Genomic DNA, 56834 nt, shown 5'->3' with positions numbered 1-56834 from the left:
AACCTTGGGATGACCCGCGATTCGCAGCGTGTTTCCGCCGGGAACGTCATGGTCGGCAATCATGACCCGGTGATCGGTCGGCGCCGCTCAAGTCGTCGCTTCCCAAAGGGAACGCGAACCGGCGCGGCACGGCCAAGAGCCCCGCAATCCGTCGGTCGATTGGCCGTGGCAATATCCGAATTTGCGGTGCCAGATCAAGCGCAGTGCGGAATATCAGAGTAATTCCAAACTGTTACCTGACCGAATACAGGGCCACGCTGGAAAATTGCCGATTGATCCCGGTTGTAGTTTCCTGGTTTGCCCGGCGAACATCGCCGGGTCTTCTCTCGGTCGGCTCGTAGGACGATCGTGGTCGGGTTCGATCGGCGAGTTCGACGGGAAGGCCCGCGCAAGGGACCGTCCTGGATGTTCGGAGCCAAGCCCTTGATGGGGCTGCCCTTGATGAGGCTTGGTGCCGCCTCCATATCGGGTTCACCGGCGAACGGTCGTCGGCGGGGGGTGCTGCCGCAGGCGGGCTTCCCGAACACCGCAGACGTGCCTCTCCACGAAGTGCCTCCTCCATCGTCCCCGGGGCTTCGCTTGAAGGACATCCATCCGTGACCACGCGGCCTTCCCCGTTCGGACATCCGTTCCTCCTCGGTTTCGATGAGATCGAACAGGCCCTCGACAGGGTGTCGAAGGCCGCCAACGATGGATATCCGCCCTACAACATCGAGCGGGTGGTCCGCAGCGACCGGGAGCCCGAGCGGCTTCGCATCACCCTCGCGGTCGCGGGCTTCACCCGCGATCAGCTCGACGTGATGCTGGAAGAGAACCAGCTCGTGGTCCGCGGCCGGCAGATCGACGAGAAATCGCGTCAGTTCCTCCATCGCGGCATCGCCGCGCGCCAGTTCCAGCGGGCCTTCCTGCTGGCGGACGGCATGGAGGTGATGGGGGCCGACCTGTCCAACGGTCTGCTGTCCATCGACCTGACCCGACCCGAGCCGGACCGGGTCGTGCGCAAGATCGCCATCGCATCCCGCGACGACGTCTGACGGGACGCCCGTTTTTCATCCGGGTCGGGCCAGACCCGACCCCGCTCTGCCAGAAGGAGAGCCGACCATGACCGCATTCAGCCAGAATCCCATCACCGGCGCAGATCTCGATCCGGCGGAGTTCAACGCCGCCGACCTCGCTGCCCTGGGCGAGGGTCACATCGCCTACGTCCGCGCCATGAGTTCCGACGAGGTCACGCGCCTGTTTCCGCAGGCGCCGGAGTTGACCCCCGGCCTCGACCTCTTCGCCCTGCTCTCGGCCAGCGGGGCGCCGATCCTGCTCGCCGATTCCCGTGACGCCGTGGTGGCCAATGCCATGGCCAACGATCTCCACACCGTCAGTCTGCACTGATTCCTTTGTTCGGGTAGATCTCCGTCACCGCCGCCAGGAGCCGGGCGAGGTCCTGGGGGCGCGACAGGCGGTGGTCGCCATCGGCCACGAGGGTCAGCACCGTGTCGGCCCGTGGCAGGCGCTCGACGATGCGCAGGGCATGGGACCAGGGGACATCCGGGTCGTCCATGCCCTGCAGGATACGAACCGGGCAGCCCGGGTCGAATTCTCCCCCGAGCATTGCGTGCCGGCGCCCGTCCTCGATGAGGGCACGGGTGATCGGCACAGGGACGGGGTCGTATGCGCTCGGTCGCGCCCAGAAACCGTCCCGCTCGATGGTGGCACGGATTTCCGGCGTGAACCGCTTCCACATCAGGTCTTCGGTGAAATCCAGGGCCGGGGCGATGAGCACCAGTCCCGAGGGGGCGTCCTCGCCTCGCGCGGCCCGTTCCCGGGCGGCGAGACAAGCGAGCCAGCCACCCATGGACGAGCCGACGAGAAGCGGCCGCTGCGGCGCGCAGGCGAAGATCACCGCGACCGCGTCCTCGACCCAGGTCGAGATGGTGCTGGACGCGAAATCGCCCTCCGATTCGCCATGACCCGTATAATCGAACCGCACCAGGGCGCGTCCCGTTCGCCGCGCCCATCCATCGAGCGCTTCGGCCTTGGTGGCCCGCATGTCGGAGCGGAAGCCTCCGAGCCACACCACGGGCGGTCCCTTTCCGGGCCGATGGAGCACGGCGATGCGTCGTGCCGCGTCCCCGCTTCCGACATCGAGGAAAGTCGGCACCTCGTCGTTCGGCTGCGTCATCGGCTTATCCCCGTTATCCAAGAACCATCGTGTTGCGTGCTCTGCATTTGCCTTTCGTTTACCGGGCCGTAAAGCACGCCGCCCATGCTGACGCCCATGACCGAAGCCCGCGACGGACGTTTCCGCCCCCGCCCCGAACCCTCAGGTCCCGTCATCGGGCCGGCCTGCGGAGCCGCGTCATGAATGGCGATCCGCGCGGCGGCACCTTCCCTGGGGAGGGTGCGCCGCTCTCGGGCAGAACCATCCTGCAGATCATCCCGGCCCTCGATGCGGGCGGGGCCGAGCGCACCACCGTGGACGTGGCCGCGGCCCTCGCGGCTGCGGGAGCGCGCGCCCTCGTCGCCACGGAGGGCGGTCGGCTGGTGGGGGAATTGCAGGCCAAGGGCGGCATCTGGCTGCCGTTTCCGGCGGCCGCGAAGAACCCCGTCGCCATGGCGCTGAACATCGGGCGCCTCGCCCGGCTGTGTCGGCGCGAGGGCGTTCAGATCATCCATGCCCGATCGCGGGCGCCGGCCTGGGTCGCACTCGGCGCGGCACGTCGCCTGAAACTGCCCTTCGTCACGACCTACCACGGCAGCTATTCCGGCCGCACCGGGGTGAAGGTGCTGTACAATTCGGTGATGGCGCGCGGCGACGTCGTCATCGCCAACTCGCACTACACCGCCGACCTGATCCGCACGCTTCATCCGGATCAGGCGGGCGACCGCGTCCGGGTGATCCACCGGGGGACGGATCTCGCGCTGTTCACGCCGGGCGCCGTGGCGCCGGCCCGGGTCGAAGCCCTGCGCCGGGCCTGGGGCGTGGCGCCGCACGAGCGCGTGGTGCTGCTCGCCGCGCGCCTCACGGCCTGGAAGGGCCAGCGCGTGCTCATCGAGGCGGCCGCCCTCATGCGCGACCGCGGCGTCGCGGATGTCGCCATCGTGCTCGCGGGCGACCCCCAGGGGCGTGTCGCCTACGAGCGCGAGCTCGACGCCCTCATCGCCGCGCGCGGCCTGCAGGGCATCGTCCACCGGGTCGGGCACTGCACGGACATGCCGGCGGCGTTCCGCGCCGCTTCCGTCGTGGCGGTTCCCTCCGTCGAGCCCGAGGCGTTCGGCCGCTCGGCCGTGGAAGCTCAGGCGCTGGGCACGCCCGTCGTGGTCTCGGATCTCGGCGCCGTACCGGAGACCGTCCTGGCGCCACCGGAAGTCCCGGCCGGCCAGCGCACGGGCTGGCGGGTGGCACCGGGCAACGCCTCGGCCCTGGCCGATGCCCTGGCCGATGCGTTGTCCATGGGCGCCTCGGCGCGGGACGCGATGACCCGGCGCGGCCGGGCGCACGTGGAGGCGCACTTCTCCCTCGAGGGCATGGTCGGCGACACCCTCGACGTCTATGCCGACCTCCTCGCCAATTGCCCGTGAAGCGCCTGTGATCGTCCCGGATCACCCGGAGCGTGAACCAAACCCGGCCGCCCGAGTTGACTTGAAGAAAAGTTCAGCCAAGGTGTCGAACCGGAATCCGGAGCGATTGGTGGCCAGGATCGACCCCATGGGGTTGGGGTTCGCAGGCTGCCGTTTCGTCGTTTCATCAGGAGATTGAAGCCATTCGTAGACCTATGAGAGCTATGCCGGCCCCGCAGAAGGACGGGCCGCGCGCCAACCGGGACATCCGCGGCGTTCGCGAAGTGCAGCTCATCGACGACACCGGTCAGAACCGGGGTGTGGTCGCCTTCTTCGACGCCCTCGCGTTGGCCGAGGAAGCCGGCCTCGACCTCGTCGAGATCGCGCCCAACTCCGTTCCTCCCGTCTGTAAGCTCCTCGATTACGGCCGCTTCCGCTTCAACGAGCAGAAGAAGCAGAACGAGGCCCGCAAGAAGCAGAAGACGGTCGAGGTCAAGGAGATCAAGCTGCGGCCCGGCATCGACAAGCACGACTACGACACCAAGATGAAGGCCGTGGTTCGGTTCTTCGAGGAAGGCGACAAGGTCAAGGTGACCCTGCGCTTCCGCGGCCGCGAGATGGCCCACCAGGACATCGGCCTGCGCCTGCTCGAGCGGGTGAAGAACGAGACCCAGGAGATCGCCAAGGTGGAGAGCGAGCCGATGCTCGAGGGCCGCCAGATGATCATGATCCTGGCGCCGCGCTGACGCGCGAGGCCCGTTCGGATTCGACGATCCGCGCCGCTTTCCCCCGGGGAGGCGGCGTTTTTCATGATCGCTTCCCAATCGGACGCAGAGGTCCCCCTCCCCGCCGGGGGAGGGGGATCAATGTCCCTACTTCACCACCGAGACCTGCGCGTCGCCCGTCCGCCGCAGCACATTCACCGTCACGTCGCCGCCGTAGCGCTGGAAGCGCAGGTCCACCCGCGAGGTGCCGAGCTTCAGGTTGAAGATCGACACCCCGTCGAGGAAGGCCGGCAAGGTCGGGTTCTTCAGGCGGATGCGGTTGCGATCGTGCTGGAGTTCGAGGCCGATGCAGGCGGCGAGGAACGCGAAGGGGGCCGCCGCCGCCCAGGCCTGGGGCGAGCACGCCACCGGGTAGGAGACCGGCCCGCGCTGGTGCCTGCGCATAAAGCCACAGAACAGCTCCGGCAGACGCTTCTGGTCCTGGTAGAGGGCGGTGTCGAACATGCCCTCGAAGATCCGCGAGGCTTCCGGCTTCAGGTCGTAGCGGGCGAGCCCCATGGCCACGAGGGCGTTGTCGTGCGGCCAGATCGAGCCATTGTGGTACGACATCGGGTTGTAGCGCGCCTCGCCGCGCGCGATGGTCCGCACACCCCAGCCGTTGAACCCATCCTTCGACAGGAGGTTGGCGGCGACACTCGCGGCGCGCTCCGGCAGGGCGATGCCGGTGAAGAGGGCGTGCCCGGCATTCGAGGACCGCACGGCGCATTGGCGCTTCTCGCCATCGAGCGCGAGGGCGTAGGTGCCGATCGCTTCGCACCAGAACGCCTTGTCGAAATCCGCCCGCAGCTTGGCGGCTTCGGCCGTCAGTCGCTCGGCCAGGGCATCGTGGCCGAGCAACGTGGCGAGCGTCGCCATGCCGTTCTTGGCGGCATAGACGTAGCCCTGGACCTCGCACAGGGCGATGGGACCCTTGGCGAGGTTCCCGTCCGTGTGGAAGATCGAATCGTGGCTGTCCTTCCAGCCCTGGTTCTCGAGGCCCTTGTCGGTGTCGCGGGCGTATTCGACGAAGCCGTCGCCGTCGCGGTCGCCGTACTGGTTCATCCAGTCGAGGGCGAGTTCGAGGGCCGGCCAGATCCGCTCGATGGTCTCCCGGTCGCCGGTGACGGCGTAGTATTCCGAGGCCAGCATCACGAACAGCGGCGTGCCGTCGATGGTGCCGTAATAGTGCCGGAACGGCACCTCCCCGAGCATCGCCATCTCGCCGCGCCGGGTCTCGTGCAGAACCTTTCCGGGCTGGGCGTCGGCGGCGGGATCGATGGCCTTGGCCTGGGTCGAGGCGAGGTAGCGCAGGACGCCCTTGCCGAAGTTCGGATCGATCCACAGGGCCATCATCGCCGTGATGATGCCGTCGCGGCCGAACACCGTGGAGTACCAGGGGATGCCGGCGAAGGGGTAGATCCCCTCCGGCGTGCGGCTGGCCAGCATGTAGAGGTCGGCGGTGGCGCGGCAGGCGGCCTCGTTGAACTGGTCGTTCGACGAGATGATCGTGGTGATGCCGGCCGTGAGCTGTCGCAGGTCGCGGCGTGAATCGCGATACGCGCGGGCGAAGATCACGCCCTCGGCCAAGCCCTTGGGGTGGCGGGCCGTGGCCGACGAGCCGGCGGCGTGCGACAGGCCCGCCGCGGCATCCTCGCCCACCTTCTCGGCGGCCGGTGCGCTGGTGTAGGCCCGGTGCGATTCGAAAACCGTGCGGATGAAGAGCGAGGCGCGTCCACCCGGGGGCAGGGAAACCTCGAAGGTGACCTTTCCCGGCTCGATGTGCTTCGGTTTCGGGCCGAAATGCAGGCTCGTGGTCCGCACCACCTCGTCGAGGCCGGCATAGCGGAACTGCACTTCCGACTCGCTCGCCACCTGAACGCTGCGCTTGCCCCGCACCGGGCGGTCCATGCCGCGGACTTCGAAGAGATCACGGAAATCCGCGTCGAAGCTCACGCCGATCTTCAGGGTCCAGTGGCGCGAATCGTAGTTGCGCAAACCGATCCGATCGTAGCACGCGCCCTTGAACAGAAACTTGGTGCGCTCGATGGCGATGAGCTCGCGCGGGATCGTGGTCTCGTCGTGGGCGTCGAGGCGGATGTCGGGCGTCGTCATGTCGACGCTGAGCGCGCCGTTGTCGTCCTGCATCACCGAGGACAGGAGCAGGGGGCGCTGATCCTCGATGGTGAAGTGCAAGCGCGAGAGGTAGCGCGTGTCCTGGAAGTACAGGCCCTCGGGGCCGGGCAGCACGCCGATGTCGCCGTAGCTGTCCAGCACCGCGAAGGCCTCGCCGTACTTCAGGGAGCGCAGCGGGCGCTCGACCAGGGAGGTGTGGGCCTCGATATGGTACTGGGGCAGGACCGCGTCGGCATCCTGAAAACCATGGTTCAGCGGCCCGTCCGTCGTGCCGGGTGCCTGTTCGGGAGTCGCCGTGAAACTGTCAGCCGCCATGCCCGAGCGTCTCCGGATGGGTGAGGATTCGCGAATCGTCTGATCGCGATGGGTCTGGAATCGAAAGGCCGCCCGTCGCGGTATGCGACGCGGGCGGCCCTCAGAGAGGAGAGTTAGTGCGGCAATCGTGCGACGCCAACCCGGAAAAAAGGCTCTGCAAGCCCGATGCCGGGTCCGCCTCAGGCCGGCATGGCGGCCACCGAGATCGACGGCAGGGACGAGCCGTTGAGATCGCCGTAGCGGGGCGAGAAGGCCGCCGCGTGGGGCATCTTGATCACGTCGGCCTGATGGGCGAGCAGGCTCTCGTAGGCGGCGACGTACTTGCGGACCATGCACTCGGCGGTGAACTGCGTCTCGAAGTGGCGGCGCACGCCGGCTCGGCTCATGGTCTTGACCGTGTCGACGGCCGCAACGGCATCGTCCATCGAGTCGCACAGCACGCCCGAGATACCGTCGGCGATCACCTCCGGCACGGAGCCGTTGCGGAACGCGATGACCGGGGTGCCGGCCGACATCGCTTCGATCATCACCAGGCCGAAAGGCTCCGGCCAGTCGATGGGGAAGGCCAGGGCCAGGGCGTTGCCGAGAAAATCCTTCTTCTGTTCCTCGTTGATCTCACCGATGAACTCGACGAGCGGGTGGTGGATCATCGGCTCGATGACCTCGTCCCAATAATCCTGGTCGGCCTTGTCGACCTTCGCGGCGATCTTCAGTTTCACGCCGGAGCGGATCGCCATCTCGATGGCGCGGTCGGGGCGCTTCTCGGGGGAAATGCGACCGAGAAAGGCGAGATAACCGCCCTTGGCCTCGGGGTAGAACGGGCAGTTCTGGGCCGGCAGGCCATGGTGGATGGTGGACGCCCAGTTCACGTTCTTCGGCATCGGCTCGCGCTGATTGTCGGAGATCGACACCAGGGGCATGCCCGTGAAGGTACGGTAGACCGGCATGAAGTCCGGCACGTCGAGGCGGCCGTGCATCGTGGTGATGCACTTGTGGTTCAGATCCTCGAACATCGGATATTGCAGGAGGTCGATGTGGAAGTGCAGCACATCGAACTCGTGGGCGCGCTTGTGGACGTGATGCAGCATGGCGAGATGGCTCGCCGTGTGGTCGCGGTAGCCAAGGAGGCGCAGGCCTTCCGGCGTGCACGCCGCGAGCTTGGCCGAGGTCTCCGAATCACCACTGGCGAACAGCGTCACGTCGTGACCCTGACGGACGAGCTCTTCCGTGATCCAGGATACGACGCGCTCGGTGCCGCCGTAGAACTTCGGGGGGACCGCCTCCGAGAGCGGAGCAATCTGGGCAATGCGCACGAAGCGTCTCCTGTGAGGTCGAATATGCGCCGACCTAACGCGATCCGGCCTGAGTGGGACATGAATGAAACCCACGGCCAAGGTTATGGTTCCTCCGGGAGCCCCGGCGCCATCGCTGTTTTGCGATGCCGCATGGATGTCCCCGCAATCCCGGGCGCGGGGGGCTGTGCGGATCGGTCATGTTGCCGGTTCGTCCCGTAGTCCTACCTCGGTGACATGTGCGAATTTGTGCAATGCGAGCCGCCCTTGTTTCACCTCCGGGGGTCGTCTAAGCCTCCGGCCAGCGCAGTCTGGCATTGGAGCAATTCCATCCGGCGGGACGCTCCCGGGGCAGTACGGCCTTCGGCGCACACGAGAGGTCCCGCATGACCGGCCTGATGGCGGATTACCTGCCCCTCATCGTCTTCATCGGCGTGTCGCTGTTCATCGCGGCAGCCCTGCTGGTGGCGCCCTTCCTCGTCGCCTACAACAGTCCCGATCCGGAGAAGCTCTCGGCCTACGAGTGCGGCTTCAACGCTTTCGACGATGCGCGCATGAAGTTCGATGTGCGCTTCTACCTCGTGGCCATCCTGTTCATCATCTTCGATCTCGAAGTCGCATTCCTGTTCCCGTGGGCGATCACCTTCGGTGAACTCGGATGGTTCGGCATGTGGTCGATGATGGCCTTCCTCGGCGTTCTGACCGTCGGCTTCGTCTACGAGTGGCGCAAGGGCGCCCTTGAGTGGGACTAGCGCCCACGAATCGTCGTCGCGTCGCCGAACCGTCCGAAGCCTGATCCCGAGAAACCGATGGCCTTCAGCCCCGACCTCTCCCGCGCCCCGGCGATCGCACCGGCTCCCAAGGGGATCATCGATCCCAACACCGGGCGCCCCATCGGCGCGGACGATCCGACATTCCTGTCGATCAGCAGCGAACTCGCCGACCGCGGCTTCCTCATCACCTCGACGGACGACCTCATCAACTGGGCCCGGACGGGCTCGCTGATGTGGATGACGTTCGGGCTCGCCTGCTGCGCCGTCGAGATGATGCAGATGTCGATGCCGCGCTACGATTGCGAGCGCTTCGGCTTCGCCCCGCGCGGCTCTCCGCGCCAGTCCGACGTGATGATCGTCGCCGGCACGCTCACCAACAAGATGGCACCCGCTCTGCGCAAGGTCTACGACCAGATGCCCGAGCCGCGCTACGTCATCTCCATGGGGTCGTGCGCCAATGGTGGTGGATATTACCACTATTCGTACTCGGTGGTGCGCGGTTGCGACCGTGTAGTGCCCGTCGACATCTACGTGCCAGGCTGTCCGCCGACCGCCGAGGCGCTTCTCTACGGTGTGCTGCTTCTGCAGAAGAAGATCCGCCGCACCGGCACCATCGAGCGCTGAGGGGCTGATGAGCAACGGCATCACCATCCGCGCGCACACCGCCGCCGCTTCGGGCGCGGATGCGCTTCAGGCGCTCAGCGACCATGTCGGCGCCGCCCTCGGCCCGGCCGTGGTCGCCCGGACCATCGCGTTCGGCGAGCTGACCCTCGAGGTGCAGGCGAGCGACATCGTCTACGCGCTGACCTACCTGCGCGACGATCCCGCCTGCGCCTTCCGTTGCTTCATCGACATCTGCGGTGCGGATTATCCGAGCCGCGCCAAGCGGTTCGACGTGGTCTACCACCTGCTGTCCCTGCGCCATAACGCCCGCATCCGGGTCAAGGTGCAGACCGACGAGCAGACCTCGGTCCCATCCGTCATCGACGTGTTCCCGGCGGCCAACTGGTTCGAGCGGGAGACCTACGACCTCTACGGCATCCTGTTCTCGGGCCACCCGGATCTGCGCCGGCTGCTGACCGATTATGGGTTCGAGGGGCACCCCCTGCGCAAGGATTTCCCGCTCACGGGCTTCGTCGAGGTCCGCTACGACCAGGATGAAGCCCGCGTGGTCTACGAGCCGGTGAAGCTGACGCAGGAATTCCGGAACTTCGACTTCCTCTCGCCGTGGGAGGGCACCGAGTACGTGCTCCCGGGCGACGAGAAGAAATCGGCTTGAGCGGCGGAGCGAGGCCATGACCGAGCACAACATCCGCAATTTCGCGATCAATTTCGGGCCGCAGCACCCGGCGGCGCACGGCGTGCTGCGCCTCGTGCTCGAACTCGACGGCGAGATCGTGGAGCGTGTCGATCCGCATATCGGCCTGCTGCATCGCGGCACCGAGAAGCTCATCGAGCACAAGACCTACCTGCAGGCGACGCCGTATTTCGACCGGCTCGACTACGTCTCGCCCATGAACCAGGAGCACGCCTTCTGCCTCGGCATCGAGAAGCTGCTCGGGCTTCAGGTGCCGCGCCGGGCGCAACTCATCCGGGTGCTGTTCTGCGAGATCGGCCGCATCCTCTCTCACCTCCTCAACGTCACCACGCAGGCGATGGACGTCGGCGCCCTCACGCCGCCGCTCTGGGGCTTCGAGGAGCGCGAGAAGCTGATGATCTTCTATGAGCGCGCGTCTGGCGCTCGCCTCCACGCAAACTACTTCCGGCCCGGCGGCGTCCATCAGGACCTGCCGCCCGCCCTCATCGACGACATCGAAGCGTTCATCGATCCGTTCCTTCAGGTGGTCGACGACCTCGACAACCTCGTCATGGGCAACCGCATCTTCAAGCAGCGCAACGTCGACATCGGCATCGTCACCGTGGACGAGGCCATGGCCTGGGGCTTCTCGGGCGTGATGGTGCGCGGCTCGGGCATCCCGTGGGACCTGCGCAAGTCTCAGCCCTACGAGTGCTACGAGGAGATGGAGTTCGACATCCCCGTGGGGAAGAACGGCGACACCTACGATCGCCAGGTCATCCGCATGGAGGAGATGCGCGAATCGGCGAAGATCATGCGGCAATGCTGCGTGAAGCTGCGCGAGCCCGCCGGGCAGGGCCCCATCGCGGCGACCGACGGCAAGTTCGCGCCGCCACCCCGCCGCGAGATGAAGCGCTCGATGGAAGCGCTGATCCACCACTTCAAGCTCTACACCGAGGGCTTCCACGTCCCGGCCGGCGAAGTCTACGCGGCCGTCGAGGCGCCCAAGGGCGAGTTCGGCGTCTATCTCGTCGCCGACGGCACCAACAAGCCCTACCGCTGCAAGATCCGCGCTCCGGGCTTCGCCCATCTCCAGGCCATGGACTGGATGTGCCGCGGCCACATGCTGGCCGACGTATCTTGCGTGCTCGGCACGCTCGACATCGTGTTCGGCGAGGTGGACCGGTGATGGGACGCAAGGTTTCGAACTGATGGCTAACCGCAGACTCGCCCCCGCCGCCGAGCAGCCCCAAAGCTTCGCGTTCTCGTCGGAAAACGCCGAATGGGCCAAGGGCCAAATCGAGAAGTACCCCGAGGGCCGTCAGGCTTCGGCGGTGATCCCGCTGCTGTGGAAGGCGCAGGAGCAGAATGGCGGCTGGTTGCCGCGCGCCGCCATTGAATCGGTGGCCGATGAACTCGGCATGCCGCATATCCGCGTGCTCGAAGTCGCGACCTTCTACACGATGTTCGCCCTGGAGCCGGTGGGCCGGTTCTGGATCCAGCTCTGCGGGACCGTGCCGTGCGATTCCTGTGGGGCGCGCGAGTTGAAGGATTACCTCCAGGCCCGCCTCGGCGCGCCGGGCCATGTCAGCGCCGACGGCAACTTCTCCTGGCTCGAGGTCGAGTGCCTCGGCGCCTGCTGCAACGCGCCGATGGCGCAGATCAACCAGGATTACTACGAGGACCTGACGCCCGACCTGCTAGGCGCGCTCATGGACGACCTGGCCGCTGGCCGCCCTGTGAAGATCGGCTCGCAGGTCGGACGGACCTCGTCCGAGCCCAAGGGTGGGGCCGATACCCTCGTGGACGCGACCCTGTTCGACGGCTCGCGGGTCGGCGCCTGGCGTCAGCGCTTCGAGGACAAGAAGGCCGAGGAGAGCAGCGAGCCCTCGGGCAAGGCCGAGGCGGCTTCCTCCGAGCAGCGCGCCGCCGCTGATCCGAAGCCCGCCCGTCCGGATGCCGGACGCGCCGTCGAGGGCCGGTCCACCGATGCGCCGGCCCAGCGCTCGGCGTCCGGGGAGAAGCCGGTGAAGTCCGGCGACGAAGCCGAGGCGGCCGACCCCGCCGAATCCACGGCCCGGCCGGGCAAACCGGCACCGACGCCGGCCGAGTCCATCGCGCGAGCCGAGGCGGCCGGCGCCGAGGCCGGCAGGCAGTCCGACTTGCCGCGGGATGAGCCGCCACCCCAGCCCGAGGCGTCGGGGACGAGCGAAGGCGTGAGCACGGACGGGCCGAAGACGGCTCCGGCCGAGACGTCCGGGGACAAGCGCCCGGCTCCGAAGAGCGAGGGGAACTAGCATGCTCTCCGATCAGGATCGCATCTTCACCAACCTCTACGGCCTGCATTCGCCGGGTCTCGACGAGGCCAAAAAGCGGGGCGCCTGGGACGGCACCAAGTTCCTGCTCGAGATGGGCCGCGACTGGATCATCGAGGAGATGAAGCAGTCGGGCCTGCGCGGGCGCGGCGGCGCCGGCTTCCCCACTGGCCTCAAGTGGTCGTTCATGCCGAAGAAGTCGGATGGGCGCCCGCACTACCTCGTCGTCAACGCCGACGAGTCGGAGCCCGGCACCTGCAAGGACCGGGAGATCATGCGGCACGATCCGCATCTTCTCATCGAGGGTTGCTTGCTGGCCTCGTTCGCGATGGCGGCGCATGCCTGCTACATCTACATCCGTGGCGAATACGTCGCCGAGAAGCACGCCCTTCAGCGGGCGGTGGATGAGGCCTATGCCGCCCGCCTCGTCGGCCAGGACAACATCCACGGTTACCCGTTCGACATCTACGTCCACCACGGTGCGGGCGCCTACATCTGCGGCGAAGAGACGGCGCTGCTCGAGAGCCTCGAAGGCAAGAAGGGCATGCCGCGCCTGAAGCCGCCGTTCCCGGCCAATATGGGCCTCTACGGCTGCCCGACGACGGTGAACAACGTCGAGTCCATCGCGGTGGCCGGCACCATTCTGCGTCGGGGCGGGGCGTGGTTCGCTGGACTCGGTGGCAAGAACAACACCGGCACCAAGCTGTTCTGCGTCTCGGGCCACGTCAACAAGCCCTGCAACGTCGAGGAAGAACTCGGGATCACCTTCCGCGAACTCATCGACAAGCATTGCGGCGGCATGCGCGGCGGCTGGGACAACCTGCTGTGCTCGATTCCCGGCGGCTCCTCGGTGCCCCTGGTACCGGCCGAGCAGATCATCGACGCCAAGATGGACTTCGACACCCTGAAGAACCTCGGCTCCGGTCTCGGCACGGCGGCGGTCATCGTGCTGGACCGCTCCACCGATATCGTCTCGGCCATCGCCCGCATCGCCTACTTCTACAAGCACGAGTCCTGCGGCCAGTGCACGCCGTGTCGCGAGGGCACCGGCTGGATGTGGCGGGTGATGCTGCGCATGGCCGAGGGCCGAGCCCAGCGCCGCGAGATCGACATGCTCCTCGACGTCACGAAGCAGATCGAGGGACACACCATCTGCGCGCTCGGCGATGCCGCCGCTTGGCCGATCCAGGGTCTGATCCGGCATTTCCGGCCGGAGATCGAGAAGCGCATCGACCGCTACAGCGCCAATCCGCATTCGGATCCGGTGCCCATGGCGGCGGAGTAATTTTGATGACTAGTATGCGATACTCATTCGCTGCAAATTTCTTAGTTGCAGGCCTAATCATTTCTCTCGGCGCATGTGGCTCTTCGAGTGTCACGCGTGTCGAAAAGCCGGGGAACCCTATCGCTCAAAAGGGGATCTCAACCGTTAGTAGGCTGTCGGCATCAACGGGAGAAGTCAGAAGATTTATTGCAAAACGGCTCTCGGAAGATTTTCGCACGTCAAGCGGTTTGATTGGATCGAATAAAATTGAGAATGCTAAGATATTTGGACCGCTCGCGGATGAAGGTTTTTTTGGAAGCAAGGATACGGACGTATATTGCGTAAGTTTTTCGGTCAAAAATAGTAGTCCGCTGGTTATTGATCGAGACGTAGTCCTAAATGCATATGTACGTCAGTATGGTGATGTTCTGTCCTCAAAATTTCAGTTTTTGAAATCTTATAGTACCAAGTGCGTTCCTGACGCTGTACCATTTCAAGAGCTTGAGAGCACGATTTCGAGTTCTGGGCGTTCATCATGAGGAATCAATATTCAGTTTCTTCCGAAGATACTTCAGGCAGCTTGAGGGTTGGGGGTCGCAGTGACTAAGGTACGTGTCGACGGCATCGAGGTCGACGTCCCGGCCGATTACACGCTGCTCCAGGCGTGCGAGGTCGCGGGTGCGGAGATTCCGCGCTTCTGCTTCCACGAGCGGCTGTCCATCGCGGGCAATTGCCGAATGTGTCTCGTCGAGCTCAAGGGTGCGCCGAAGCCCGTGGCCTCCTGCGCCTACGCGGTGAAGGATTGCCGGCCCGGACCCAACGGCGAGCCGCCTGAGGTGCTGACGCGGTCGGGCACGACCAAGAAGGCCCGCGAGGGGGTGATGGAGTTCCTCCTCATCAACCACCCCCTCGATTGCCCGATCTGTGACCAGGGCGGCCATTGCGACCTGCAGGATCAGGCGATGGCCTACGGCGTCGACTCGACCCGCTACGGCGAGAACAAGCGCGCGGTGGAAGAGAAGTACATCGGTCCGCTGGTCCGCACGGCCATGAACCGCTGCATCCACTGCACCCGCTGCATCCGCTTCCTCGCCGAAGTCGCCGGTGTGCCGGATCTCGGCGCCATCGGGCGCGGCGAGGACATGGAGATCACGAGCTACCTCGAATCCGCCATGGGCTCGGAACTGCAGGGCAACGTCGCCGACCTGTGCCCCGTGGGCGCGCTGGTCCACAAGCCGCAGAGCTACGAGGTTCGCCCCTGGGAGCTGTCGAAGACCGAGTCCATCGACGTGATGGACGCGGTGGGCTGCGCCATCCGGGTCGACGCCAAGGGCCGCGAGGTCATGCAGATCGAGCCGCGCATCAACGAGGCGGTCAACGAAGAGTGGATCTCGGACAAGACCCGCCATGCCGTCGACGGCCTGCGCATGCAGCGCCTCGACCGGCCCTACGTCCGCGAGAACGGCCGCCTGCGCCCGGCCTCCTGGGGCGAGGCCTTCGCGGCCATTGCCGCTAGGGTGAAGGGTACGGACGCCAAGCGCATCGGCGCCATCGTGGGCGATCTCGCGGGCGTCGAGGAGATCTTCGCGCTCAAGAGCCTGATGACCGCCCTCGGCGTGACCAACCTCGACAGCCGGCAGGCCGGCGAGACGCTCGATCCGGCCTGGGGCCGGGCCGCCTACACCTTGGGTACGACGATCCCGGGCATCGAAGACGCCGATGCCATCCTCCTGGTCGGGACGAACCCTCGTCTCGAAGCCTCCCTCCTCAACGTTCGCATCCGTAAGCGCTGGCGCATGGCGCCGCTCGCCGTTGGCCTCATCGGCGAAGCGGTGGACCTGACTTATCCGCACACCTATCTGGGCGCCGGGCCGGAGACCCTGGCGGAGGTCGCCTCCGGACGGCACAGTTTCGCCGAGGTGCTGAAGGCCGCGAACCGGCCCCTGGTCGTGGTCGGCATGGGCGCCCTGTCGCGGCCGGACGGCGCGGCGATCCTTGCCGCCGCTGCGGCGCTCGCCAAGGACATCGGCGCCGTGACGCCGGACTGGAACGGCTTCGGTGTGCTTCATACGGCCGCCGCCCGCGTCGGCGCCCTTGATCTCGGCTTCGTGCCGGGGGAGGGCGGGCTCGACCTCGCGGCAATGATTCAGGGCGGTGCCCTCGACGTACTGTTCAATCTCGGCGCCGACGAGGTCGAGGTCGGCCCCGGTGCCTTCGTGGTCTACCAGGGCACCCACGGCGACCGCGGCGCCACCCGCGCCGATGTGGTTCTGCCGGGGGCGGCCTACACCGAGAAGAGCGCGACCTACGTCAACCTCGAAGGCCGTGTGCAGATGACCAACCGCGCCGGCTTCCCGCCCGGCGACGCGCGCGAGGATTGGGCGATCCTGAGGGCACTGTCCGACGTGCTCGGCCAGCGCCTGCCGTTCGATTCGCTGGGTGCCCTGCGCCGGACGCTCTACGGGGCGTATCCGCACCTCGCCGCCCTCGATACGGTGGCGCTGAGCGACGCCGTGGCGGCGGTCGATGCCCTGGCCGGCCTCGGCGGTACGCCCGACCGCACGGCTTTCGCGCCGGCGGTACCGGACTTCTACCTCACCAACGCGATCTCCCGCGCCTCGCAGGTGCTCGCCGAATGTTCGAGCCTCGCCCGCGTGCGCGGCCTCGAAGCCGCCGAATAGGGATTTTCTCCGATGACCTTCTGGGAAATCCTCGGCGCCGTGCTGCTCATGGCCTTCAAGAGCTTCGTGCTTCTGGCGTTGCTTCTCGTCTTCATCGCCTACGCGCTGCTCGCCGACCGCAAAATCTGGGCGGCGGTGCAGTTGCGGCGCGGCCCCAACGTGGTCGGCCCATGGGGCCTGTTCCAGTCCTTCGCCGATCTACTCAAGTTCGTCCTGAAGGAGCCGGTCATTCCGGCCGGCGCCAACAAGGGCCTGTTCCTGCTGGCGCCGCTGGTGTTCGCGACTCTGGCGCTCGCCGCCTGGGCGGTGATTCCCTTGGCCGAGGGCTGGGCGCTGGCCGACCTCAATGTCGGCATCACCTACATCTTCGCCATCTCGTCGCTCGGCGTCTACGGCGTGCTCATGGGCGGCTGGGCCTCGAACTCGAAATATGCATTCCTGGGCGCGCTGCGCTCGGCGGCGCAGATGATCTCCTACGAGGTGTCTCTCGGCTTCGTCATCATCTGTGTGCTGCTCTGCGCCGGCTCGCTCAACCTCTCGCGCATCGTCATGGCGCAGGACACGTCGCTCGGCGTCCTCGGCTGGTACTGGCTGTGGCTGTTCCCGATGTTCATCGTGTTCTTCATCTCGGCTTTGGCCGAGACCAATCGCCCGCCCTTCGATCTGCCGGAAGCCGAATCGGAGCTCGTGGCCGGCTACATGGTCGAGTATTCCTCAACGCCGTACCTGCTGTTCATGCTCGGCGAGTACGTGGCGATCATGACCATGTGCGCGCTCGGCACGGTGCTGTTCCTCGGCGGTTGGCTCTCGCCGATCCCGTTCGCGCCCTTCACCTGGGTGCCGGGCCTGATCTGGTTCGCCCTGAAGGCCAGCTTCCTGTTCTTCATGATCGCCATGGTGAAGGCCATGGTGCCCCGCTACCGCTACGATCAGCTCATGCGGCTCGGGTGGAAGGTGTTCCTTCCCCTCTCGCTCGTCTCGGTCGTCGTCGTCGCCTTCGTGCTCAAGCTGACCGGCCTCGCGCCGGGCGCCTGACATCATCCAACGGGAGATCCGAGCCATGAAGCTCGATCAGGTCGCCAAGGGCCTTCTGCTCAGGGAGTTCGTGACGGGGTTCGCCCTCGCCATGCGCTACTTCTTCAAGCCGAAGGCCACCATCAACTACCCCTTCGAGATGGGGCACCGGGGGCCGCGCTTCCGGGGCGAGCACGCCCTGCGCCGGTATCCCAACGGCGAGGAGCGCTGCATCGCCTGCAAGCTGTGCGAGGCGATCTGTCCGGCCCAGGCCATCACCATCGAGGCCGGCCCGCGCCGCAACGATGGCACCCGCCGCACCACGCGCTACGACATCGACATGGTGAAGTGCATCTATTGCGGCATGTGTCAGGAGGCGTGCCCGGTGGATGCCATCGTCGAGGGGCCGAACCTCGAATTCTCCGTGGAGACCCGCGAGGAGCTGCTCTACGACAAGGACAAGCTCCTCCTGAACGGCGACCGCTGGGAGCGCGAGATCGCGCGCAACCTCGCCGTGGACGCGCCTTACCGGTAAAGCCGGCGGCTCCGCGGTTGTGCACCGCAGGGCCGGGTTCTATAGACGGGCGGCCTGTCCTGGCCCTGCGAGCGGCTTGCACGGGCCATGGACGAATCAACGGCAGAAGGGGCTGTCTTCGGGACGGCTGATCTCCACAATCGCATGAGTGCAGCCGCAGCCTTCTTCTACCTGTTCGCCGGCGTGACCGTCGCTTCGGGCTTCATGGTGATCGCCTCGCGCAATCCCGTCGCCTCGGTGCTGTACCTCATCCTCGCCTTCGTGAACGCCGCCGGCCTCTTCGTCATGATGGGCGCCGAGTTCCTCGCGATGATCCTCGTCGTGGTTTATGTCGGTGCCGTCGCGGTGCTGTTCCTGTTCGTCGTGATGATGCTCGACGTGGACTTCGCCCAGCTGCGACAGGGCTTTCAGCGCTACCTGCCCATCGGCGCGCTCATCGGGGCGATCTTCCTGATCGAGCTGATCCTCGTCGTCGGCTCCTGGAGCATCGATCCCGATCTGCTGCAGGCGCCCCTGGGGCCGCTCGCCAGCACCGAGGGCGTCACCAACACCCAGGCCCTCGGTCGGGTGCTCTACACCGATTACGTCTTCTACTTCCAGCTCGCCGGCATGATCCTCCTGACGGCGATGATCGGTGCCATCGTGCTCACCCTGCGCGACCGGCCCGGCGTCAAGCGCCAGAACATCTCCGTGCAGAACGCCCGCACGCAGGCCGATGCGGTGGAGACCCGCAAGGTGCCCTCGCGCCAGGGCGTGGAAGTCTGATGGCGGATTCCGGGAGACCCATCCGATGATCGGCCTGAGCCACTACCTCACCGTCGCGGCGATCCTGTTCACCCTCGGGGTGCTCGGGATCTTCATCAACCGCAAGAACGTCATCGTCATCCTGATGTCCGTGGAGCTCATCCTCCTCGCGGTGAACATCAACCTCGTGGCGTTCTCGACCCATCTGAACGACATCACCGGTCAGGTCTTCGCCCTGTTCGTGCTCACCGTGGCGGCGGCCGAGGCAGCCATCGGACTCGCCATCCTCGTCGTGTTCTTCCGCAACCGCGGCTCCATCGCGGTCGAGGACGTGAACATGATGAAGGGTTGAGCACGCCGATCAGATCCAGACCCGATCGAACGGGGCTCAAACGGGCCGCGGGCGGTGACACGAAGACAGGGCTCGTTCGCGAGGCTCCGCGCGTAGCGCGGGACTAGCCACGACCCAGGAGGCCGGACAAGCCAGCGATGTATCACGCGATCGTCTTCTTCCCGCTCATCGGCGCCCTCCTGGCCGGCCTGTTCGGCCGTCAGCTCGGCCCCAAAGTGTGCGAAGCCATCACCACCGGGCTTCTCGCTTTCTCGGCATTGCTCTCCTGGGGTGTGTTTCTCGAGATCCCGGGGACGGAACATGCCACGCGCGTTCAGGTCGCGACGTGGTTCACTGCCGGCGACCTCGTGGTCGACTGGGCCTTCCGGATCGACACCCTCACGGCCGTCATGCTGGTGGTGGTCACCTCGGTCTCGACCCTCGTGCACCTCTACTCCATCGGCTACATGGCCGAGGACCCGCATCGGCCGCGCTTCTTCGCCTACCTGTCGCTCTTCACCTTCGCCATGCTCATGCTGGTGACGGCCGACAACCTCGTGCAGATGTTCTTCGGCTGGGAGGGCGTCGGCCTCGCCTCCTACCTCCTCATCGGATTCTGGTACGAGAAGCCCTCGGCCAATGCCGCCGCCATGAAGGCCTTCATCGTCAACCGCGTCGGCGATTTCGGCTTCTCGCTCGGCATCTTCCTCGTGTTCGTCCTCACGGGCTCCGTCGCCTTCGACGGCATCTTCGCCCGGGCGCCCGAGATCAAGGACGCGACCTTCCACTTCCTCGGCTACGACTGGAGTGCCTGGACCCTCGCCTGCCTGCTCCTGTTCATGGGGGCCATGGGCAAGTCGGCGCAGTTCCTGCTCCACACCTGGCTGCCCGACGCCATGGAGGGGCCGACGCCGGTCTCCGCCCTCATCCACGCCGCCACCATGGTGACGGCCGGCGTGTTCATGGTCGCGCGCCTGTCGCCGATCTTTGAACTGGCCCCGAACGCCCTCGTGGTCGTCACGGTGATCGGCGGTATCACGGCGTTCTTCGCCGCCACGGTCGGCCTCGTGCAGAACGACATCAAGCGGGTGATCGCGTACTCGACCTGCTCGCAGCTCGGCTACATGTTCGTGGCGCTCGGCGTCGGCGCCTACTCGGCCGCCGTGTTCCACCTCTTCACCCACGCCTTCTTCAAGGCGCTGCTGTTCCTCGGCGCCGGCTCGGTCATCCACGCGATGCACCACGAGCAGGACATGCGGAACATGGGGAATCTCCGCCGCTACATCCCGTTCACCACCGCGATGATGACCATCGGGACGCTGGCGCTCATCGGCTTCCCGTTCACCGCAGGGTACTATTCCAAGGATGCCATCATCGAGGCGGCCTACGCCTCGACCCGGCCGGGTCACACCCTGGCGTTCTTCGCCACCGTCATCGCCGCCCTGATGACCTCGTTCTATTCCTGGCGCCTGTTCTTCATGACCTTCGAGGGACCGGCGCGCTGGGCCGGTCACGGAGCCGCGCATCACGGCGATCATCACGCGGTGGCGCATGCGGGGACATCCGCTCAGGCCGACGGGGCGCCGGGCCACCACGAGGGTGTCGCCCACGACGACAAGGGCCACGACGTGGAGCCCGCCTCGCACAGCGCCATCGAGCACCACGACCATGCGCACACGCCGCATGAAAGCCCGCTGGTGATGACGATCCCGCTCGGCATCCTTGCCTTCGGTGCCCTGTTCGCCGGCCTGATCTTCAAGAACCGCTTCATCGGCGAGGGCATGAACGAGTTCTGGGGGCATTCCCTAGGTCACGGTCCCGACAACCACATCATGCACGACATCCACTCGGTGCCAGCCCTGGTGGCCTACTCGCCCGCCATCATGATGCTCATCGGTTTCGTCCTGGCGTTCTGGATGTACATTCGCCGGCCCGAACTGCCCGGCCAGCTCGCCGCCCAGCAGCCGAGCCTTTACCGGTTCCTGCTCAACAAGTGGTACTTCGACGAACTCTACGATCGGATCTTCGTTCGACCGGCCAAGGATTTCGGCAAGTTCCTCTGGAAGGAGGGCGATGGCCGGGTCATCGACGGCATGGGTCCCGACGGGATCGCCACCCGCGTGATGGACGTCACCCGCGGCGTCGTCCGGCTCCAGACCGGCTACGTCTACCACTACGCCTTCGTCATGCTCGTCGGTGTCGCCGGCTTCATCAGCTGGTACATGCTCACCGGCCTGCCCAAGGTCGCACATTGATGGTCGCGAAGAAGCACGGGAGCGCCCGCTAGATGTTCGGCCTCGGAATCCTCTCCGGCCTCCTGATCGTGCCCCTGTGCGGCGCGGCTTTCATCCTCACCCTTGGGGACGACACGGAGGCCTCGAAGCGCAACGCCCGCTGGGCGGCCCTCGCCACCACGCTCCTCACCTTCCTCCTGTCCCTGGTGGCCTGGAGCCGGTTCGACGCGACCACGTCGAGCTTCCAGCTCATCGAGACCCATGCGTGGCTGACCGAGTCGATCCGGTTCAAGCTCGGCGTCGACGGCTTCTCGATGCCGCTGATCCTGCTGACCACGTTCCTGATGCCGTTCTGCATCGGCGCCTCGTGGCTCTCCATCGATAAGCGGGTGAAGGAGTACTACGTCGCCTTCCTCGTCCTCGAGACGACGATGATCGGGGTGTTCCAGGCCCTCGATCTGGTGCTGTTCTATCTGTTCTTCGAGGCAGGCCTGATCCCGATGTTCCTCATCATCGGCATCTGGGGCGGCAAGCGGCGCATCTACGCCAGCTTCAAGTTCTTCCTCTACACCCTGCTCGGGTCCGTGCTGATGCTGCTCGCCATCATGGCGATGTACTGGCACGCCGGCACCACCGACATCCCGACCCTGCTGCACACCCGCTTCCCCACGGGGATGCAGACCTGGCTGTGGCTCGCCTTCTTCGCCTCCTTCGCGGTGAAGATGCCCATGTGGCCGGTCCACACCTGGCTGCCCGACGCGCACGTGGAGGCGCCAACCGCCGGCTCGGTGATCCTGGCGGGCATCCTGCTCAAGATGGGCGGCTACGGCTTCATCCGCATCTCCCTGCCGATGTTCCCCGACGCATCCCTCGCTTTCGCCCCGATGGTGTTCGCGCTCTCGGTCGTCGCGATCATCTTCACGTCGCTGATCGCGATGATGCAGACGGACATCAAGAAGCTCATCGCCTACTCGTCCGTGGCGCATATGGGCTTCGTCACCCTCGGGCTGTTCACCCTCAACGAGCAGGGTATCCAGGGCGCCCTGTTCCTGATGATCTCCCACGGCATCGTCTCGGGCGCGCTCTTTCTCTGCGTCGGCGTGGTCTACGACCGGATGCACACCCGCGAGATCGCCGCCTATGGCGGCCTCGTGAAGCGCATGCCCCTCTACGCGGCGGCCATGATGGTGTTCACCATGGCCAACGTCGGCCTCCCCGGCACCTCGGGCTTCGTCGGAGAGTTCCTCGCCATGATGGGCGCCTTCAAGGCCAACCCCACGGTGGCGTTCTTCTCGGTGTTCGGCATCATCCTGTCGGCGGGCTACGCCCTGTGGCTCTACGCCCGGGTGATCTACGGCAAGCTCGAGAAGCCCAACCTCCAGGGGATTTTCGATCTCGATCTGCGTGAGAAGATCATCATCGCGCCGCTCGTCGCCCTGACGATCTATTACGGGGTCCATCCGGCCCCCATCCTCGACACCTTCGCCCCCTCGACGGAGGCCTTGATGCAGAGCATGAAGACCGCGCTCTCGAACACGCAGACGGCGGCCGCCCTCCCGCCCGTCGCGCGCTGAAAGCTTCGATCCGATGACCGTCGCCCAATCCGTCCTGCCCGCGCTCTGGCCCGCCCTGCCGGAATTGATCCTCGGCGTCGGCGTCCTCGTCCTCGTCCTCTACGGGTCGTTCCGGGGCGAGCGCTCGGCCGAGGGTGTCAATGTCGGCGCCCTGCTGCTGCTGGTCCTGGCCCTGTTCGTGGTCATGTCCCAGCCGGGCACCAAGGTGACGACCCTCAACGGCTCGTTCATCGTCGACGGCTTCTCGAAGGTGATGAAGGCCCTGATCCTGCTGGGCTCCGCCGCCTCGATCCTGCTGTCGCGCGACTACTTCCAGCGCGAGCGCATCGATCGGTTCGAGTTTCCGATCCTCATCGTACTCTGCACCCTCGGCATGATGGTCATGGCGTCGGCCAACGACCTGATCTCGCTCTATCTCGGCCTCGAACTGCAGTCGCTCGCGGCCTACGTCATCGCGGCCTTCCACCGCGACAACCTGAAATCCACCGAAGCCGGCCTGAAGTACTTCGTCCTCGGCGCGCTCTCGTCGGGCATGCTGCTCTACGGCGCGTCCCTGGTCTACGGCTTCACCGGCACGGTTTCGTTCCCCGGCATCGTCGCGGCTCTGAACGACACCACCGTCGGCTTCGGCCTCGTGCTCGGCATCGTGTTCGTGGCCGCCGGCGTCGCGTTCAAGCTCGCGGCCGTGCCGTTCCACATGTGGACGCCGGACGTCTACGAGGGCTCGCCGACGCCCGTCACCGCGTTCTTCGCCTCGGCCCCGAAGATGGCCGCCATGGCCATGACCGTGCGGATCTTCATCGGCGCCTTCCCGGACGTCACGGCGGTCTGGCAGCAGATCATCGTGTTCGTCGCCATCGCCTCCATGGCGCTCGGTTCGTTCGCCGCCATCGGACAGCGCTCCATCAAGCGGCTGATGGCGTATTCCTCCATCGGCAACGTCGGCTACGCCCTCGTCGGCCTGGCGGCGAGTTCGCAGGCGGGCATCAGCGGCGTGGTGATCTACATGATCATCTACCTCGCCATGACGCTGGGCGCCTTCGCCGTGATCCTGTCGCTCCGCCGGGGTGGACAGATGTTCGAGACGGTCGACGACCTGTCCGGCCTGTCGCGCACCCACCCGGTTCTGGCCTTCTGTCTCGCCGCGATGATGTTCTCCCTCGCGGGGATTCCGCCGCTCGCCGGGTTCTTCGCGAAGTTCTACGTCTTCGCTGCGGCCATCGAGGCCAACCTCGTTGCGCTCGCCATCATCGGCGTCGTCACCAGCGTGGTCGGGGCGTTCTATTATCTCCGCCTCGTCAAGGTGATGTACTTCGATGAGCCGTTGGCACCCTACGATCCCATGGCGCCCGGCCTGCGCATCGTGCTCGGCCTCTCCAGCGCCGTGGTGATCCTGTTCGTGCTGCTGCCGGCGCCCCTCGTGGGGGCCGCGGGGGCGGCCGCGAAGTCGCTGTTCGCCGGGTCCTGAGGCGCGAGCCTTGAGCGGCTACCACCTCGGAGCCCTGGCGCGGGCGGCCGGACACCGGCTGCACGTTCACGACTGCCTCGGCTCCACCAACACCGAGGCCTTGGAGCGGGCGCGCGACGGCGAGGCCGGCCCCCTCTGGGTGGTCGCCCATCGCCAGACCGCAGGGCGCGGCCGGCGCGGAAACAACTGGGCCTCCTTGCCCGGCAACCTCACCGCCAGTGTGCTCTGGCCGGTGCAGGACGTCGATCCAGCTGTGGTGCCGACCCTGGGTTTCGTCGCCGGCGTCGGGCTGATGGCAGCCTTTCGCCAAGCCGGCGTTGGCAGCATCGCCTTGAAATGGCCCAACGACATCCTGGCCTCCGGGGCCAAGCTCGCCGGCCTCCTCCTCGAAGCCGAGACGCTCCCTGGTGGGCGCCGCTGCGTGGTCATGGGCTTCGGCGTCAACGTCGCTGCGGCACCGGAGGGCTTGCCTTATCCGGCTACGTGCCTCAGGCAGATGCGGTACGCCACGCGCGCCGAGGATCTGTTCGTCGAACTGACGGATGGGATCGTCGACGCCGCGCGAGTATGGGATCGTGGCCGGGGATTCTCAGAAATCCGCGAACGCTGGATCGCCGACGCTGCCGGACTCGGCGCGAGGGTGACCGTTCGGACCGGCGACACCCGCGTGGACGGAATTTTCGAGACGATCGACGGGGCCGGGCGGCTCGTTGTCCGATCGGAGGATGGAACGCGACGGACCGTGACGGCGGGCGAGGTGCATCTGGGTACGGCCGCGACGGCGGCTTGAGGTTCAAGTGAAAATGACGACAGGGCAAGACGAACTCGTCTTCGTGCCGCTCGGCGGCGTGGGCGAGATCGGCATGAACGCGGCGTTGTACGGCTTCGGGCCGGCCAAGCGCCGCAAATGGATCATGGTCGATTGCGGCATGGGCTTTGCCGGGGAAGAGGGCTTTCCCGGCATCGACCTGATGTTCCCGGACCTGAGCTTCATCGAGGAGCGCAAGGACGATCTCCTCGGGATCTTCATCACCCATGCGCACGAGGACCATATCGGCGCCATCGGTGAGCTGTGGCCCAAGCTCAAGGCTCCGGTCTACGCCACGCGCTTCGCCAAGAACCTTCTGGAGGCCCGTCGCCTCAGCGAGCCGGGTGCTCCGAAGGTGGTGCTCAAGGAGATCCAGGCTGGACGCCGCGTCCAGCTCGGCCCCTTCGACATCGAGTACATCCCCGTCTCGCACTCGATCCCCGAGTCGAACGCGGTGGCCATCCGCACGCCCCACGGCCTGCTGCTCCACACCGGCGACTGGAAGCTCGACCCGACCCCGATCCTCGGCGACGTCACCTCCGAGGCGACGTTCCGGGCGTTGGGCGACGAGGGCATCCTCGCCATGATCAGCGATTCGACCAACGTGGTGCGCGAGGGGCGCTCCCCGAGCGAGGCCGAGGTCGCCGCCACCCTGCGCGAGCTGATCTCGGAAGCGCCCCACCGCGTCGCGGTCACCACCTTCGCGTCCAACGTCGCCCGGATGCGGGCCGTCGCCGAGGCCGCTCAGGCTTGCGGCCGCGAGGTCGTGGCCGTCGGTCGTGCCATGGATCGGGTCATCGGCGTCGCCCGCGAATGCGGCTTCCTCGACGGCCTGCCCGAGTTCCGCTCGGCCGACGCCTATGGGTATCTCCCACGCGACAAGGTGGTGTGCCTGCTCACGGGTTCGCAGGGCGAAGAGCGCGCGGCCCTGGCCCGTGTCTCGCGCGACGACCATCCCGACGTGACCCTGGCCGCCGGCGATCGGGTGATCTTCTCCTCCCGTGCGATCCCGGGCAACGAGCGGGCCGTGGGTGCGATCATCAACGATCTCATCAACGCCGGTATCGAGGTGGTCACCGACCGAACCAAGCTTGTCCACGTCTCGGGCCATCCCCGGCGCGACGAGATGGCCGAGATGTACGCCTGGACCCGGCCGCAGACGGCGATCCCCGTCCACGGCGAGGCCCTGCACCTCGACGAGCACGCGCGATTCGCACGGGCCCAGGGCGTGCCGAACATCGTCAAGGCCCGCAACGGCAGCGTCGTGCGCCTCGCGCCCGGCACGCCGGAGATCGTCGATCACGTCAAGGCCGGCCGCCTGTTCAAGGATGGCAACATCCTCATCGACGCCAAGGACCGGGCGATTCCCGAGCGGCGCAAGCTGGCGCAGGCCGGCCTCGTCTCCGTCGCCATCGCCATCGACGAACAGGGCGAAGTCCTGGGCGAACCCGCCATCGACATCATCGGCCTGCCCAATCGCGGTCGGACCGGTCAGCCCATGCTGGACGTGGTGATCGAGTGCGTCTCCCGAACCCTCGGCGGTCTGTCGAAGGCCAAGCGTAAGGACGCCGAGGCCGTCGAGAAGGCCGTCGACCGGGCGATCCGCTCGGGCGTCAACGAAGTCTGGGGCAAGAAGCCCGCCTGCCACGTCCAGGTGGTCGAAGTCTGAGCCTCACGCCCCTCTCTCCCCGCGCGGAGAGAGGGGCGCGCCAGCGGAATCATCACGGAGGGAGCAAACATGATTGGACGCCTCAACCACGTCGCCATCGCCGTGCGCGATCTCGATGCCGCTTGCGCCATCTATCGCGATACCCTCGGCGCCACGGTCACCGAGCCGCTGCCGCAGCCCGAGCACGGCGTCACGGTCGTGTTCGTCAACCTGCCCAACAGCAAGGTCGAGCTCATGGCCCCCCTGGGCGAGGGCTCGCCCATCGAGGGCTTCGTCGAGCGCAATCCGAACGGCGGCGTCCACCACGTCTGCTACGAGGTCGACGACATCCTGGCGGCCCGCGACAAGCTCAAGGCACAGGGCGCCCGCGTGCTCGGCACCGGCGAGCCCAAGATCGGCGCCCATGGCAAGCCGGTGCTGTTTCTCCACCCCAAGGACTTCCTCGGGACCCTCGTCGAGCTGGAGCAGGTCTGACCCGCATGGGCGCCGTTCTCAACGCCGTCGCCGCCTCGACCTTGCGGACGCTGGCGGCTATGCTGCTGGTCGTCGGCCTCGTGGTCGTCGTGGCGGTGAGCCAGTTCAAGCTGACGGTGATCGGCGCCTTCGCACTCTACTTCGTCGTGTGGTGGACGCTGTTGTTCGCGATCCTGCCGATCCGAAACCAGGCGGAGACCGATCCGGCCCGGGTCGTGCCGGGCCAGGATCCCGGCGCTCCAGCCTCCCCGCGCCTGCGCGAGAAGGCGCTCTGGACCACACTGCTCGCCAGCGTGGTGTTCCTGATCGCGATCCCGGTCTTCGAGCTGGCCGGGCTGTAGTCGCATCGGCGGCGCGTCCGGAAGGCGGGCATAAAAAAAGCAAGGCCTGAGCCTTGCTTTTGAAAAGACGGTCGATGGCGCAGCCTATTTATCTCACGCATCTTGACGGCGTGGCGGCTGATTTTTCCTCCCAAGACTCGGGCACGTCGCGGCCACTCGAGGGCTTTGCGACCAGCACCGGGCGCTTATAGGAATAAGAATTCCCATTGTCACGTCTCCGGGGATGGAGTTCGGCGTTTTTCTACCGGAAACGCACCAAACTGTTATCCGCCGCACCGAGGCGGCCACCGGCGGGGATCACAGCGGCCTGCGGTGTCGCCCGGCTGCGCTTGTATTTTCCCGGTGCAATGTGTTGTGTGCCCCGGCGTGCCTGACATCGGGGCACGCTGGTCCAGGGCCTTCCATGCGTCTCTCCCGCTATTTCCTCCCCACCTTGCGCGAGACGCCCAAGGAGGCCGAGATCGTCTCGCACCGGCTGATGCTGCGGGCCGGCCTCGTGCGCCAGGAATCCGCGGGCATCTACGCCTGGCTGCCGCTGGGCCTGCGGGTGCTCAACCGCGTCTGCGCCGTGATCCGCGAAGAGCAGGACCGGGCGGGCGCCATCGAGCTCCTGATGCCGTCCATCCAGTCGGCGGACCTCTGGAAGGAATCCGGGCGCTACGAAGCCTACGGCAAGGAGATGCTTCGCATCTCCGACCGTCACGACCGCGAGATGCTGTTCGGCCCCACCGCCGAGGAGGTCGTCACCGAGATTTTTCGCGGGAGCGTGAAATCCTACAAGGACCTGCCGAAGAATCTCTACCAGATCTCGTGGAAGTTCCGCGACGAGGTGCGGCCCCGCTTCGGCACCATGCGTTCGCGCGAGTTCCTGATGAAGGATGCCTACTCGTTCGATATCGACCAGGCGGCGGCGCGCCACGCCTACAACCGCATGTTCGTGGCGTACCTGCGCACCTTCGCGGGCCTCGGGCTGAAGGCGATCCCCATGCGGGCCGATACCGGGCCCATCGGCGGCGACCTCAGCCACGAGTTCATCATCCTGGCGCAGACGGGCGAGAGCGAGGTGTTCTGCGACCGCCAGTACCTCGACTTCGAGACTCCGCCGGTCACCACGGACTTCGAGGATGTCGCCGGCCTCCAGGGCACCGTCGACCGCTGGACCTCGCACTACGCCGCCACCAGCGAGATGCACGAGCCGGCTGCCTTCGCGGAGGTGTCGCAGGACAACCAGATGGCCGCGCGCGGCATCGAGGTCGGGCACATCTTCTACTTCGGCACCAAGTATTCCGAGCCCATGGGCGCCAGGGTCACCGGTCCCGACGGGGTCGAGCGCCCGGTTCATATGGGTTCCTATGGCATCGGCCCGAGCCGGCTCGTGGCCGCCATCATCGAGGCCTCCCACGACGAGGCCGGCATCGTCTGGCCGGACTCGGTAGCGCCCTTCGACGTGGCGCTCATCAACCTCAAGACCGGAGACGCGGCCACCGACGCGGCCTGCACGGAGATCCAGGGCACCCTGGAGGCCGCCGGCCTCACGGTGCTGTACGACGACCGCGACGAGCGTCCGGGCGCCAAGTTCGCCACGGCCGACCTCATCGGCCTGCCCTGGCAGGTCATCGTCGGGCCGCGCGGTCTCGCCGAGGGCAAGGTCGAGATCAAGCGTCGGGCCGGCGGCGAGCGCGAGACCATCGCGCCCATCGATCTCCTCTCCCGCCTGAAGCGGGTCTGACCCCGCCATGGCAGCGGCGTTGATGGACCGGCTGAAGGGAGCCGGCGCCCTGTTCCGGCGCGGCAGCACGCCACCGTTCGCCGGGTTCGAGTGGATCCTCGCCGGGCGCTACCTGCGCGCGCGGCGGCGCGGCGGCGGCGTGTCCGTGGTGGCGTTCTTCTCGGTGCTGGGCATCGCCCTCGGCGTCGCGACGCTCATCATCGTTCTGTCGGTGATGAACGGCTTCCGGACGGAATTGCTGTCGAAGATCGTCGGCATCAACGGGCACGTCTTCGTCACGCCGATCGATCGCCTCTTCACCGATTTCGAGGACCTCTCCGACCGTCTGGCGAAGGTCGCGGGGGTGCGCGCCGCGATCCCCCTCGTCGAGGGGCAGGCCTTCGCCTCCTCGCCGTATGGGGGCAGCGGCGTCCTCGTGCGCGGCATCCGGGCGGACGACCTCGACAAGATCGGCTCCATCGCCAAGAACATCCGGGGCGGCACCCTGGCGGGATTCGAGGACGGCACCGGCGTCGCCATCGGCCGGCGTCTGGCCGAGGCCCTCGGGCTGCAGGCGGGCGACAACATCACCCTGTCGACGCCCAAGGGCGCGACGACGCCGTTCGGCACGGCGCCGCGCACCAAGTCCTACGTGGTCAAGGCGATCTTCGAAATCGGCATGACCGAGTTCGACGCCACCTTCGTGTTCATGCCGCTCGCCGAATCGCAGGCCTTCTTCAACCGCGACAACGACGTCAGTCTCATCGAGGTGTACCTCGACAACGCCGACGGGGTGGCGGCCATGCGGCCCGACCTCGAGATGGCGGCAGAGCGTCCGGTGCTCCTCACCGACTGGCGCCAGCGCAACCGCACCTTCTTCGGGGCGCTGGAGGTGGAGCGGAACGTGATGTTCCTCATCCTCAGCCTCATCGTGGTGGTGGCGACCCTGAACATCGTCTCGGGGCTGATCCTCCTCGTGCGCGACAAGTCGAGCGACATCGCCATCCTGCGCACCATGGGGGCCACGCCCGGTACGGTGATGCGGGTGTTCCTCATCAATGGGGCGTTGATCGGCGTGGTCGGAACCCTCAGCGGCCTCGGCCTCGGCATCCTCATCACCCTCAACATCAAGCCGATCCAGCGCGTGCTGTTTCCCTCCGCCTGGGACCCCACCGTGCGGTTCCTCGCCGAGATTCCGGCGGAGATGAATTCGAGCGAGATCACCGTGGTGGTCGTCACCTCCATCGTCCTGTCGCTCGTCGCGACCCTGTATCCCTCTTGGCGCGCCGCCCGGCTCGATCCGGTGCAGGCCCTGCGCTACGGCTGAGCGAAAGCTTTAGGATTCCCATGACCACGACAGCCGATGCGTCCGGCGTGCAGCCGGTCCCGGCCCTGTTCTTCGCCAAGGTGGAGCGGCGCTACACCCAAGGGGCCGGGGCCCTCGATATCCTGCGCGGCGCCGATTTCGCGATTTGGCCCGGCGAACTCGTCGCGCTGGTCGCCCCCTCGGGCGCCGGCAAATCGACCCTGCTGCATATCGCCGGCCTGCTCGAGCGGCCCGATGCCGGCGAAGTCTTCCTCGGCGGCCGGCCCACCGCCGCCATGGCGGATTCCGAGCGCACCCGCATCCGCCGGGAGGAGATGGGCTTCGTCTATCAGTTCCACCATCTCCTGCCCGAGTTCTCCGCCCTGGAGAACGTGGTGATGCCCCAGCTCATCCGCGGCCTGTCGGGCAAGGAGGCCAAGGCCCGGGCCACCGAACTCCTGAGCTTTCTCGGCCTCAAGGATCGCCTGATCCATCGCCCGGCCGAGCTCTCCGGCGGCGAGCAGCAGCGCGTCGCCATCGCCCGCGCGGTCGCCAACGGGCCGCGCCTGCTCCTCGCCGACGAGCCCACAGGCAACCTCGACCCGCACACCGCCGCGCACGTCTTCGGCATCCTCGTCTCGCTCGTGCGTGCGTCCGGCCTCGCCGCCCTGGTGGCCACCCACAACATGGAGCTCGCCGCCCGCATGGACCGGCGCGTGACGATCCGCGACGGCTTGATCGAGCCGCTGGACTGATACGGTTTCCGGATGATCGATACCGGAACAGTCTCAGGCAGCCCGCGCGACACCTGAGCGAAGCCCCAATCCGTAATCGCAAAGCGATCGACTGGTATGAGGCGGCGGTGCCGATCGTCCGTCGCGCGCGCCTTCGGTCAGCCGGTGATGCGAATCCGTCCGCTCCAGGCCTACTCGGCGGCGACGCGAAGGTGGGCCGCCTGATCCGACGCGTTCTCGGTCCCGTCGCGCCAGCCCGCGCGGACCGGGGCGAGCGCCACCTGGTTCCGGCCGTTGTGCTTGGCGCGGTACAGGGCCGTGTCGGCGGCCTTGACGAGGTCGGCACTGTTGCTGGACGTGCTCGGCACGGAGGAGACTCCGAGGGAGGCGGAGATCTTCGCCCCGTGCGCGCCCGACAGATCCTCGATCCGGGCGCGGATCTGCTCTGCCTTCAGGGCCGCATCCGGCAGGTCGCAATCCGGCAGGAACACGATCATTTCCTCGCCGCCGTAGCGGCACGCCACGTCGGTCTCCCGCAGGGCGCCGACGATGGCGGCCGCGGCCTCGCGCAGCACGGCGTCGCCGGTGGCGTGGCCGTGCTCGTCGTTGAGGCGCTTGAAGTGGTCGAGGTCGATCATGATCACCGAGACCTTCCGGCCCTCGCGTTCGGCCAGGCGGACGTAGCGGTCGAGGCTGTCCTCCATGTAGCGCCGGTTGTAGAGGCCGGTCAGCGGGTCGCGCAGGGCCTGATTGCGCAACTTTTCCCGCAGCGCGATGTTCGAGAGCGCCAACGACATGGCGTCCCCGAGGGCCGAACTGAGCGGCAGGATGGCGGCGAGGCGCTGCTCCGCGTCCGAGCCCTCGGCGAAGACCTGGAGCAGGCCGAGATTCTCGCCCCGCGCGACCATGGGGATTTCGAGGGCCGCGAAGCCGGAGGCGTGATGCTCGCAACACAGCGCCCTGGCGCCACTGCGGTTGATGTGCGGCTTCCCGCGCTTCATCGCCCAGCACTGGTTGATGGTGATCGATTCGGGCAGGGGCTCTCCGGCCTCGCAGGCCCAGGAGGTCGACAGGATGAGACGGTCGCGGGAATTGTTGAACACGTAGAGCGCGCCGCCGAACCCTCCGATGAGTTCGCCGGCCGTGGCCCGCAGGACCGCATTGGCGTCGTGGTGGTCGGTCGCGCTCTGGAGCATGTCCGTCATCTCGAACAGGTGCCCGACCTGCGTGCGCGAGGCGTCCATCGCCTGGATCGCCGCCGCCCGGGCCTGCGCCTCCCGCGCGCCGGAGCGGAAGGCGAAGATCATCATGCCGGCGATCACGAGCTGGGACAGGAGCACCACGCTCTTGCCGATCTCGATCCGCGTCTCGTGGTCGGCGAAGTGGGAGTTCCAATCCGCCAGGAAGCTCTCGAAGGCATGGCGCATCTTCCCCATCAGGGCGGCGCTCCTGCGGTCCCCGAGGAGGCCCTGGGCTTCGTCCAGCTTCCCGGCGCGCACGCGTTCGAGGGCGTCGGTCCAGATCGCCTCGAGGGATTTCAGGGTGGCGTCCGCCGACAATCCGGTTCCGTCCGGCGCCTTGAGGAAGCGGTCGAGCCGCGCGAGGTGGGAATCGCGCCGGCTGTGGAGTGCCTCGAAGGCACGGCTGTACTCGCCGTACTCGCCATCCCGTTCGCCGATCGCCCGATTGAGAACGTAGGCCTCCGCATCCATCAGGGCTTCCTGCGCGATGCGCATCTGCCGTCCGCCTTCCCGCAGGTCGATGAGCGCCTGCTGGTGCGCGTTGGTGTAGAAGAAGCCTGAGAGCACGATCGTGATCATGACCACGACGAGGCCGACCTGCGCCAGGAGGCGCCGCCGGGCGTTGCCGCGCCGTTCGAGGGGACCGGCGGTCCCTCGTGCGTGTTCGTTGACGGCCATGTTTCCAACCGGCTCCGCGCCCGGGTCCATCGATACCTCGCCGCACTGGGGCATGGATCCGCTTTCTTCCGGTGAAAGAAGATGGCTAAGAAAATCCGTATTTCGGTCGATACGGTCTTCCCCGCTTCGTCCGCCGCGTGACCCGGCGCACCCCTGGCCCCGGAACGTGCTGCACCGCGGCAAGTTGACGTGCGATCCCGCGCGGTGGGCCGCGTGCGGGGCACCGGAGATTGGGACGATGAGCACCGACGCCGCACACGACACGCCGCCGCCGAGCGACAGCCCGACCGCGCCGCCCTGCACCCTCGTCATCTTCGGCGCCTCGGGCGACCTCACCAAGCGCCTGCTGATGCCGGCCCTGTACAATCTCTCGGCCGGCAAGCTGCTCGACGACGGCTTCAAGATCATCGGCGTCGACCACAACAGCAACACCGACGAGGGCTGGCGCGAGAGCCTCTCGCAGACCATGCAATCCTTCACCAACGACAGGACGTCCGAGTTCCACCCCGACCACATCGACGAGACCGCCTGGGGCTTCGTGCGCGACCGCCTGCATTTCCGGCACGGCGATTTCGCCGAGGCCGGGACCTTCCGGGATCTCGCCGGGGTGCTCACCGGCAACGTGGTGTTCTACCTCGCGGTCTCGGCCCGGTTCTTCGGTCCCATCGTCGAGCAGCTCGGGGCGGCCGGGCTCCTGAAACAGGCGGATGGCGCCTTCCGCCGGGTGGTGGTGGAAAAGCCGTTCGGCAGCGATCTGGCGTCGGCCAAGGCCCTGAACGCGACGCTGCTGGCCCAGGGCGACGAGACCCAGTTCTTCCGCATCGACCATTTCCTCGGTAAGGAGACCGTGCAGAGCATCCTGGCCCTGCGCTTCGCCAACGGCCTGCTGGAGCCGGTCTGGCGCGCCGAACACGTCGCCGCCATCGAGATCACCGCCGCGGAGACCATCGGGGTGGAGGAGCGCGGTGCGTTCTACGAGCCCACCGGCGCCCTGCGGGACATGGTGCCGAACCACCTGTTCCAGCTGCTGTGCATGGTCGCCATGGAGGCGCCCGACAGCCTCGCGGCCGAGGCCGTCCGCGACGCCAAGAGCCGGCTCCTCGAAGCCATCCGGCCGATCCCGCCCGAGGACGCCGTGCGGGGCCAATACACGGCCGGCACCGAACTCGGCAAAGCCGTGATCGGCTACCGCGACGAGCCGAACGTGGCGGCGGAGTCCGGCACCGAAACCTACGTCGCCCTGAAGCTCACCATCGATACCCCGCGCTGGACCGGCGTGCCGTTCTACCTGCGCACGGGCAAGCGCATGACCGACCGGGCCACCGAGATCGCCGTGCACTTCAAGAGTCCGGCGCACTCGCCGTTCTCTACGACCTCCGGGATGGTGCCCGATATCCTGCGCCTGCGCATCGATCCCGAGCAGGGCATGAGCCTCGGCCTCAACGCCAAGCGGCCGGGCCCCGAGATGCGCCTCGGCCGGGTGGTCGCCACCTTCGATTACGGCGATTTCTTCCACGAGACCCCGAGCGTCGGCTACGAGACCTTGCTGTACGATTGCATGACCGGGGACGCGACCCTGTTCCAGCGCGCCGACGGGATCGAGGCCGCCTGGACGGCCGTCGAACCCCTGCTGGCGGCGTGGCGGGCCTCGCCCGTGGCGTTCTACGCCGCCGGCAGCGACGGGCCGGATGAGGCCACGGCTTTGCTCGCCCGCGACGGCAATTCCTGGCTACCGCTCGGCGAGGCTTGAGCGCACCCCGCCCGGGCCGACCTTGCTCGGTCCGATCTTGCCCGGTCCGGGTTTGCGTCGGCCCACCTCGCGCACCGGCGTCAACTCCGACAGCTGGTCGTGGTGGAGCAGCACGACGTTCGTCGCCGCCGCGAGCTTGCGCGCGGCCGGGGTGAAGCCGGCATTCGACACCACCGCCGCCATGTCGCCCGACCAGTAGCGCAGGGCGGCGGCGATCTCCTGCACGGCGCCGTTGCCCACCGGCTTGCCGTAGCGCTTGCACTGGACGACGAGGCGTACGCCCGCGCGCTCCGCGACGATGTCGGCGCCCTGGTCGCCGCTGGCCTGGGTCGCCCGCGCGTTCCAGCCGGCCTCCCGCAGGCGCTCGGCGCAGAAGCGCTCGTAGGCGATACCCTCCTCCGGCGCATCGGCCTCGTCGGGCAGCGGATACGCCGCGGCGGTGCGCTCGATGGTGGCCAGGATCGTCTCCCAGAGGGCGTCGCCTTCCTCGCCGTAGCTCCTCGCGTCGAGGGCGGGTAGAATCGTCCGTTCGGCGAAGTATTCGCGTTCGCGTACCCATCCGTCATCGATCCGATTGCCGTAGGCATCGACGAAGCACTCCTGGCGCCTGCGTAGAGCCAGCGTCGCGGCGTGCTGTCGGGCAAGGTTTCGGATGAGGCGGCGGATGCGCCGGGGGCGGTCGAGGCGGTGCAGCCCGATGGCCGCGAGGCAGACGCCCGTGGCGACCATGGCCGGCGCGCCGTAGACGAACGCGGCGGCGCCTCCGGCGAGGCCGGTCCAGAACAAGCGTGCGACGAGGCGCGAGCGGCCCGGCATGGAGGGTTCCCGATACGCGCCGCCGGGCCGTCGGGGCCGGGCTCACGGCCGCGCCGGAGAACCCTGGCACGCGCCCCTTGCGCGATCTCTAACGCCCCCTGGGCGCCGACGTTTTGGAGTGGATAACACGGGGCCGGCCCCGGTTCGCCTGGGACAAGCCCTCGGCCCGGATCGAATTCGCACCGGGCCGGCGCGTCACGCCACGCGGTCGCGCAAGGTTTCGCCGGATGCCCTGGCGGCGATGCTTTGCCCTGCCGGGGATACTTGAGCGGCGTCGAACGGGGCGGATGGCCCGGTCCGACGCCGTCGGGGCTCACGCGTCCGCGGCGACCTTCGGACGACGGCCGCGGGCCACGGCGGGCTTGGCCTCCGTGGCCTTGGCTTCGGTCGACTTGACGTCGGCGGGCTTGGCTTCGGCGGCGGCGGCGATCTGCTTGCGACGCTGCTGGCCCAGGCCCATGTTCTTCGCCAGTTCCGAACGGGCGGCCGCATAGTTCGGCGCCACCATCGGATAGTCGCTCGGAAGGTTCCATTTGGCGCGGTACTGGTCCGGCGTCATGTCGTATCGCGTGCGCAGGTGGCGCTTGAGCGACTTGAACTTCTTCCCGTCTTCCAGGCAGACGAGATAATCGGGCGTGATCGAGCGCTTGACCGAGACGGCAGGGGTGAGCGGCTCGCTCTTCTCTTCCGCAGCGGGGGCCGTGAGGCGCCCGAGGGTCGCGTGAACGGACGCGATGAGGCTCGGGAGCTCGACGGCCGGCACCGAATTGTTGCTCACGAACGCGGAAACGATGTCCGCTGCGAGTTCGATGTAATCCGGCATTGTCTCGTCATCCACCTTCATCATCCACCCCCATTGATACAGTGCCCGGAATTTTCGGCGACCAGGCAATCTTTAGCGCCGTGGTCACGTGAGCAATCAAAAATCCGTGACTAGGAAGCTACTATGACGCCGTAAGTCGAAGCGCAAGAGGCATAGGAATGTTCGCTGGTAATGCGAACTTTAACTACCTAAGCGAACCGCGACTATGGAACGGTGTTCAACAACCGTAACTGGGTTCGAAAAAATCCAAGACAGCTGCTTGGGTGCCAAATTGTATTCATTTCAGTTGGTGCCGGTTCGTCGTCGATTCGGCCGATCAGCACTCGAAGATCGAACAAGTCTGTACGTTTTTTACCAAAACAGACCGCTCGGGCCCCCGAACCACCGAAACCGTGGGTTCGCCCCCGATCTCGGCCGGGTCCGGACGGGCGGAGCGCGAGACCGCCGCCCGGGCCGGGTCAGCGCGGGGCCGGCCCGTCCTGCGCCCGCAGGCCGTAGGTCTTGAAGCGCTCCACCGTCCGGGCGATCTCGTCGTCGGGCAGGATCACGGGCGCCCCCACCTGCAGGGCGATGGCGTATTGCCGGCACAGGGCCTCCATCTCCACGGCGAGCCACAGGGCCTTGGCGAGGTCCGGCCCCGTGGCGATCATGCCGTGGTTGGCGAGCAGGCAGCCGCCGCGTCCCTTCAGGGCTTCGAGGGCGAGGGCGGAGAGTGCGTCGGTGCCGTAGGGGGCGTAGGGGGCGCACCGGATCGTCGGCCCGCCCACCGCCGCGATCATGTAATGCACCGCCGGAATCGTGCGTCCGCACAGGGCGAAGGCGGTGCAGTAATCCGGGTGGGCGTGCACCACGGCGTGGACGTCCGGCCGCCGGGCCAGGATATCGCGGTGGAAGCGCCATTCCGAGGACGGGGCGAGGCGGTGGTCGTGGGTGCCCGCGAAGGTCATCGGCACGATGCTCTCCGGGGTCAGCGCCTCGGCCGGGACGCCAGAGGGGCTGACGAGGAAGCCGTCGCCGTGCCGCACGGAGACGTTGCCGGAGGTGCCCTGGCTCAGCCCGAGGGTGAGCAGGTCGCGCATGGCCGCGACGACGCCGCGGGCCGCTTCAATCCGGTCCGGCTCCATCCGGTCCGGCTTCATCCCGTCCGGCTTGGCGGCGCGAGCGTTGTCCGGAGTAGGAATTCGGCCGTCGTCGGAAGGCGTCACTTGCGAAGGTGTCACTTGCGAAGGTGTCTCTTGCATCGAAACGTCTCCAGGGGTTGGGTCCGGGGGCGGTGATCCGAGCCGGGATTGGACGCGGGAGGCGCGCGGGGCGATCGGCCGGCCGAAATCCGTCGGGTCGCTCGGCGGCCCGCGAAACAGAGGTGATTCATGAGTACCACTCCATGAGTACCACTCGATGAGTACCTACCGCTTCGACGCCCTGCTGGCGCCCCGCAGCATCGCGGTGGTGGGCCTCGCCGGGCCCGGTGCGGCCCTCGGCGCCGCCGTTCTGGAGAACCTCGCCCGCGCCGGGAGCAAGAGGCCGATCTGGGCCGTCAATCCGCAGAGCCCCCTCTCTGGGGAATGCCTGATCTGCATTCATAACATATGTGAAACCGCCCAGGCTCCCGACCTCGTGGTGGTCACCGCCCCGGCGGGCGAACTCGTCGCCTGGGTCGGGGCCGCCGGACGCCGGGGCGCCGCCGCCGCCCTCATCCTCACGCCCGACGTGCCCCTCGACCTGTGCGCGGCCGTGCGCGCCGAGGCGCGGCTCCACGGCCTGCGCCTGCTCGGCCCCGGCAGCATCGGCCTCGCCGTGCCCCGCGAACACCTCGACGCCAGCCTGCTGGCGCAGGCGCCGAAGGCCGGCGACCTCGCCCTCGTCTCGCAATCCGGCACGGTGGCGGCCGGCATCGTCGCCTGGGCGGCGCGCCGCGACGTCGGGTTCTCGGCGGTGCTGTCGCTCGGCACCGCCTGCGACATCGACATCGCCGATTGCCTCGACCACCTCGCCGCCTGCTTCCACACCCGCGCGATCCTGCTCTCCCTCGACACGATTCCCGATGCGCGGAAATTCATGTCGGCGGCCCGCGCCGCCGCCCGCGCCAAGCCCGTCGTGGTTCTGCGTGCCGGGCGCCACCGGGCGCCGACCCGCCACGTCGTCACCCACACGGGCGCGCTCGCCCGGCCCGACGCAGTCTACGAGGCCGCGTTCCGCCGCGCCGGCCTCCTCAGCGTCGACAGTCTCGATGCGATGTTCGCCGCCGTGGAGACCCTCGGGCGCCAGCGCCCGTTCCCCGGCCACCGCCTCGCCATCCTGGGCAACGGCCGCGGTATCGCCGCGCTCGCCGCCGACCGCCTCGCCGACCGGGGCGGGACGCTCGCGGCTGGCAACCCCGTCGAACTCGGCATCGCCGCCGGACCCGAGGCCTACGCCGCCGCCCTCAAGCCCCTGCTCACGGCGCCCGGCCACGATGCGGTGCTGGCGGTGCACGTGCCCACCGCCCGCTCGGGCAGCGCCGCCACCGCGACGGCGCTCGCCGAGACCGTCGCGCGGGTGCGCAGGAGTAGTCAGGGGGCGGGCGGCCAGCGCAAGAAGCCGGTCTTCGTGGCCCTCATCGGCGACGACCCCGAAGCCGCCGCGGTGCTGGCGGCCGCGAACATCCCGGGCTTCGCCACGGAGGCCGACGCCGTCGACGGGTTCCTCAACCTCGTGCGCTACCGCGAGGCGCAAGGCGACCTCATGCGCACGCCGGATTCCCTGCCGCGCGATTTCTCGCCCGATGTGGACGCCGCCCGCGCCATCGTCGCCCGCGCGGTGGCGGGCGGCCAGACCTGGCTCGACCCCGTCGACGTCGCCGCCCTGCTCGCCGCCTACCGCATCGCCAGCGTACCCCTGACGCTCGCCCCCGACGCGGACGCCGCCGCCACCGCCGCCTGGGAGATCATCGCGGCGGGCGGCACCGTGGCCCTCAAGGTGGTCTCCCCCGACATCGTCCACAAATCCGATGTCGGCGGGGTCCGCCTCGATCTCACGAGCGAGGCGGATGTCCGGGCGGCGGCCGCCGACATCCTCCGGCGCGCGCGGCGCTTGCGTCCCGAGGCCCGCATCACCGGGTTCGCCGTGCAGCCCATGATAAGACGCGGCCAGCAGCGCGAACTCATCGCCGGCCTCGCCGAGGACCCGACCTTCGGCCCCGTGGTGGTGTTCGGCCGGGGCGGTACCGCCGTCGAGGTCATCGACGACCGGGCGCTCGCCCTGCCGCCCCTGGATCTGCGCCTCGCCTCCGAACTCATCGACCGCACCCGCGTCGCCCGACGGTTGGCGGCCTACCGCGACGTGCCGGCGGTGGACCGCCACGCCGTCGCCCTGGTGCTGGTGAAGCTCGCCCAGCTCGCCGCCGATTGCCCGGAGGTCCGCGAGCTCGACATCAACCCCCTGTTGGCCGACGCGACCGGCGCCCTGGCGCTGGACGCCCGCGTGATGGTGGCCCCGGCGCCCCCCGGCCGCGGCGCCGCGCATCCGCGCTTCGCCATCCGCCCCTATCCGGTGGAGTGGGAGCGCCGCCTCACCCTCAAGGGCGAGGCCATCGCCGTGCGCCCCGTGCGGCCCGAGGACGAGGCCCTGTTCCTCACCTTCTTCCAGTCGGTGAGCGCCGAGGACCTGCGCCTGCGCTTCTTCGCCCCCGTGCGCGACTTCAACCACGCCTTCCTGGCGAAGCTGACCCAGCTCGACTATTCCCGCGCCATCGCCTTCGTCGCCATCGACGCCGCCGGCACCATGCTGGGCGCCGTCCGCCTCCACGCCGACGCCAACCACGACAGCGGCGAATACGCCATCCTCATCCGCGGCGACCGCAAGGGCACCGGTTTGGGCCACGCGCTGATGAGCCTGATGATCGACTGGGCCAAGGCCGAGGGGATCTTTCGAGTTGAAGGAACGGTCCTTCGGGAGAACCGGCCGATGCTGGCGGTGTGCAAGCAGTTGGGCTTCACCACCCGGCCGGATCGGGAGGATGCAGGAGTGGTGAAGGTGTCTTTGGCGCTGGAACGGTAGGGCAGCAACGATCGGCCTATCCGCAGGAGGGGCTGTTGCAGGTGGCGAGCGGAAGTTAACCCCTTGCTGTGTAGCGGACGTTCCGTCTCCGACCCTTGCCGGTCATACGGCCATCTATGAGTACTTCTTGACAGCAGCCATCCATCCGTCAGAGCTTCCGGCGGTTGCGCTGTTGGTTTTAGCTGCGCCGACGGGATGTTTTTTAAAAAAACGCATGACGATTATAGCTTCCGAGTCATAGAGCGATTTTTTCGCTGTAACACTTACGCAACACGACCCCTGCAAGATGAAATAGATTATAACGCTTCTAGGCCCAAGCTCAGGCATATTTGAATTCCTCTAAACTAGTCCTCTGTGATCGGCGCCTAGTGAGCTTGACCGCGTATGTTTCTAAATCGTAACGGGCACAATTAACCTAAGCTGGTTGGCGTCCGTGAGAGTGCCGAGAAAAATGACTAAAAGAAGCACGACGCTGGCCGCGTCCGCTGCCTTCGTGCTTGTCGCGCAATCGGGTTCGTTGGTCAGTTTTGGGCCCACTTCAGCCGTAGCCCAGCTTGCCGCAGATGCTTCACAAGAGGTGCAGCTCGACGAGCTTTCGGTGGCCGGCACCGGAGGGCCCGCGGGCGGAATAGCACGCAAGGTCGATGGCTATCTTGCACGGGACAGCGTCAGCGCGACCCGCACTGACACGCCGATACGGGAGGTGCCCCAGACGGTGGTCGTTGTGCCGGATCGGGTTTTGCAGGACGCCGCCGCGACGCGGGTCGACACCGCCCTCGATCTTGCCGGCGTCGGCCGGGCCAACAACTTCGCGGGCCTTGGCCTGACGGAGTTTACCATCCGTGGCTTCAGCACGGGTGAGTACTACCGCAATGGCTTCCCGATCAACCGGGGCTACCCGCCCTCGCCGGACGTGGTCTCCATTGAGCGGATCGAGGTGCTGAAGGGCCCGTCCGCCTTCCTATACGGACGCGGCGATCCCGGCGGCACCTTCAACATCGTGACCAAGCAGCCTTTGGCCGAGCGCGCCCTCGCGATCGGCACGCAGTTCGGCAGCTTCAACCAGAAGCGCAGCACCTTCGATGCCACTGGCGCCCTCGACGAAGAAGGCCGGGTGCTCGCTCGCGTTACAGGCGCCGTTGAGGACAACGGTAGTTTCCGCGATTTCGTACACAGCGACCGCTTCTACCTCGCTCCCGTCATCGCCTGGAAGCCCACCGCTGACACCACGATCACTTTGGAGGGCGAGTTCGTCAGCACGGCCGCGACCTTCGACCGGGGCGTCGTACCAATCAACGGCAACATCCGCGCCCTGCCACGCAACCGCTTCATCGGCGAGCCTGGCATCCCGCCGGTGCGCAACGACAACGCCCTCGGCCAGCTGCGCATCGAGCACAAGCTCGATCAGGACTGGGTGGTCACTGCCGGCGTCCAGGCGCTGGGTGGGAGCCTCGTCGGTGACGGCGTGGGCGCCATGAATGTCCTCAGTGATGGGCGTACCTTGCGCCGAACCTTCGAGCATCGCGACTTGAGCTGGTCGGACCTCGACCTGCAGCTCAACCTCGCGGGCAAGTTCGAGACCGGCCCCTTTCGCCATACTCTGCTGATGGGCTTCGAGTACGACACGTACAACTATCGCGAGATCTTCAACCGCTCGAACGCGAACCTCTTCCCCTTCACCCTCGACCTTTTCGCGCCCCGCTACGGGCAATCCGCCCGGCCGCCTCTCGCCTCGATCACGAACTTTCTGCAGAACACCGAGAGCTTCGGTGGCTACGTTCAGGACCAGATCGACCTCACCCCACGCCTCCATGCCCTTCTGGGCGTGCGCGTGGAGAACCTAAGCCTCGTTTCCACCGACTACCGCACCGGCCGCACCACGAGCCTGCAGGACACTGTAGCGACCCCGCGCTTCGGCCTCACCTACGATCTCACCGATGAGGTCTCGATCTACGGCAGCTACGGCCGTTCCTTCCTGCCGAATACCGGCACGGATCGCTCGGGACGCCCCTTCGCTTTCCAACAAGGCGAGGGCTACGAGGTCGGAGCCAAGTTCAGCCTGCTCGACGGGCAACTGAGCGCCACGGCGGCTCTGTTCGACATCCGGCGCACCAACGTCCTCACGGCCGATGCAGTCGATTCAAACTTCAGCGTGGCGGCGGGCGAGGTGCGCAGCCGGGGCTTCGACCTAACCGTCGCTGGGTATCTGGCACCCGGCTGGCGGGTAATCGGCACCTACACCCATGCGGATGCCGCCGTGAGCCGCGACAACACGCTGCCCGTGGGTACGCGGATCGCCAACATCCCTGCCGACACCCTCGCCCTGCAGAGCGTCTACGAGTTCCAAGGGGCAGAGTTGCGGGGACTCGGTCTTGGTGGCGGCGTGACTTATGTCGGTCAGCGCGTGGCCGGCACCGCCCTATCGACCTTTCGTCTGCCGGACTACACGGTCTTAAGCCTGATCTCCTACTATTGGATCACTCCACAGGTGCGGGTCTATGTCAACGTCGACAACCTACTCGATACGAACTACTACGACCGCGCCTTCCAAAACCGCTACGCTACACCGGGTACGCCGCGCACGATCATGGGTGGTGTCGCAGCACGCTTTTAACCTCTATCGTTGCCAACAAGGTGATTCTGCAACGGATCACCCATCTGTTGGGCGTCTACGACCGCTGTAACGCTTGAATTGCCGGTAAGCGGACCAGCTGAAATCCACCCGACCCGGTTGTAGGTCTTCGTCCACCAAGCTGCTCAGAAGTGGTGCCAGCGAGGATCGGCAAAGTGTCGAAAGCTGTCCATTGCCGTCTCAGGCTGTTCGAATCCGGGATCTTGGCCTGCTTACGAGAGCTGGCAAATCTGTATTCTTCATCTGCTCATGAGTCGGGTCGGCCTGTTTGTCGGGTAGGGGTGCTCCGGTTCAGTCTCGCCAATCGCGTGCGGTGCCATCCAACGCGAAGCGGAAAAGTCATCTCCGAGCAAATGCTGCAGTGCTCGTTGAACGATTGGCGCCGTACGATTTTTACAATTCTGCTTCGCCGGCCCGAGCCTCCTGATTTTGTAGAAGCATGATCCTCCTGAAAAAGGATCAGATTTGCTAAATCCCGAACAAGCGCGTACAAACTCAAAACCAGCTCAAAACCAGAGTTTGTCGCGCCTCGATCCGGAGACGGGTCGGGGAGATCAAAGTCTGTTGATTGGGTTGGTCGGGAGGTGGCCGCGCACGATCGCGTGGACCTCTGACATATAAGCCCGCAAGGGCGAAGGAATACGATGGCTGTCGGTACTGTTAAGTGGTTCAACGAGCAAAAGGGTTTCGGGTTCATCCAGCCGGATGACGGCGGCAACGACGTGTTCGTGCACATCTCGGCCGTCGAGCGCGCCGGCATGCGCGGCCTCGCCGAGGGCCAGAAGGTTTCCTACGAGATGGAGACCGACAAGCGCAGCGGCAAGCAGTCCGCCGGTAACCTCCAGACCGCGTGAGCCACTTCGGGTCCGGGGTGCCGCACCGAACGCCCGCTCCGCGCCAGTTCTCCGTCTCGGTGGAACGGCGCAGGGTGAGCCCGGTGCGAGCCAGCCCGGCCTGACGTCGCAAAGGGCCGCTCCCCATTCGGGGAGCGGCTTCTTACGTTGTGGAAGACCAAATCTTTTGCCGGCACCCGGCCGGCGCAAATCCAGGATCCTGTGTGAGCCAATTCAACGAAAATTCCATGACCGACCGCCTCAAGGCGGCCAACGAGGCCCGTCAGGCGGCCCTCGCGCGCTTCCGCGATCGCCCGCCCGCCGATGATCCCGCCGTCTTGGCCCGCAAGGCCGAGCGCGAGCAGATCGTCCGCGACCGCGAGATCCGGACCCGAGCCCGCGACGAAGCCCGCGCCGCCGCGGAAGCCCAGCGCGTCGCCGAAGCCGATGCCGAGCGCGAGCGTCTCGCCGCCGAGGCCATCCGCGCCGCCGAAGAGAAGGTCGAGCAGGCCGCCGCCGCCCGCCTCGAGCAGAAAGCCCTGCGCGATGCCCGTTACGCGGCCCGCAAGGCCAAGGCGCGGAAGTAACACCGGCGCAGCCCGGGCGTGCGCCGCGTGCCGACCGTTCCACACCGGGGATGGAACGGTGCGCGCTGCACCCCATGCGCCCGGTTTTTCCGGCGCGGACCGCCCCACGAGACGACGCGCGGCGCGCGCTTTCGCGCCGGCTCACCACGGAGTCACCCATGTCCCATAAGTTCAAGCTCGGCCAGCGCGTGCGCCGCGCCCGCCTCGGCTACGCCGACGCCAAGACCGACACGGGGGACATCTTCGAGATCGTCCGCCTCGTCCCCGAGGACCAGACCGGCGAGCCGTTCTACCGCATCAAGTCCGGCACCGGCGAGCGCGCAGTCCGGGAAGGCGAAATCGCCCTAGCCGGTTGATCGCGTTGGGGTTTTCGCTCTCGGCAAACCCCTAGAGGACACCCTCGCGGATCGCCCCCGGATCGGCCAGGGCATGCAGCATCCGCGCCGCGTTGTGGGCGAACCGCAGGGTCACGGCCTTCCGCCGCGCCCCGCTGAGCGGGTGCTCCTCCGGGTCGCGCAGGATCGCGGCCCCGAACGCGTCGGCGACGATGAGCCCGGCCTCGTCCGGCGTCAGTGTCGTCGAGAGCGTTTCGGGAATCGCGAAGTAGAACCGGTCGCAATACTCCCGGTACTCCGGCCATTTCCGGTCCGCCCTGAAGTCGGCGACGCTCGATTTGATCTCGATGATCGTCAAGCGCCCCGCCGGACACAGGGCGATAACATCGGCGCGCCGGCCGTTGGCCAGCGAGAACTCCGGAATCGTCACGTGCCCCAGTTCCGAATACAGCCGGCGCACGCCCCGTTGCACCTGGAGCGCCGTCGCCGACTGGCGGCGATCGACGGGGAGAACGGCTCCGTTGGGAAGGATCGCGTGGGCCAGGGCAGCGGACATGGATGTTCCGATTCGGGACTGGCCCCTAAGAACCAGTCCGCGCCCGGCTTGTCACCTGCGACCCCTGAGCACGTACCGGCTTAAGCCTTGAAATAGCTCAACAATCCGGCGCCTGGCGCCAGCATCACGAAGGCCCAGACCAGGGCCGACAGCACGTTCGCCACCTGGAACGGCAGGCGTTTAACCCCGAAGATGCCGGCGATCAGCGGCACCACCGCCCGCGCCGGCCCGAAGAACCGCCCGATGGCGACGCCCCCGGCCCCCCATTTGCGGCAGAATTCCTCGCCCTTCGCCACCAGGGCCGGGTAGCGCGTGAGCGGCCACATCCGCTTGGCCCCCTCCTTGTAATAATGGCCGAATTCGTAGGAAATCCAATCGCCTAGCGCCGCCCCGAGCGCCGCCGCCAGCATCACCGGCACGAACGGAATCCCCACCGTCCCCATGAGCGCGCCGATGCCGAGCAGCAGCACGGTGGCGGGCACCAGCAGCGACAGGAACGCCAGGGACTCGCAGAACGCCAGCACCCCGACGATGAGCGGCGTCCAGCCCTGATGGGCCTCGACGAAGGCGAGGGTCGAGGTCTTGATGGCGTCGAAGTCCATGGATCGTCCGAGGGTGCGAGGTCGTGAAAAACGAGCTAAGGGAAGGTTTTATGGAGGACCGGCCCGCTTGAACATCCTCTCGATCCAGTCTCACGTCGCCTACGGCCACGTCGGTAACGCATCCGCGGTGTTTCCGATGCAGCGCCTCGGCGTCGAGGTCTGGGCGATCCACACGGTCCAGTTCTCCAACCACACCGGCTACGGCGCCTGGCGCGGCCGGGTGTTCGACGGCCCGGCCATCGAGGACCTCGTCGCCGGCATCGCGGAGCGCGGCGTACTCCACACCTGCGACGGCGTGCTGTCGGGCTACATGGGCTCGGCCGATATCGGCACCAGTATCGTGCACGCGGTGACCGCCGTCCGCGCCGCCAACCCGCGCGCCCTCTACGCCTGCGACCCCGTGATGGGCGACACGAACCGGGGCATCTACGTCCGCCCGGGAATCCCGGAATTCATGCGCGATCAGGCACTTAGACTCGCCGACATCGCGACCCCGAACCAGTTCGAGCTCGACCATCTCTCCGGGCTGCCGTCCCGCACCCTCGATGAGGTCAAGGCGGCGGTGGCGGTCCTCCACGGCCTCGGCCCCCGGGTGGTGCTCGTCACCTCCCTCGCCACCGAGGCGACGCCGCCGGACTCCATCGACCTCCTGGCCGGGGAGGGCGGGCAGTTCTGGCTCCTGCGCACGCCGCGCCTCCACCTCGACGTCAACGGCGCGGGCGACGCCATCGCGGCGCTGTTCCTCGTGCACTACGCCCGCACGGGCTCGGCCGCCCTGGCGCTCGGCATGGCCGGCGCCTCGATCTACGGCCTCCTGCGGCGCACGGCGGAGGCGGGCTCGCGCGAGATCCTCACCGTGGCGGCGCAGGACGAGTTCGTCGCGCCGAGCGAGACGTTTCCGGTCGAGCCGGTCTAGGTTTCAAGTCCTTGAGAGGTAGGGAAAAATGGCCCGACGCTTCGTGACGCTCGACGTGTTCACAGACACTGCGCTCGCCGGCAATCCCCTCGCGGTGGTGCTCGACGCGGACGGGCTCGACGGCCCCGCCATGCAGGCCATCGCGGGCGAGTTCAACCTGTCCGAGACGGTGTTCGTGCTGCCCCCCGACAATCCCCGCCACCGGGCACGCCTGCGCATCTTCACCCCGAAGGCCGAGTTGCCCTTCGCCGGCCACCCGACCCTCGGCGCCGCCGTGCTCCTCGCCCTTCGGGACGAGCGCGCCACGCTGACCGACGCGCTGGCCTTCGGCCTGGAGGAGGGGATCGGCACCCTGTCGTGCCTCGTCGAAAGCGGTGCAGGCCGCGGGCAGGGGCGCTTCCGCATGCCGGTCCTGCCGGACTTCGTCGGCGACGGCCCCGAGCCGGACGTTCTGGCCGCGGCCCTCGGCCTCGCACCCGCCGCCATCGGCTTCGGGCGTCATGCCCCGAGCCGGCATTCGCTCGGCCCCGACTTCCTGTTCGTGCCCGTCGGGTCGCCCGAGGATCTGGCCAGTGCCCGGCTCGATCCGGCGGCCTCGGCCACCCTCGGGGACCCTGCGGCCCTCTACCTCTACACGCCCGACCCCGATGCGCCTGGCCGGCAGTTCCAGGCTCGGATGTTCGCCCCCCACCTCGGCGTGCCGGAGGACCCGGCCACGGGCTCGGCGGCGGCCGCCTTCGCCGGCGTGATGATGCAGTTCGAAGCCATGGGGGACGGAACCCACGATCTCGTGCTGCATCAGGGCGTCGCCATGGGCCGCCCGAGCCGGATCCACGTCCAGCTCGGCATCGAATCCGGTGCGCTTCAGGCCATCGAAGTCGGTGGATCGGCGGTGATCGTCATGGAGGGAACGCTCCATGTCTGAACGCCCCGCCCAATCCGACGGCTTCACCTTCGCGCGCCTCGAAAGCCTCGAGGCGCGCCTCGTGCCCTACGACTGGGCCTGGGCCCGGGACAATTCCGACGCCATCGCGGCGCACTGGGCCGAGCGACAGGCGGCGAAGCCGGCCCTGTTCGATGGGCCCGTGCTCCTCGGCTGCGCCTGCACCGTCACCGACGGCGCATGCACCATCGATCTGTTCGAGGCGGCGTTCTCGGAGTTCCTGGCCTTTCGCGACGGCGGATCACCCGATCCCTCCGTCACCAACGCGTTCGCCGCCATCGTGCCGTGGTCGCGCGACGGCGCCGCCGTGCTCGGCGTCATGGGGCGCGACTCCGCCAATGCCGGACAGATCTACTTTCCGTGCGGGACGCCCGACCCCTCGGACGTGCGCGCGGGCCGCCACGTCGATCTCGCGGGGAGTGCGACCCGGGAATTCCTGGAGGAGACGGGCCTGCGCGTCCCATCCGATGCGCCGGCGAATTGGGTGCTGGTCAGCGGCGAGCGACAGCACGCGTTCCTGCATCCGGTGGACTTCCCCGAGGAGGCCTCGGCCCTCATCGCCCGCATGGAAGCGCACCGGGCGGCGGAGGCCGAGCCGGAACTCGCGGGCTTCGTCGCGGTGCGCTCCCGCGCCGACCTCGACGCGGACCGGATGCCGGGCTTCGTGCGAGCCTATCTCGCCGCGTCCTGCCGGTAGCCGTAGCGTGCCTTGGCGGCCGCGAGCAGGCCGAGGGCTTCGCGCTCCTGGCCGCCCTGGCACGTCTCGGCCGCCCGGCGCAGGTCGACGCTGAAGCGCTCGCCCACGGGCGCGTTGAGGTTGCCCGTCGCGACATCGCTGTCGACCACGGCCTGGGTGCGGGCGATGGCGGGCCCGCACCCGTTGCCCTGCGGGAGGGGAGGGGCGAGCACGGCCGCGGGGGCCGCCGCCACGACGGGCGGCGCCGAAGCGCTGGGCTTGCAGGCACCCACGAGGGAGACGGCGATGAGCGTTGCGAATGCGCGACTCGCGCGGTGCAGTATCACGACGGCTTCCCCCGAATGGCACGGCTTGCCCTGAATGGCACGGCTTGAAGTCGTTTGGGTTGTGCCCCCGGGAAAACGGCCGGTCAATCGGAGGAGCGGCCCACGCGCCGTCGCGGTACGATTCCGCGACGGCGCACCTGTGGATGCCGCAAGGCGACGCCCTCGGGGCGCTGCGAAGCCGCTACTTCGACTTGTCGGCGATGGCCTTCAGCCCGGACTCGTAGATGCCCGTGATGGCATCGACGGCGACGGCGTCGGGAGCGCCCTTGGCCTTGAAGCTGCCCGTCCAGGTCACCGTGGCGCCGCTGGCCTTCGGGGCGACGGAGAGGGTCGAGCTGTAATCGCTCACGGGCAGGGGGCCCGAAACGATGGCGTAGGTGTAGGCCATCTTGGCGTCGTCGCGGGCGGTCTGCGACTCGACGATGGTGCCACCGCCCTTCAGGCTGAGGGTGCGCAGGGTTTTGCCGCCGTCCGTGGACAGGGCACATTTCTCGATGGCGGGGTGCCATTGGCCGATGCCGCAGAAGTCGCCGATCACCGACCACACCTTGGCGGGAGCAGTCTGGACATCGACGGTCTTCGTCACGTCGAGGGCGAAGCTCGGCAGAGTTCCGGCGAGAAGCGCGCAGACGGGCAGGGCGAGCGTGATCGTGAGGCGGCGTGACATGGCGGCGTTTCCCATCCGGGTTTTCTTGATGTTCATCTCGCGTGGAACGGTTTCATTGGTTCCACGCGCTTTGAAAGCTAGGCTTGAGTCGCCACAAGGCAATGACCGGGGATCGTCTTCGGGGCCGAGAACTGTTGTCGGACCACTCGCTCGGGGTGTTCCGTAGGCCGATCTCCGCCCTGCCTGACGCTTCCGATGCCCCGCTGCTTGTCAATCCGTTTGGCGAGGGCTAGGGAAACCGCATTCGCAATCGTCCGGCGCGTCCAGCGAGCACGGTTGCCCCTCGGGAGAGACGAGCCTTGGCCAGCGCCGGCTCCATGGTCAGCCGCACCGGCGCCGCGCACGCGGCCATGCGGTCCCGTGCGCGTGTTCCCGCGCTTCTTACCCTCGGTCTGCTGCTTATCCGCCCCTGAGGGCCGTCCGGGCATGCGCCTGGGCTCTCAGGGGACGCGTACTTACCCGTATTCGGGCTCAGCCACGACGCGCGAGCCGTTTCCAGGCGCCGTGTCCTCAGGGCTTCGCGCGCCGTGACAGGATCAATACCATGGCCAGTTCCAGCACACCGACGCAGAAAGACCGCGTTCTCATCTTCGACACGACTCTGCGTGACGGCGAGCAATGCCCCGGCGCGACCATGACCCTCGACGAGAAGCTGGCCGTGGCCGACCTCCTCGATGCCATGGGCGTCGACATCATCGAGGCCGGCTTTCCCATCGCCTCGCATGGTGATTTCGAGGCCGTGGCCGAGATCGCCCGCCGGGCCAAGCGCGCCACCATCGCGGGCCTCGCCCGGGCGATCCCCGCCGACATCGCCCGCGCCGGCGAGGCCGTCCGCCACGCCAGGCGCGGACGCATCCACACCTTCGTCTCGACGTCCCCGATCCACCTCGCCCACCAGATGCGCAAGAGCCAGGACGAGGTGGTCGAAATCATCCTGAAGACCGTGGCCCAGGCCCGCGACCTCGTCGAGGACGTGGAATGGTCGGCCATGGACGCGACCCGCACGCCCATCGACTACCTGTGCCGCTGCGTCGAGTCGGCGATCCGCTCGGGCGCCACCACCATCAACCTGCCCGACACCGTGGGCTACGCGACACCCGACGAGTACCGGACCATGTTCCGGAGCGTGCGCGAGCGGGTGCCGAACTCCGATAAGGCGATCTTCTCGGTGCATTGCCACGACGACCTCGGCCTCGCCATCGCCAACTCGCTGGCCGGCATCGAGGGCGGCGCCCGGCAGGTGGAATGCACGATCAACGGCATCGGCGAGCGCGCCGGCAACGCGGCCCTGGAAGAGATCGTCATGGCCATCCGCACCCGCGGCGACGTGATGCCCTATGAGACCGGCATCGAGACCACGATGCTGACCCGGGCGTCCAAGCTCGTCTCCCACGCGACGAACTTTCCCGTTCAGTACAACAAGGCCATCGTCGGCCGGAACGCCTTCGCCCACGAGAGCGGCATCCATCAGGACGGGATGCTCAAGCACACCGAGACCTACGAGATCATGACGCCGGCCTCGGTCGGCGTGGCCAAGACCTCCCTGGTGATGGGGAAGCACTCCGGCCGCGCCGCCTTCCGCTCGAAGCTGGAGGAACTCGGCATCACCCTGAGCGACAACCGCCTGCAGGACGCCTTCGAGCGCTTCAAGGCCTTGGCCGACCGCAAGAAGCACGTCTACGACGAGGACATCGAGGCCCTGGTCGACGAGAATCTCGCCACGGCCCACGACCGCATCCGCCTCGTCTCCCTCTCGGTGATCGCGGGCACGCATGGGCCGCAGCGCGCCACCCTGAAGCTCGCCATCGACGACCGGGTGATCACCGAGGAGGCCGAGGGCAACGGCCCCGTGGACGCGGTGTTCAACGCCATCCAGGCCCTGGTGCCGCACGTGGCCGACCTCGAACTCTACAAGGTCGATGCCGTCACCGAGGGCACCGACGCCCAAGCGGAGGTCTCCGTGCGTCTCAAGAGCGGCGACCGCAGCGTCACGGCCCGGGGCGCCGATCCCGACACCCTGGTGGCCTCGGCCCGCGCCTATCTCTCGGCCCTGAACAAGCTCGAGGCCTCGGCCGTGCGCCTCCACGCCCAGTCTCCGATGACGACCTCGTAAGGCCCCCTTGGCCGGATCTAGAAAATCGACCCCAGGGGGTGGACACCCCTGGGGGGCTTTGGTATCAGCCACCTCGTCGCGGCGGACTTGGTGGGCCGCAGCGACCGCCGCAAGGCGAGGGTGCATAGCTCAGTTGGTAGAGCAGCTGACTCTTAATCAGCGGGTCCAAGGTTCGAACCCTTGTGCACCCACCAATACAATCGATGATACTAGCCGCTATTGTGTGGTCGATCAATCGATAAATACCAGACTTATTGTGACCGATAATTTGAGCGGGTCGTTGTTTCCCGGGGTGGGGAAATCCGGTCGGATTGTTGTCCGTGCTCGTGCCCGAGCGTAAATCCAGGCGATTCTGTTCACGGCCTATCGTCGTCGCGATGGCGCAGTTCCGTCATCGGAACATGCATTCGATCGCGTTCCGCCGTCTTTCCATCCTGTCTCACGTGGTGAGACCCGCGATTGGCGGGGTCTGAAGCTCGCGCCGAGAACGCGTTCGTTCCGCTACCTCCGTGGATGTCGGTGTCGTGCGGCTCGGCACAGTCGTTCGACAATCCACGACCAAGCTCCGGACGTCGGAAGGCGAGAACCTACGGGTTTCCTCCATCCTTCGTGAAATCCTCAGAACGGCTACGGTAGATTTCAATCCAACTGCAGTCCCTGTGCGGCGAGCAGGTTTGGAACCTCCCCCCAAGCGACCGGATTGACTTCTGTACCGATGACGGTGCCAAACCTGCGGAGGTATTCATGGCGCAACAGGTCGAGGTCGATGCGAATGCTCTGATCGATGCCCCACTGGGAGTCGACGGCACGCACGAAATCACGTCGGACCTCGCCTATCAACGCCATGCGATCGTGAACGTGATCTTCTACGGTCCCGTCGGGGCGGGTGATCGGGCCTGGACCCTCATCGACGCCGGGATCGGTGGCTCCAAATCGGCCATCATGAAGGTTGCGGCCGAGCGGTTCGGCCCAAACGCCCGTCCGGCGGCGATCGTGCTGACCCATGGCCATTTCGATCATGTCGGGGTCGTCGAGGATCTCGCACGCGATTGGGACGTGCCGGTTTTCGCTCATCCGCACGAGCATCCCTATCTCGATGGTTCCGCATCGTACCCTCCGCCCGATCCGACCGTCGGTGGAGGTCTCATGTCCCGTCTGTCACCCCTCTATCCAAGGACGCCGGTCAATGTTTCCGCCCAGCTTCGCAGCTTGCCGGAGGATGGCTCCGTGCCGTCCATGCCGGGCTGGCGCTGGATTCACGTTCCGGGACACTCCGTCGGTCAGATTGCCCTCTGGCGCGAATCCGACGCAACCTTGATTGCGGCCGATGCCTTCGTGACGACCGCCCAGGAATCGGCTTACGCGGTCGCGTTCCAGGAGCCCGAGCTTCACGGTCCGCCCATGTACTTCACGGTCGATTGGGATGCTGCTCGGCGCTCGGTCGAGATCCTGGCGGCCCTCGAACCGCAAAGGGCCATCACGGGTCACGGGCGTCCCCTGGAGGGGCAGGTCTTACGGGATGCCCTTCATGCCCTCGCCAGCAACTTTTCGCAGGTCGCCGTGCCGAAACAGGGGCGTTACGTCGATACCCCGGTCCGTTCGCAGGATGGATCGGCCTACGAGACATCGTAGTTCTTCAACCGCCCGAGATTACGGGTACCGAACCATCCCGCGTTGTGACGGCTTTGTCGACCGGGTTCAGCGATGCGATCCTGGGCCCACGCAAGTCCGGTACGGTCAACTCGATATCGTCCAGCACCCGATTGGCTGCGTCGACGAGGCGGTCAGCCGCTCTGCCGATCAGGGGCCGAAGCGCTTCGGCCAAGCGCGTGAGAAGGGTCTGCTCGACGCCAGGATGGATCCGCACATTCGCCTGCCTGGCGTAAGCTGCGAAAACACGCTCCGCCATATCACGTGCGGTGCGATCGACATCCGGGGTATCTGGCACGGGAGACTCCTGGTTTCGAGCCAGAATTGGCTTCGATCCTTCACAGATAGGTTTCGAAAGGCATGCTGCCGCCAGGGCTTCCTCAGGAGCCGAACGAAGACGTGACGACGAGGTACCTGCCTCACGGGGGCGGCCGGGAATGCGGCGATACGGACAGGAACGGCGACTTCGAGGGTTGCGTTGACCGCCCGACCTCTCATTCCCAACGGGATCTTTCCATGCTTCGCGCCCTCACCACGGCCTGCCTGATCGTTGCCTCATCCTGCGCGCTCGCGCCGCTCGCGCAGGCTCAGGATTCGACGACCAAGACAACCAACAGCGTCGTTCGCGAACACATGGAGGTCGTCGGCTCCGACAAGGGGCATGTCGGCACCGTGGACAAGTATGACGGCAAGGACATCAAGCTTACGAAGAGCGATTCCGCCGCCGGTGGACATCATCATCTGATTCCATCGTCCTGGGTCGGTACGCTGAACGGGAACACCGTCATCCTGAACAAGACTGCTCGTGAGGCGATGGCCGAGTGGAAGGTATCGGATCGCCCGGAGGGCGATGTAAAGAAGTAACGGACGCGTTCTTTTCTCGTATACAGCAACCCCGTCGCTCACCTTTCTTCGCGAGCCGGCAGGGCGTCTTGTCCCTGGAAGATGCCGGGTGAGACATCGCATGGTCCGCGGGAGGTACGGCTCAGTTGTATCGAATTAGACCATGGACTGGCTTCAGGATGTTTCCTGGAGTCACAGGATTGAACCTTAGGTTTTGTGTCGGATCCTATGAAGTAACAAAAAATAGCGGGAGTCCGACCTGCGATCTGTATGCCGATTTACTCTTTGAATAAGGCTTTAATGGATCGTTTGGCGAGCATGGCCGTCTGGCGAGCCGATGTAAGGATTTTGTGGATCCAAGAAGAGTCAGTGTCGGAACTGGGAAGCCGCAAGGCAGTCCCTTCAGGATTGTAATCCCTCCTTTGATTCGAGGCGGATTTCTTCATTCGAGTTGGACGGTCAAATGTTTCACCTGTCGCATGTATTGCTGCTAAAGCCGCCATGCGTAATCGTTCGATCTCTACACGATACAACAGGGTCGAGTTGGTTTTTTCAGTCGGAGAGCACTGATTGATCAAGGTATGTCGACGAAGTCCGGCGATGGACGATTGCACCTGATTGACCGGGTTGAGGCACACAACCGCCGTTCCTGCCGTGCTGAAGAGGGTGTTGTGAAGGCCGGACCCCGACTCGCCGATGATCACGCGCGCACCGGCGAAAAGTAGAATCTGGTCTTGCCATTTCATGCTTTCAGGACTGACGATCTGAACGCCGAGTTCGTCCATGAGCTGAAACACTTCATCTTCGTTGGCAATCGTTCGAGCATAGCTCTGGCTGGTCTGCCGAAAGCCTTGACGTGTCACATAGATTAGTTTCGAATTATGTTTGGATTTCTTGCGCGCCTCGGTGACTAAAGGGTGGTTGAGAAGGTACGCGACGAAGTCGTTCATTGCGGGGTGAAAATAATGATTGTTGTGTAAGAGTGATGGAATCAGAGCGTGCTCAATCTGAAGATTTTCCTCCGCAAAACTATGATATACACTTTTGTTTATGCCGAAGAAATCACGCAAAATTGTGATCGCAAATTGCGGCGTTCCATGGGGTATGATGATATTTATGGCATCTAAATTTTCGGTCAGGAGCTTGGCCATCCAAATTCTGGGAAGAATATCCAGAAGCCAATGCCCATAAACGTCGTGAACAACAGATATCGCTACAAGAGATACGCCATCGATCTTCCTGTGGGGCAAGGAAGAAATTAGGTCCCATGGCCCCGTGCTGTCTATTTGGTGGCGGACATATTCAGGTATGAGATCTGACTCATCGACGAGCTTTCCTTCAACGAAGAGAAATGCCAAGCTTCGTAATTCTGTTTTGCTCAAGTAATAAACTCCAACGGTACCTATCGTTGGTGCTATGGCCGCAATACTATTGAAGTGGTCCTCGGTGTTTGATCCGTTTTGCAGGGCAATTATAGCCGCAGGATATGATGCAGCACTTTCATAGATAACGTATTTTGTGCTTTCACTGTCCAGTTTTAAAATATCGACGTTGCCGGCATATGGCGTTAGGGGCAGCGCTCCGAAGCGGTCGAGTTTGGGCATGAGTTTAATCTAAATCTCGGTTGAGCAGGTGCCATGTTAGAATCGACGCCACGGTCGGCTCTTGTCTTGGGCAGCATGGCGCAGCGGGAATTTTGTCAGAGCCACCGAGCAAATCCTCTGCATCCACCATACACGCTTGCTTGAATCACGCCCGGGGGAGGCACGACAATCTCGGTACTGTGTGCGGGGAGTCTCCGTTGCAGTCTCGATAGACGCTTCCCGGAGGCTACCTTGTGTGAATGCAGAACTCAAACAGGCATCCGTCGCGATCCATCCATTACGTCGGAGTCTGCAACGACTGCTACTACAATGCCCACCGGATCTGCGGAGGTCGACGCATCATTCATCAGAGATGGAATTCTATACAACCTGCGATGTAGGGCCAAATGACGTGGTCATCTTCGCCGAGGGTGATGAACCCCAGGCCATGGCCGAACGAAATGCTACGGACCTTGACGCACGATGGTTGTCGGGCCCGTGCGGCGAATGAACCGATTTCTCAGGAGCAGGTTCCAGAAGCCAGGCTGCGCCGAGCAGATTACAGGGGTCATGACACCCGTCGCTGTGGCTTCGAAGTTTTCAGCCCTGTTTGAGCCGATCCTGTTCTTCAGTGAAAATCACGACTCCGGTACACCCTCCGATCGGGTGGCGCGGAGAAGTCCGTGGTTTCGGGCGGAAGCTTGAAACCGCCCTCGCGCAGGCTGCGGAGTTCGGCGGTGAGGTCGCGGAAGCGTTCGGCGAGGAGATGGACCACGAGTCCCTGGCGCTGGATGCGGCCACGCACGGCGAGGAAGCGTGCACCCATGGCGACGGCGCGATGAGCCTCGAACACCTTCGCCCACACGATGACGTTGG

At 66.4% G+C, this 56834-nt stretch carries 51 protein-coding genes and 1 tRNA gene (1 of these 52 running past the window's edge); 38 read left to right on the top strand and 14 right to left on the bottom strand.

Annotation, left to right across the window (positions count from 1 at the left end; genetic code table 11):
• The first annotated feature begins 596 nt into the window (after positions 1-596).
• Both ASF25_RS02100 and ASF25_RS02095 read left to right on the top strand, forming a co-directional pair.
• Positions 597-1034 (top strand): Hsp20 family protein, encoded by a 438-nt coding sequence (locus ASF25_RS02100; RefSeq protein ID WP_056302975.1) that lies wholly within the window; start codon positions 597-599, stop codon positions 1032-1034.
• 67 nt (positions 1035-1101) lie between these two features.
• Positions 1102-1386, top strand: a complete 285-nt coding sequence (locus ASF25_RS02095; RefSeq protein ID WP_056089138.1) for a DUF1150 domain-containing protein — start codon at positions 1102-1104, stop codon at positions 1384-1386.
• On the opposite strand, the gene ASF25_RS02090 is transcribed toward ASF25_RS02095, so the two are convergent.
• Positions 1373-2176, bottom strand: a complete 804-nt coding sequence (locus tag ASF25_RS02090) for an alpha/beta hydrolase (protein ID WP_056302973.1) — start codon at positions 2174-2176, stop codon at positions 1373-1375. The genes ASF25_RS02095 and ASF25_RS02090 overlap by 14 nt on opposite strands.
• Positions 2177-2355: 179 nt before the next feature.
• Between ASF25_RS02090 and ASF25_RS02085 the strand changes: the two genes are divergently transcribed.
• A complete protein-coding gene (locus ASF25_RS02085) occupies positions 2356-3576 on the top strand; it encodes a glycosyltransferase family 4 protein (RefSeq protein ID WP_056302971.1) in 1221 nt (406 codons plus the stop codon).
• Between the two features lie 203 nt (positions 3577-3779).
• On the top strand, positions 3780-4301 hold the full coding sequence (gene infC / locus ASF25_RS02080) for a translation initiation factor IF-3 (protein WP_238223988.1): 522 nt from the start codon (positions 3780-3782) through the stop codon (positions 4299-4301).
• A gap of 126 nt (positions 4302-4427) precedes the next feature.
• Here infC and ASF25_RS02075 read toward each other — a convergent pair whose 3' ends face one another.
• Complete coding sequence (locus ASF25_RS02075) at positions 4428-6767, bottom strand: glycogen debranching N-terminal domain-containing protein (RefSeq protein WP_056166543.1); 2340 nt, start codon at positions 6765-6767, stop codon at positions 4428-4430.
• Between the two features lie 179 nt (positions 6768-6946).
• On the bottom strand, positions 6947-8080 hold the full coding sequence (locus tag ASF25_RS02070) for a glycosyltransferase family 4 protein (protein ID WP_056166546.1): 1134 nt from the start codon (positions 8078-8080) through the stop codon (positions 6947-6949).
• A 365-nt stretch (positions 8081-8445) separates the two neighbouring features.
• Here ASF25_RS02070 and ASF25_RS02065 point away from each other — a divergent pair, with 365 nt between their 5' ends.
• The 21 genes from ASF25_RS02065 to ASF25_RS01965 all read left to right on the top strand — a co-directional run bounded on the left by ASF25_RS02065 (position 8446) and on the right by ASF25_RS01965 (position 31350).
• Positions 8446-8811 (top strand): NADH-quinone oxidoreductase subunit A, encoded by a 366-nt coding sequence (locus ASF25_RS02065; RefSeq protein WP_056089121.1) that lies wholly within the window; start codon positions 8446-8448, stop codon positions 8809-8811.
• A gap of 57 nt (positions 8812-8868) precedes the next feature.
• Positions 8869-9456 (top strand): NADH-quinone oxidoreductase subunit B, encoded by a 588-nt coding sequence (locus tag ASF25_RS02060; protein WP_056166548.1) that lies wholly within the window; start codon positions 8869-8871, stop codon positions 9454-9456.
• Between the two features lie 7 nt (positions 9457-9463).
• Positions 9464-10111 carry an NADH-quinone oxidoreductase subunit C gene (locus ASF25_RS02055; protein ID WP_056166550.1) on the top strand — a complete coding sequence of 216 codons (648 nt, stop codon included), beginning with the start codon at positions 9464-9466 and terminating at the stop codon, positions 10109-10111.
• Between the two features lie 16 nt (positions 10112-10127).
• Complete coding sequence (locus tag ASF25_RS02050; RefSeq protein WP_056166553.1) at positions 10128-11318, top strand: NADH-quinone oxidoreductase subunit D; 1191 nt, start codon at positions 10128-10130, stop codon at positions 11316-11318.
• A gap of 22 nt (positions 11319-11340) precedes the next feature.
• Positions 11341-12426 carry an NADH-quinone oxidoreductase subunit NuoE gene (gene nuoE, locus ASF25_RS02045; RefSeq protein WP_056302969.1) on the top strand — a complete coding sequence of 362 codons (1086 nt, stop codon included), beginning with the start codon at positions 11341-11343 and terminating at the stop codon, positions 12424-12426.
• Between the two features lies 1 nt (position 12427).
• Entirely contained in the window at positions 12428-13729 is a 1302-nt protein-coding gene (nuoF, locus tag ASF25_RS02040; RefSeq protein ID WP_056302967.1) for an NADH-quinone oxidoreductase subunit NuoF, read from the top strand.
• Between the two features lie 578 nt (positions 13730-14307).
• A complete protein-coding gene (gene nuoG / locus ASF25_RS02035; RefSeq protein WP_056302964.1) occupies positions 14308-16389 on the top strand; it encodes an NADH-quinone oxidoreductase subunit NuoG in 2082 nt (693 codons plus the stop codon).
• A gap of 12 nt (positions 16390-16401) precedes the next feature.
• A complete protein-coding gene (gene nuoH, locus ASF25_RS02030) occupies positions 16402-17424 on the top strand; it encodes an NADH-quinone oxidoreductase subunit NuoH (protein WP_056302962.1) in 1023 nt (340 codons plus the stop codon).
• A 25-nt stretch (positions 17425-17449) separates the two neighbouring features.
• Positions 17450-17938: an NADH-quinone oxidoreductase subunit NuoI gene (nuoI, locus tag ASF25_RS02025; RefSeq protein WP_056166568.1), complete on the top strand. Its 489-nt coding sequence runs from the start codon at positions 17450-17452 to the stop codon at positions 17936-17938.
• Positions 17939-18082: 144 nt separating this feature from the next.
• Positions 18083-18703, top strand: a complete 621-nt coding sequence (locus ASF25_RS02020; protein ID WP_056166570.1) for an NADH-quinone oxidoreductase subunit J — start codon at positions 18083-18085, stop codon at positions 18701-18703.
• Positions 18704-18728: 25 nt separating this feature from the next.
• On the top strand, positions 18729-19034 hold the full coding sequence (nuoK, locus tag ASF25_RS02015; protein ID WP_056089088.1) for an NADH-quinone oxidoreductase subunit NuoK: 306 nt from the start codon (positions 18729-18731) through the stop codon (positions 19032-19034).
• A gap of 137 nt (positions 19035-19171) precedes the next feature.
• A complete protein-coding gene (gene nuoL, locus ASF25_RS02010) occupies positions 19172-21268 on the top strand; it encodes an NADH-quinone oxidoreductase subunit L (RefSeq protein ID WP_056302960.1) in 2097 nt (698 codons plus the stop codon).
• A 32-nt stretch (positions 21269-21300) separates the two neighbouring features.
• Positions 21301-22821: an NADH-quinone oxidoreductase subunit M gene (locus tag ASF25_RS02005; protein ID WP_056166576.1), complete on the top strand. Its 1521-nt coding sequence runs from the start codon at positions 21301-21303 to the stop codon at positions 22819-22821.
• Positions 22822-22834: 13 nt separating this feature from the next.
• A complete protein-coding gene (gene nuoN / locus ASF25_RS02000) occupies positions 22835-24289 on the top strand; it encodes an NADH-quinone oxidoreductase subunit NuoN (RefSeq protein ID WP_056302958.1) in 1455 nt (484 codons plus the stop codon).
• A gap of 10 nt (positions 24290-24299) precedes the next feature.
• On the top strand, positions 24300-25079 hold the full coding sequence (locus ASF25_RS01995; protein WP_056302956.1) for a biotin--[acetyl-CoA-carboxylase] ligase: 780 nt from the start codon (positions 24300-24302) through the stop codon (positions 25077-25079).
• A 13-nt stretch (positions 25080-25092) separates the two neighbouring features.
• Complete coding sequence (locus ASF25_RS01990) at positions 25093-26766, top strand: ribonuclease J (protein ID WP_056263531.1); 1674 nt, start codon at positions 25093-25095, stop codon at positions 26764-26766.
• Positions 26767-26835: 69 nt separating this feature from the next.
• Complete coding sequence (mce, locus tag ASF25_RS01985) at positions 26836-27240, top strand: methylmalonyl-CoA epimerase (protein WP_056166588.1); 405 nt, start codon at positions 26836-26838, stop codon at positions 27238-27240.
• 5 nt (positions 27241-27245) lie between these two features.
• The gene (locus ASF25_RS01980) at positions 27246-27581 is read left to right on the top strand and encodes a DUF1467 family protein (protein WP_156368825.1); all 336 of its coding nucleotides are present in this window, start codon (positions 27246-27248) and stop codon (positions 27579-27581) included.
• 403 nt (positions 27582-27984) lie between these two features.
• Positions 27985-29310 carry a proline--tRNA ligase gene (gene proS / locus ASF25_RS01975; protein WP_056166593.1) on the top strand — a complete coding sequence of 442 codons (1326 nt, stop codon included), beginning with the start codon at positions 27985-27987 and terminating at the stop codon, positions 29308-29310.
• Positions 29311-29317: 7 nt separating this feature from the next.
• On the top strand, positions 29318-30616 hold the full coding sequence (locus ASF25_RS01970) for a lipoprotein-releasing ABC transporter permease subunit (RefSeq protein WP_056166606.1): 1299 nt from the start codon (positions 29318-29320) through the stop codon (positions 30614-30616).
• A gap of 20 nt (positions 30617-30636) precedes the next feature.
• The gene (locus ASF25_RS01965; protein ID WP_056166610.1) at positions 30637-31350 is read left to right on the top strand and encodes an ABC transporter ATP-binding protein; all 714 of its coding nucleotides are present in this window, start codon (positions 30637-30639) and stop codon (positions 31348-31350) included.
• A 170-nt stretch (positions 31351-31520) separates the two neighbouring features.
• Here ASF25_RS01965 and ASF25_RS01960 read toward each other — a convergent pair whose 3' ends face one another.
• Positions 31521-33248 carry a GGDEF domain-containing protein gene (locus ASF25_RS01960; RefSeq protein ID WP_056302955.1) on the bottom strand — a complete coding sequence of 576 codons (1728 nt, stop codon included), beginning with the start codon at positions 33246-33248 and terminating at the stop codon, positions 31521-31523.
• Between the two features lie 238 nt (positions 33249-33486).
• Between ASF25_RS01960 and zwf the strand changes: the two genes are divergently transcribed.
• Entirely contained in the window at positions 33487-34998 is a 1512-nt protein-coding gene (gene zwf / locus ASF25_RS01955; protein ID WP_056302953.1) for a glucose-6-phosphate dehydrogenase, read from the top strand.
• Here the strand turns inward: zwf and ASF25_RS01950 are convergent.
• The 3 genes from ASF25_RS01950 to ASF25_RS01940 form a co-directional block, all read right to left on the bottom strand.
• The gene (locus tag ASF25_RS01950) at positions 34978-35814 is read right to left on the bottom strand and encodes a restriction endonuclease (protein WP_082502431.1); all 837 of its coding nucleotides are present in this window, start codon (positions 35812-35814) and stop codon (positions 34978-34980) included. The two genes, zwf and ASF25_RS01950, sit on opposite strands and share 21 nt — an antisense overlap.
• 313 nt (positions 35815-36127) lie before the next feature.
• Positions 36128-36658, bottom strand: a complete 531-nt coding sequence (locus ASF25_RS01945) for a MucR family transcriptional regulator (RefSeq protein WP_056166975.1) — start codon at positions 36656-36658, stop codon at positions 36128-36130.
• Between the two features lie 437 nt (positions 36659-37095).
• Positions 37096-37776 carry a class II aldolase/adducin family protein gene (locus tag ASF25_RS01940; protein WP_244472863.1) on the bottom strand — a complete coding sequence of 227 codons (681 nt, stop codon included), beginning with the start codon at positions 37774-37776 and terminating at the stop codon, positions 37096-37098.
• Between the two features lie 259 nt (positions 37777-38035).
• On the opposite strand from ASF25_RS01940, the gene ASF25_RS01935 reads away from it, so the two are divergent.
• The 5 genes from ASF25_RS01935 to ASF25_RS01915 all read left to right on the top strand — a co-directional run bounded on the left by ASF25_RS01935 (position 38036) and on the right by ASF25_RS01915 (position 45083).
• Positions 38036-40675, top strand: a complete 2640-nt coding sequence (locus ASF25_RS01935; protein ID WP_056302951.1) for a GNAT family N-acetyltransferase — start codon at positions 38036-38038, stop codon at positions 40673-40675.
• A 451-nt stretch (positions 40676-41126) separates the two neighbouring features.
• Positions 41127-43289, top strand: a complete 2163-nt coding sequence (locus tag ASF25_RS01930; protein WP_200927264.1) for a TonB-dependent siderophore receptor — start codon at positions 41127-41129, stop codon at positions 43287-43289.
• 662 nt (positions 43290-43951) lie between these two features.
• Entirely contained in the window at positions 43952-44161 is a 210-nt protein-coding gene (locus ASF25_RS01925) for a cold-shock protein (protein WP_056088410.1), read from the top strand.
• A gap of 203 nt (positions 44162-44364) precedes the next feature.
• Positions 44365-44727: a DUF6481 family protein gene (locus ASF25_RS01920; protein ID WP_274533775.1), complete on the top strand. Its 363-nt coding sequence runs from the start codon at positions 44365-44367 to the stop codon at positions 44725-44727.
• A gap of 158 nt (positions 44728-44885) precedes the next feature.
• Entirely contained in the window at positions 44886-45083 is a 198-nt protein-coding gene (locus tag ASF25_RS01915) for a hypothetical protein (protein WP_056166631.1), read from the top strand.
• Positions 45084-45114: 31 nt separating this feature from the next.
• Here the strand turns inward: ASF25_RS01915 and ASF25_RS01910 are convergent, their stop codons facing one another.
• Complete coding sequence (locus ASF25_RS01910) at positions 45115-45618, bottom strand: MmcB family DNA repair protein (protein ID WP_056166634.1); 504 nt, start codon at positions 45616-45618, stop codon at positions 45115-45117.
• 80 nt (positions 45619-45698) lie between these two features.
• Positions 45699-46220 carry a DedA family protein gene (locus tag ASF25_RS01905; RefSeq protein WP_056263543.1) on the bottom strand — a complete coding sequence of 174 codons (522 nt, stop codon included), beginning with the start codon at positions 46218-46220 and terminating at the stop codon, positions 45699-45701.
• Between the two features lie 67 nt (positions 46221-46287).
• On the opposite strand from ASF25_RS01905, the gene pdxY reads away from it, so the two are divergent.
• Genes pdxY through ASF25_RS01890 form a run of 3 tightly spaced genes read left to right on the top strand, consistent with a single transcriptional unit; the run spans position 46288 to position 48776 of the window.
• Positions 46288-47136 (top strand): pyridoxal kinase PdxY, encoded by an 849-nt coding sequence (gene pdxY / locus ASF25_RS01900; protein ID WP_056263546.1) that lies wholly within the window; start codon positions 46288-46290, stop codon positions 47134-47136.
• A gap of 28 nt (positions 47137-47164) precedes the next feature.
• Complete coding sequence (locus ASF25_RS01895; protein ID WP_056302948.1) at positions 47165-48061, top strand: PhzF family phenazine biosynthesis protein; 897 nt, start codon at positions 47165-47167, stop codon at positions 48059-48061.
• On the top strand, positions 48054-48776 hold the full coding sequence (locus ASF25_RS01890) for an NUDIX hydrolase (protein WP_056302946.1): 723 nt from the start codon (positions 48054-48056) through the stop codon (positions 48774-48776). The genes ASF25_RS01895 and ASF25_RS01890 overlap by 8 nt, the downstream gene beginning before the upstream one ends.
• Here the strand turns inward: ASF25_RS01890 and ASF25_RS01885 are convergent.
• The gene (locus tag ASF25_RS01885; RefSeq protein ID WP_056303161.1) at positions 48752-49099 is read right to left on the bottom strand and encodes a hypothetical protein; all 348 of its coding nucleotides are present in this window, start codon (positions 49097-49099) and stop codon (positions 48752-48754) included. The genes ASF25_RS01890 and ASF25_RS01885 overlap by 25 nt on opposite strands.
• Positions 49100-49283: 184 nt before the next feature.
• Positions 49284-49769, bottom strand: coding sequence for an SRPBCC family protein (locus ASF25_RS01880; protein WP_056166980.1), 486 nt, complete (start codon positions 49767-49769; stop codon positions 49284-49286).
• 544 nt (positions 49770-50313) lie between these two features.
• Here ASF25_RS01880 and ASF25_RS01875 point away from each other — a divergent pair.
• The 3 genes from ASF25_RS01875 (at position 50314) to ASF25_RS01865 (ending at position 53514) form a co-directional block, all read left to right on the top strand.
• Positions 50314-51882, top strand: coding sequence for a 2-isopropylmalate synthase (locus ASF25_RS01875; RefSeq protein ID WP_056166650.1), 1569 nt, complete (start codon positions 50314-50316; stop codon positions 51880-51882).
• Positions 51883-52000: 118 nt separating this feature from the next.
• A tRNA-Lys gene (locus ASF25_RS01870) sits at positions 52001-52076 on the top strand.
• Positions 52077-52626: 550 nt separating this feature from the next.
• Positions 52627-53514 carry an MBL fold metallo-hydrolase gene (locus ASF25_RS01865; protein ID WP_056263552.1) on the top strand — a complete coding sequence of 296 codons (888 nt, stop codon included), beginning with the start codon at positions 52627-52629 and terminating at the stop codon, positions 53512-53514.
• Positions 53515-53518: 4 nt separating this feature from the next.
• On the opposite strand, the gene ASF25_RS01860 is transcribed toward ASF25_RS01865, so the two are convergent.
• Positions 53519-53830: a hypothetical protein gene (locus tag ASF25_RS01860; RefSeq protein WP_244472862.1), complete on the bottom strand. Its 312-nt coding sequence runs from the start codon at positions 53828-53830 to the stop codon at positions 53519-53521.
• 335 nt (positions 53831-54165) lie between these two features.
• Here ASF25_RS01860 and ASF25_RS21695 point away from each other — a divergent pair, with 335 nt between their 5' ends.
• Positions 54166-54396 carry a DUF2171 domain-containing protein gene (locus ASF25_RS21695; RefSeq protein ID WP_056303159.1) on the top strand — a complete coding sequence of 77 codons (231 nt, stop codon included), beginning with the start codon at positions 54166-54168 and terminating at the stop codon, positions 54394-54396.
• A gap of 257 nt (positions 54397-54653) precedes the next feature.
• On the opposite strand, the gene ASF25_RS21690 is transcribed toward ASF25_RS21695, so the two are convergent.
• Entirely contained in the window at positions 54654-55979 is a 1326-nt protein-coding gene (locus ASF25_RS21690; RefSeq protein WP_082502429.1) for a glycosyltransferase 61 family protein, read from the bottom strand.
• Positions 55980-56586: 607 nt separating this feature from the next.
• A protein-coding gene (locus ASF25_RS01850; RefSeq protein WP_056302941.1) for an error-prone DNA polymerase crosses the window boundary here: on the bottom strand, positions 56587-56834 show its end. It continues 3070 nt past the right edge of the window; 248 of the gene's 3318 nt are visible here — the last part of the coding sequence; the start codon falls outside the window, past its right edge — the gene reads right to left on this strand; it ends in the stop codon at positions 56587-56589.

Origin of the sequence: Methylobacterium sp. Leaf100 (assembly GCF_001422845.1) — a bacterium.
Lineage (GTDB): Bacteria > Pseudomonadota > Alphaproteobacteria > Rhizobiales > Beijerinckiaceae > Methylobacterium.
This window is presented reverse-complemented; position numbering and strand designations above follow the sequence as displayed.

Bases quoted from the DNA above. Each gene is read 5' to 3' on its own strand.
- ASF25_RS01950 (WP_082502431.1), bottom strand. From the start codon at position 35,814: ATGCCGGGCCGCTCGCGCCTCGTCGCACGCTTGTTCTGGACCGGCCTC.
- ASF25_RS02050 (WP_056166553.1), top strand. From the start codon at position 10,128: ATGACCGAGCACAACATCCGCAATTTCGCGATCAATTTCGGGCCGCAG.
- nuoL (WP_056302960.1), top strand. From the start codon at position 19,172: ATGTATCACGCGATCGTCTTCTTCCCGCTCATCGGCGCCCTCCTGGCC.
- ASF25_RS01970 (WP_056166606.1), top strand. From the start codon at position 29,318: ATGGCAGCGGCGTTGATGGACCGGCTGAAGGGAGCCGGCGCCCTGTTC.
- nuoH (WP_056302962.1), top strand. From the start codon at position 16,402: ATGACCTTCTGGGAAATCCTCGGCGCCGTGCTGCTCATGGCCTTCAAG.
- infC (WP_238223988.1), top strand. From the start codon at position 3,780: ATGCCGGCCCCGCAGAAGGACGGGCCGCGCGCCAACCGGGACATCCGC.
- ASF25_RS02075 (WP_056166543.1), bottom strand. From the start codon at position 6,767: ATGGCGGCTGACAGTTTCACGGCGACTCCCGAACAGGCACCCGGCACG.
- ASF25_RS01880 (WP_056166980.1), bottom strand. From the start codon at position 49,769: ATGTCACGCCGCCTCACGATCACGCTCGCCCTGCCCGTCTGCGCGCTT.
- ASF25_RS01925 (WP_056088410.1), top strand. From the start codon at position 43,952: ATGGCTGTCGGTACTGTTAAGTGGTTCAACGAGCAAAAGGGTTTCGGG.
- ASF25_RS02055 (WP_056166550.1), top strand. From the start codon at position 9,464: ATGAGCAACGGCATCACCATCCGCGCGCACACCGCCGCCGCTTCGGGC.
- ASF25_RS02095 (WP_056089138.1), top strand. From the start codon at position 1,102: ATGACCGCATTCAGCCAGAATCCCATCACCGGCGCAGATCTCGATCCG.
- ASF25_RS21690 (WP_082502429.1), bottom strand. From the start codon at position 55,979: ATGCCCAAACTCGACCGCTTCGGAGCGCTGCCCCTAACGCCATATGCC.
- ASF25_RS02065 (WP_056089121.1), top strand. From the start codon at position 8,446: ATGACCGGCCTGATGGCGGATTACCTGCCCCTCATCGTCTTCATCGGC.
- proS (WP_056166593.1), top strand. From the start codon at position 27,985: ATGCGTCTCTCCCGCTATTTCCTCCCCACCTTGCGCGAGACGCCCAAG.
- ASF25_RS02020 (WP_056166570.1), top strand. From the start codon at position 18,083: ATGAGTGCAGCCGCAGCCTTCTTCTACCTGTTCGCCGGCGTGACCGTC.
- ASF25_RS21695 (WP_056303159.1), top strand. From the start codon at position 54,166: ATGGAGGTCGTCGGCTCCGACAAGGGGCATGTCGGCACCGTGGACAAG.
- ASF25_RS02060 (WP_056166548.1), top strand. From the start codon at position 8,869: ATGGCCTTCAGCCCCGACCTCTCCCGCGCCCCGGCGATCGCACCGGCT.
- mce (WP_056166588.1), top strand. From the start codon at position 26,836: ATGATTGGACGCCTCAACCACGTCGCCATCGCCGTGCGCGATCTCGAT.
- ASF25_RS01935 (WP_056302951.1), top strand. From the start codon at position 38,036: ATGAGTACCTACCGCTTCGACGCCCTGCTGGCGCCCCGCAGCATCGCG.
- ASF25_RS01940 (WP_244472863.1), bottom strand. From the start codon at position 37,776: ATGAAGCCGGACCGGATGGAGCCGGACCGGATTGAAGCGGCCCGCGGC.
- ASF25_RS01930 (WP_200927264.1), top strand. From the start codon at position 41,127: ATGACTAAAAGAAGCACGACGCTGGCCGCGTCCGCTGCCTTCGTGCTT.
- ASF25_RS02005 (WP_056166576.1), top strand. From the start codon at position 21,301: ATGTTCGGCCTCGGAATCCTCTCCGGCCTCCTGATCGTGCCCCTGTGC.
- ASF25_RS01875 (WP_056166650.1), top strand. From the start codon at position 50,314: ATGGCCAGTTCCAGCACACCGACGCAGAAAGACCGCGTTCTCATCTTC.
- ASF25_RS01865 (WP_056263552.1), top strand. From the start codon at position 52,627: ATGGCGCAACAGGTCGAGGTCGATGCGAATGCTCTGATCGATGCCCCA.
- ASF25_RS01965 (WP_056166610.1), top strand. From the start codon at position 30,637: ATGACCACGACAGCCGATGCGTCCGGCGTGCAGCCGGTCCCGGCCCTG.
- ASF25_RS01890 (WP_056302946.1), top strand. From the start codon at position 48,054: ATGTCTGAACGCCCCGCCCAATCCGACGGCTTCACCTTCGCGCGCCTC.
- ASF25_RS01895 (WP_056302948.1), top strand. From the start codon at position 47,165: ATGGCCCGACGCTTCGTGACGCTCGACGTGTTCACAGACACTGCGCTC.
- nuoK (WP_056089088.1), top strand. From the start codon at position 18,729: ATGATCGGCCTGAGCCACTACCTCACCGTCGCGGCGATCCTGTTCACC.
- nuoN (WP_056302958.1), top strand. From the start codon at position 22,835: ATGACCGTCGCCCAATCCGTCCTGCCCGCGCTCTGGCCCGCCCTGCCG.
- ASF25_RS01905 (WP_056263543.1), bottom strand. From the start codon at position 46,220: ATGGACTTCGACGCCATCAAGACCTCGACCCTCGCCTTCGTCGAGGCC.
- ASF25_RS01915 (WP_056166631.1), top strand. From the start codon at position 44,886: ATGTCCCATAAGTTCAAGCTCGGCCAGCGCGTGCGCCGCGCCCGCCTC.
- nuoE (WP_056302969.1), top strand. From the start codon at position 11,341: ATGGCTAACCGCAGACTCGCCCCCGCCGCCGAGCAGCCCCAAAGCTTC.
- ASF25_RS01910 (WP_056166634.1), bottom strand. From the start codon at position 45,618: ATGTCCGCTGCCCTGGCCCACGCGATCCTTCCCAACGGAGCCGTTCTC.
- ASF25_RS01945 (WP_056166975.1), bottom strand. From the start codon at position 36,658: ATGAAGGTGGATGACGAGACAATGCCGGATTACATCGAACTCGCAGCG.
- ASF25_RS01980 (WP_156368825.1), top strand. From the start codon at position 27,246: ATGGGCGCCGTTCTCAACGCCGTCGCCGCCTCGACCTTGCGGACGCTG.
- nuoF (WP_056302967.1), top strand. From the start codon at position 12,428: ATGCTCTCCGATCAGGATCGCATCTTCACCAACCTCTACGGCCTGCAT.
- ASF25_RS01960 (WP_056302955.1), bottom strand. From the start codon at position 33,248: ATGGCCGTCAACGAACACGCACGAGGGACCGCCGGTCCCCTCGAACGG.
- ASF25_RS02090 (WP_056302973.1), bottom strand. From the start codon at position 2,176: ATGACGCAGCCGAACGACGAGGTGCCGACTTTCCTCGATGTCGGAAGC.
- ASF25_RS02085 (WP_056302971.1), top strand. From the start codon at position 2,356: ATGAATGGCGATCCGCGCGGCGGCACCTTCCCTGGGGAGGGTGCGCCG.
- nuoI (WP_056166568.1), top strand. From the start codon at position 17,450: ATGAAGCTCGATCAGGTCGCCAAGGGCCTTCTGCTCAGGGAGTTCGTG.
- ASF25_RS01990 (WP_056263531.1), top strand. From the start codon at position 25,093: ATGACGACAGGGCAAGACGAACTCGTCTTCGTGCCGCTCGGCGGCGTG.
- zwf (WP_056302953.1), top strand. From the start codon at position 33,487: ATGAGCACCGACGCCGCACACGACACGCCGCCGCCGAGCGACAGCCCG.